The sequence below is a fragment of the Novosphingobium sp. GV079 genome (assembly GCF_003058045.1).
Classification (GTDB): domain Bacteria; phylum Pseudomonadota; class Alphaproteobacteria; order Sphingomonadales; family Sphingomonadaceae; genus Novosphingobium; species Novosphingobium capsulatum.
Genome location: NZ_QBUE01000021.1, coordinates 1 through 57,671 on the forward strand (window position 1 = coordinate 1; position 57,671 = coordinate 57,671).

Genomic DNA, 57,671 nt, shown 5'->3' on the forward strand with positions numbered 1-57,671 from the left:
TCATCTTCACGTTCGCCAGCTCGACACCCGTGCCATCCGCCTTCACCCGCGGCTTCACGTTGTAGTCGATCACCCGCTTCACGCAGACCAGGGCTTTCATTGCACTCACGCCTTTCCCAACGGTTTCGCCGTCCTGTAATTCACGCTTACGTAAACGTCAACTAGCCTTCCTGGCAGGCGGTTCATTCCATCTCGAGGATGATCGCGTCCACCGCCAGGCTTTCGCCGGCCTTGGCACGCACTGCTTTGACTTTGCCGCTCTTTTCGGCGCGCAGAATGTTTTCCATCTTCATCGCCTCGACCACGGCAAGCGGCTGCCCCGCTTCCACGCTGTCGCCTTCGGCCACGTTGAGCGACACCAGCAGGCCGGGCATCGGGCAGATCAGGAAGCGCGAGAGATCGGGCGGCACCTTTTCGATCATGTGCGTGGCATAGGGCGCCACGCGGGCGGGCAGGACCTGCACCTTGTGGATCGCGCCGCGCGTAGTCAGTTGGAAACCGCTGCGCGTCGGCTTGACCTTCACGCCCAGCACCGCGCCGTCCACCTCAGCCTCTACCAGCGTATCGCCGGGGGTATATTCCATCGCCAGATCAAGCGGCGTGCCATCGACGGTAACCTCGTCACCGGCCAGCGCCACGGCAAAGACCTGGCCACCCAGGGTGACCGACCATGCCGATGGCGGCCGCAGCCGCTTGCCCAACTGGCCATCCACCCGCCGGGCGCGATCGGCCCGCGCCGTCGCCAGGAACGCGGCAATGCCGGCCAGCGCGCGCTGCAGGGCTTCGTCGGCGGGGGCGCCGTGGAAGCCTTCGGGATATTCCTCGGCGATGAAGCCAGTGGTGAGTTCGCCCGAACGGAAGCGCGGATGCTGCATGATCGCGCTGACGAAATCGATGTTGTGGCCCAGGCCCTCGATCTCGAACGCGTCGAGCGCGGCGACCTGGCGGTCGGCGGCCTCGTCGCGCGTCTTGCCCCAGGTGACCAGCTTGGCGATCATCGGATCGTAGAACATCGAGACTTCGCCGCCTTCATAGACGCCGTCGTCCACGCGCACGCCGTCCACCCCGCGCCGGCCATTGGCCTGGCCGTCGTCGGTCCAGCCGGCAAGCGGCGGGCGATAGCGCACCAGGCGCCCGGTGGAGGGCAGGAAGCCGCGATAGGGATCTTCGGCATAGACGCGGTTTTCGATCGCCCAGCCATCGATGCCGATATCATCCTGCGTGAAAGCCAACATTTCGCCCGCGGCCACGCGGATCATCTGTTCCACCAGGTCGATCCCGGTGATCGCCTCGGTAACCGGGTGCTCCACCTGAAGGCGGGTGTTCATTTCCAGGAAGTAGAAAGACTGGCCGGTCTTGTCCGCGCCCGAAACGATCAGTTCGACCGTGCCGGCGGAATAATAGCCCACCGCGCGCGACAGGGCGACGCACTGTTCGCCCATGGCCTTGCGCATCTCCGGGCTGACGAAGGGCGAGGGGGCTTCCTCCACCACCTTTTGATGGCGGCGCTGGATCGAGCATTCGCGCTCGTTCAGGTAGAGGATGTTGCCGTGCTGATCGCCCAGGATCTGGATTTCGATGTGGCGCGGATTCTCGATGAACTTTTCGATGAACACGCGATCGTCGCCAAAGGAATTGAGTCCTTCGCGCTTCACGCTTTCAAAGCCCTCGCGCACGTCCTTTTCGGAAAAGGCGAGGCGCATGCCCTTGCCGCCACCGCCGGCCGAAGCCTTCATCATCACCGGATAGCCGATGTCGTTGGCGATGCGCACGGCATGGTCGGTATCGTCAATCTCGCCGACATAGCCGGGAACGACGTTGACGCCGGCGGCCTTGGCCAGCTTCTTGGATTCGATCTTGTCGCCCATCGCGGCGATCGCGCCGACGGGCGGTCCGATGAACGCGATGTTTTCGGCGGCCAGTGCCTCGGCAAAGCTGGTGCGCTCCGACAGGAAGCCATAGCCGGGATGCACCGCGTCGGCCCCGGTGGCCTTGCACGCGGCAATGATCTTGTCGGCAATCAGGTAGGATTGCGCGGCCGGGGCCGGGCCGATGTGCACGGCTTCATCGGCCATCTGCACAAACGGCGCGCGCGCGTCGGCGTCGGAATAGACGGCCACGGTGGCAATGCCCATGCGGCGCGCGGTCTTGATCACGCGGCAGGCGATTTCGCCGCGATTGGCGATAAGGATCTTCTTGAACATCGTCCTCTCCCGTCCCGTCACGCGTCGAGCGGCGGCATGTTGTGGCCCAGCAGGCGCAGCATATCGGCAGCGCATTCCACCACGTTCGATCCCGGGCCATAGATGCCCTGAACCCCGGCTTCGCGCAGGAAATCATAATCTTGCGGCGGGATCACGCCGCCCGCCACCACCTTGATGTCTCCCCGCCCGGCCTCGCGCAGGCGCGCGATGAGTTCGGGGATCAGCGTCTTGTGCCCAGCCGCCAGGGACGAGGCGCCGATCGCATCCACGTCGGTGGCAAGCGCCAGGACGCAGGTTTCTTCCGGCGTCTGGAACAGGGGGCCGCTGGTCACGTCAAAGCCCATGTCGCCAAATGCCGAGGCAATGACATTGGCGCCGCGATCGTGGCCGTCCTGGCCCATCTTGGCCACCAGCAGCCGGGGCTTGCGGCCCAGGCGCCGGGTCACGGCCTCGACGCCCTCGATCACCTGGGCATAGCGCTTGTCGGCCGCATAGGCCGCGCCATAGACACCCTTGACCGGGGTGGGCGTGGTGCCGTGGCGGCCGAACACCGCCTCCATGGCATCGGAAATCTCGCCCAGCGTGGCGCGATGGCGCGCGGCTTCGACGGCCAGGGCGAGGAGGTTGTGGGTGAGATCGGGGGTGGTTTGGATAGGCCCTTCGACAGGCTCAGGGCGAACGGTGTTCTGTTCCGCACCGTCCGTGATGGGGAAATCTTGTTTCCCCCCATCCGTTCGGGCTGAGCTTGTCGAAGCCCCCGCGCGCGCCGCCTCTGTAATGGCCTTGAGCGCAGCCTGCACGGCAGCTTCGTCGCGGCTGGCGCGCACCGCGTTGATGCGGGCGATCTGGCCGGCGCGCACGGCGTGGTTGTCCACTTCGAGCGTTTCGATGCGGTCTTCGGTGGCGAGGCGATACTTGTTGACGCCGACGATCACATCTTCGCCCTTGTCGACGCGGGCCTGGCGGGCGGCGGCGGCTTCCTCGATCATCGCCTTCGGCCAGCCAGCGGCCACTGCCTTGGCCATGCCACCTTCGGCCTCGACGCGCTCGATGATGGCCCAGGCCTGGTCGACCAGCTGTGCGGTAAGCGCTTCGATGTAGTACGACCCGCCGAGCGGATCGACCACGTTGCACATGCCCGTTTCTTCCTGGATCACGATCTGGGTATTGCGGGCGATGCGCGCGGAAAAGTCGGTCGGCAGCGCGATCGCTTCATCGAGCGCATTGGTGTGCAGCGACTGCGTGCCGCCCAGCATCGCGGCCATTGCCTCGATCGTGGTGCGGATGACGTTGTTGTAGGGGTCCTGCTCCTGCAGGCTGACGCCCGAGGTCTGGCAGTGGGTGCGCAGCATCTTGCTGCGTTCGTCCCTGGCGCCCAGTTGCGTCATCGCGCGGTGCCACAGCACGCGTGCGGCGCGCAGCTTGGCCACTTCCATGAAGAAGTTCATGCCGATGGCAAAGAAGAACGACAGCCGCCCGGCGAACCTGTCGATGTCGAGGCCAGAGGCGACGCCATACTTCACATATTCCATGCCGTCGGCAATGGTGAAGGCCAGTTCCTGCACCTGCGTGGCGCCGGCTTCCTGCATGTGATAGCCGGAAATCGAGATCGAATTGAACTTGGGCATCCGTGCCGAGGTGAAGGCAAAGATGTCCGAGATGATCCGCATCGAGGGTTCGGGCGGATAGATATAGGTGTTGCGGACCATGAACTCCTTCAGAATGTCGTTCTGAATGGTTCCGTCCAGCTTTTCGGTGGGAACGCCCTGTTCCTCGCCCGCGACGATGAAGAACGCCAGGATCGGGATCACCGCGCCGTTCATCGTCATCGACACCGACATCTGGTCGAGCGGGATGCCGTCGAACAGGATCTTCATGTCCTCGACGCTGTCGATCGCCACGCCGGCCTTGCCCACGTCACCCACCACGCGCGGATGGTCACTGTCATAGCCGCGGTGGGTGGCCAGATCGAACGCCACCGACAGGCCCTTTTGCCCGGCGGCCAGGTTGCGGCGATAGAACGCGTTGGATTCCTCGGCCGTGGAGAAGCCGGCATATTGCCGGATCGTCCAGGGGCGGCCGGCATACATGCTGGCGCGCACACCGCGCGTGAACGGGGCAAAGCCGGGCAGGCCGGGGTCTGTCGCCACGTCATCGGCGGTATAGAGCGGCTTGACCGCGATGCCTTCGGGCGTGTGCCAGGTGAGGTCCTTGCCCTTCACCTCCTTGGCGGCAAGGGCTTCCCAGTCTTTAATGGTCCCCACGGGGCGTCTCCATGATTTCGGTCAGCTGGCCCAGCATGTCCTTGGGGTGCAGGAAAAAGATCGGCGTGCCGTGGGCACCGATCCGCGTTGGGCCGAGGATGCGCTTGCCCTGCGCGGTGAACCAGGCGCGCGCGGCCTCGATGTCTGCCACCTCGTAGCACAGGTGGTGCTGCCCGCCGGCCGGGTTCTTGGCAATGAAGCCGGCGATCGGGCTGGTTTCACCCAGCGGTTCGATCAGTTCGATCTGCGTGCCGGCAGTGCCCGCTTCACCCGGCGTGTTGACGAATGCCACTTTCACGCCCTGCTCGGGCATGTCGAACGGCGCGGTGATCAGGCTCGCGCCCATCACCTCGCGGTAATAGGCGATGGCGTCGTGCATCGAAGGCACCGCCACGCCGACGTGGTTCAAACGACCAAGCTTCATGGGATTGCGCGCCTTCTTACAGCGGAATGTTGTCGTGCTTCTTCCACGGGTTTTCGAGTTGCTTGCCGCGCAGCTTGCGCAAGGCGAGCGCGATGCGCCGGCGCGTGGAATGCGGGTGGATCACCTCGTCGACAAAGCCCTTGGACGCAGCCACGAACGGGTTGGCAAAGCGGTCTTCGTATTCCTTGGTCTTGGCCGCGATCTCTTCGGGGCCCAGCCCGCGGAAGATGATTTCCACTGCGCCCTTGGCGCCCATCACCGCGATTTCGGCCGTGGGCCAGGCATAGTTCAAATCACCGCGCAGGTGCTTGGACGCCATCACGTCATAGGCGCCGCCATAGGCCTTGCGCGTGATCACGGTGATCTTGGGCACGGTGGCCTCGCCATAGGCGAACAGCAGCTTGGCACCGTGCTTGATGATGCCGCCCAATTCCTGCGCGGTGCCGGGCAGGAAGCCGGGCACGTCGACAAAGGTCAGGATGGGAATGTCGAACGCATCGCAGAACCGCACGAAGCGCGCGGCCTTCTTGGACGAGTTGATATCGAGCACGCCGGCCAGCACCAGCGGCTGGTTGGCCACCACGCCCACGGTGCGGCCTTCGATCCGGCCGAAGCCGCACAGGATATTGGCCGCGTGGCCCGGCTGGATTTCAAAGAAATCGCCCTCATCCAGCACTTTGGTGATCACCTCGTGCATGTCGTAGGGCTGGGTGGGCGAAGCCGGGATCAGCGTGTCGAGGCTTTCCTCCAGGCGGTCCCACGGGTCGGACGTGGGCCGCTCGGGCACGCCGGTGCGGTTGGTGAGCGGCAGGTAATCGAAGAATTCGCGCGCCGTCAGCAGCGCTTCGATATCGTTTTCCAACGCCAGATCGGCGACCGAGGTCTTGGTCGAATGCGTGATCGCGCCGCCCAGTTCCTCTTGCGTGACGATCTCGTTGGTCACCGTCTTGACCACGTCGGGGCCGGTGACGAACATGTAGCTGGAATCCTTCACCATGAAGATGAAGTCGGTCATCGCCGGGGAATAGACGGCGCCGCCCGCGCACGGCCCCATGATCAGCGAGAGCTGCGGCACCACGCCTGAGGCCAGCACGTTGCGCTGGAAAATCTCGGCATAGCCGCCGAGCGAGGCGACACCTTCCTGAATGCGCGCGCCGCCCGAATCGTTGATGCCGATCACCGGCGCGCCCACTTTCAGCGCCATGTCCATGATCTTGCAAATCTTCATCGCGTGGCGTTCGGACACCGCGCCACCGAACACGGTAAAGTCCTGCGAAAACACGAAGACCAGGCGGCCATTGATGGTGCCCGATCCGGTCACCACGCCATCGCCGGGAATGGTGTTTTCTGGCATGCCGAAATCGACGCAGTTGTGCTCCACATAGGCGTCGATCTCTTCGAAGCTGTCTTCGTCGAGCAGGATGTCGAGCCGCTCGCGCGCGGTCAGCTTGCCCTTGGCGTGCTGGGCATCGATCCGGCGCTGGCCGCCACCCAGGCGCGCGGCGGCGCGGCGGCGTTCCATCTCGGCAATGTTGGCTGACATGGCATCTCTCGCTTTGCAAGTTTGCAGAATTGGCTCCGCGATGCCGTAGGGCGGCGGCGCTGTCCAATGTTAATCTGTAAAGTTGCGAAGCGATACTTTGCAAAGCGCGGGCTGCGTGATAGCCCGCATGGCACCATGGCACGCCGTCCTCTCTTTGCCGGGCAACCCTTGCGCGCGCTGCGCCAGCGCCGCGCCCTGCGCCAGGCCGATATGGCCGGCATGCTCGGCATCAGCGCGTCCTATCTCTCGCAACTGGAAAACGACGAGCGGCCGCTGACGCCCGCGCTGACCGACACGCTGATGGCAACGTTCCCGGTCGATTGGGCAGACCTTGCACCGCCCGCGGCCGATGACCTGGCCGAGGCACTGCGCGGGGCGCTGGCCGATCCGCATCTCTCTGCCAGCCCGCCGGGCGAACAGATCGAGCGGCTGGCCCGGCAGTTTCCCGATCTGGCGCGGCAGGTGGTGCAGTTGCACGGGCTCTATACGCAAACCCGCCAGAGGCTCGACATGATGGACGAGACCATCGGCGCGAGCCTGGCCGCGGGCGGGCGCCTGCCGTGGGAGGAAGTGCGCGACTGGTTCCACCATGCCGGCAACTATGTCGATGCGCTCGATCGCGGGGCCGAAGACCTGGCGGCGCGGATCGGGCAGGGCGAGCCGTCGCCCGATATTGCCCAGATGCAGGCCTGGCTGGCGGGCGAAGGGGTGAGCGTGGTGTGGCGTGGCGGCGGCCCGGTGCGGCGCTATGATGCGCCGCGCCGCACGCTCACGCTCGATTCCACCCAGCCGCTCGAATCCAGCCGGTTCCAGCTTGCTTATCAGGTCTGCGCCATCGCGCTGGCCGATGCGATCGCGCAGATCGTGGCGCATGCGCCCCTGCGCAGCGAAGCGGCGCGGCACCTTTTGGCGGTGGGCCTGGGCAACTATGCCGCAGGCGCGCTGACCATGCCCTACACCGCCTTTGCCCAGGCGGCGCGGGCGCTGCGCCATGATGTCGATCGGCTGCGCCAGCCGTTCCACACCAGTTTCGAGCAGGTGTGCCACCGCCTGTCCACGCTGCAACGCCCGCAGGCGCGCGGCATTCCGGTGTTTTTCTGCCGGGTGGACATGGCCGGCAACGTGACCAAGCGCCATTCCGCCACGCGGCTGCAGTTCGGCCGCTATGGTGGGGCCTGCCCCTTGTGGATCGTGCACGAGGCGGTGGCCATTCCCGATCGCATTCACGTGCAACTGGCCGAAATGCCCGACGGCGTGCGCTATGTCTCGATCGCCAAGGGCCTGGTGAAGCCATCGGGTTCCTATTACCGCCCGTCGCGCCGCTATGCCGTGGCGCTGGGCTGTGAAGCGGCGCTGGCCAGCGAGTTCGTCTATGCCGACGGGCTCAACCTGGCGAGCGACGAGGCGGTGGCGCGGATCGGTGCATCGTGCCGCACTTGCCCGCGCGATACCTGCGACCAGCGGGCATTTCCGCCCAGCGACCGGGCCATTGCCGTCGATCCGGCGCAGCGCGATCGCGTGCCCTACCGCATCGTCACGGGTTAGGCGGCGTGGCGAATCGGTCGTTTCCTGGCCTGGGTTGACGCCATGCCCGGCGGGCCGGTTGGTCACATTAGGGTCGATTAATTTTCGTTACCGTGACAAAACCTCGCAAAACCGGGGGGTTTCTGGCATGTGGCGGGGCATGCGAAGGTATTTGTTAACCATTGTCTGCAAGACCTCTAGAGAGATTACTAAGGGGTTTGGGCTATGCGGGCAGATGCAAAGGTCTTGTTGGATCGGTTGGGGAAAAGCGATTTTCGCTATCGCGAATTCGTCGACCGCTTCGCCGATCTGGAAAGCTGGCCGATCTTCGAGGCGCTGCTCAAGGACCCGCGCATCATGCCGCAGGACGATGCTTCGGCCATCGCGGCGGCCATGCCCGGTGACAGCGCCCGCCTGCCCGCGCCCCGCGCCCAGGCTCGTCCCGAGATCCGCCCTGAAGCTCGTGCCGAAGCCCGCCCCGAACAAGCCCCGGTGGCCGCTGCGATGACGCCAGCTGAGCGTGTTGCCGAGCCTGTGGCCGCCCCGGTGGCGATTGCCCCATCCGATCCCGTGCCGCTGCCGACCAAGCCTGCCGCCACGCCCAGCCTGTTTGGCCGCTATGGCCGCCCCGATCGCGCCCAGAACATCCGCTCGCTGCTGCAGCGCCTGTCCGATGCGGTCGAAGGGGGAGACGCCTGATGGCCCTGATCCTGTTCCACAGCCCGCGCGGCGGCACTGGCACGTCGTTCCTGGCGGCCACCACCGCGATCGCCCTGTCGCGCGCCGGGCACGATGTCACCGCGCTCGATCTGGCGCAGAGCGGCACGCTGCAGTTGCACTTCGGGATCGGCCCGGGTGAAGCGCTGCCCCCGCTCGATGCCCCGGCCGAGGATACGGCCAGCGCATCGGTTCAGGGTGTGGCGCTGCGCAGCGCGGCGGCCCTGGCCCGCCAGCCCGATTTTGCCGAAGCGCTTGCCAAGGGCGAGATCGGCTTTGGCGGCGAGCAGTTGTTCGTGGCCGACATTTCCAGCGCCGATCGCCACTTGCGCGATCTGCTGCTGCCCTATGCCGTGCTGGAAATCTGCCCGCTGACGGCGACCGCCGAATGCCTGATGATGCTCCCGGCGGTCAACGATACCGGTCTGGCCAAGACCCGCTTCGTGATGAGCATGGTGGAAGACACCCGCCGCTTTGCCCGCCATTCGGTGGGCTTCCTGCGCGAACTGCTGGGCGATCGCCTGCTCGGCCAGGTGCGCCGCGACGAGGCCGTGATCGAGGCCGGCGCCATGCTGCAGCCGCTGGGCCGCTATGCCCCGCACAGCGCAGCCCTGGCCGATACCATCGCGCTGGGCGAATGCGTGGCCGAACTGATTGCCGAAATCCTGGATGACGAGGGCGCCGACCTGCCCGAAGACGATGCCGCCGCACCCGCTGGCCAGACCGGAAAGAACCGCGCCGCATGATCGCCTTGTTCCGCAATCCCGCAAACCTCCTGCGGCTGGGCACGTTCGTCCTGCTGGCGCTGACCGCGCTGGTGGTGATCGGCGTGCCGCTTGATCTCAAGCAGCAGTGGATGCTGGCTGGCGGAACGATCGTGGGCATGATGGCGCTGTCGCGCTGGAAATCGCGCAAGGGTTCGCTGGCGATCGGCATCCTCGCGATCATTACCTCTACCCGCTATATCTTCTGGCGCACCACGCAGACGCTCTCTTTCGGCACGCCGCTGGAATTCCTGTTCGGCACCGGGCTTTACCTGGCCGAACTCTATGCCTGGGTGCTGCTGATCCTGGGTTTTCTGCAGACCACCTGGCCGCTGGAGCGCCCGGTTGCGGAAATCGAGGGCGAGCCCGACACCTGGCCGACGGTGGACGTCTATGTCCCCACCTATAACGAGAGCCTGGATATCGTGCGCAACACCGTGTTCGCCGCGATGGACATGGATTACCCGCACGACCGCTTCAACGTCTATATCCTGGACGACGGCCGCCGCCCGGAATTCCGCGCCTTTGCCCGCGAGGCCGGCTGCGGCTACATCACGCGCGACAACAACCTGCACGCCAAGGCGGGCAATCTCAACGCGGCGATGAAGAAGACCGAGGGCGAACTGATCGCGATCTTCGATTGCGACCACGTGCCCACGCGCGCCTTCCTGCAGCTGACCGTGGCCTATTTTCAGAAGGAGCGGAAGCTGGCGCTGATGCAGACGCCGCACTTCTTCTATTCGCCCGATCCGGTGCAGCGCAACCTGGCCACGGCCAAGCACATGCCGGGCGAAGGCGATCTGTTCTATGGCCCGGTGCAGGGCGGCAACGACCTGTGGAACGCCACGTTCTTCTGCGGCAGCTGCGCGGTGATCCGCCGCGAGGCGCTGATGGAAACCAACGGCTTTGCCGGCGAAACGGTGACCGAAGACGCGCACACCGCCTTGAAGCTGCAGCGCACCGGCTGGTCCACCGCCTATATCAGCGCGCGCCTTTCGGCGGGCCTCGCCACCGAGCGCCTGGTGCTGCACATCGGCCAGCGCATCCGCTGGGCACGCGGGATGACGCAGATCCTGCGCATCGAAAACCCGCTGCTTGGCCCCGGCCTCAAGTGGCAGCAGCGCCTGTGCTATCTCAATGCGATGCTGCACTTCCAGTTTCCGCTGCCGCGCATCTGCTTCCTGACCAGCCCGCTCGCCTACCTGATCTTTGGCCAGAACATCATCGCCGCGTCGGCCTCGCTGATCTTTGCCTATGCCGCGCCGCACCTGTTCTGCTCGCAGGTCACTTCGGAACGCTCGCAGGCCGGCGAACGCCGCCCGTTCTGGGGCGAGGTCTATGAAACGATCCTGGCCTTCCACCTGGTAGCGCCCACGGTGATGACCTGGTTCAACCCGCGCAAGGGCAAGTTCAACGTGACCGACAAGGGCGACCTGCTCGATCGCACGTTCTTCGACTGGGCCATCGTCAAGCCGCACATGATCTGCATGGCCACGATCGTGTTCGGCATCCTGCTGGCGATCGGCAAGCGCGTTTTCTTCCAGCACCTGTTCAACGTGCAGCTCGATACCCTGGCGCTCAACGTCGCCTGGGCCACCTTCAGCCTGATCATCCTGACCGCTGCCGTGTCGGTGGCGCGCGAAACCCGGCAGGCCCGCCAGACCATCCGCGTAACTGCCGAACTGCCTGTGGCTGTTCACTTTTCCTCGGGCCATGTGGTTGATGGCACCACGATCGACATCTCGATGGGTGGGGCCGCGATCGAACTGCCGCCCGAACTGCCGGTGGGCGATGCCACGGTGACCGATATCGTCCTGGCGATGGGCGATGATCGCCTGGCCGTGCCGGTGGAAACCGTGCGCCGCACGCGTGGCCGTGCATTTGTCCGCTATCAGCCGCTTGACACACTGGGCCAGCGTAGGCTTGTTCGTGCCGTTATGGGACGGGCGGACGCCTGGCAGCGCGCCGCGCCGCCAGAGATTGTGCCTGGCTTGCGTTCGCTGAGGGATATTCTGGTGGTCGATGGCTTGACGATCAAGCGCCTGCTCTTGCTCAATCGTGCCGAACGCAAGGCCGCCAAGGAAGAGCAGCGCCGTCTTGCCGAAGCGGCCAAGCTGGCGCGCGCGGCCGAGGAAAAGGCCAAGGCCGATGCCAAGCTGGCCGAAGGGCAGGGCAAGCGCAAGAAGCGCGCCAGCCTGGCTGCTGCCGCCGCGATGCTCCTGGCCATGCCGCTGGTCGGCACGCTGCTGGCCCCGCAGCAGGCCCAGGCCGCCACGGCGCCGGCCGGCGCTGCGCCCGCCGCTGCCGCCTCGGGCGGCGGCGTTTCGCGTGAACGGCTGACGCTCAAGGACCTGCGCATCAAGAACGCCGTGCGGCTCCAGGGCACGCGCGGCGAAATCTCCATTCCGTTCGGCGTGCGCAAGAACCAGGTGGTGACCGATGCGTCGATCACCCTGCAACTGGCCTGGTCGCCGGCGATGCTGGGCGATCTCTCGCAGCTGGTCGTGCTGGTGAACGGCGAAGTGGTGCAGACCGTGCCGCTGCGCCCGCAGGATTCTGGCGGCCAGGTGCTGACCCTGCCGATCAACCCGGCGCTGTTCCTGCCCGGTGACAACCAGTTGAACCTGCGCCTGATCGGGCACTATGCCCGCGATTGCGAAGATCCATTCAATTCGGTGCTCTGGGCCAATGTCAGCAACACGCGCTCGTGGCTGGACCTGACCACCCAGGCCCTGCCCAACGTGCCCGACCTGTCGCACCTGCCCGGGCCGTTTTTCGATCGTGCGCTCAACACCACGCTCAAGATGCCGTTCGTGTTCGCCGGCCAGCCCCACAAGGGTGAGCTTGAGGCCTCTGCTGCCATGGCCGGCTGGCTCGGTTCGATGGCCAGCTATCGCGGATTCTCGTTCCAGCCACTCTTTGGGCAGATGCCCATGGGCAACGCGATCGCCTTCCTCAAATCGGGGCAGAGCCTGCCCGGTCTCAACATGACGGTCAGCGGCCCTTCGGCCGCCGTCGTGCGTAACCCGCGCGATCCCTATGGCACCGTGCTGGTGATCATGGGGCGTGACGATGGCGAACTGCGCCTGGCGGCTGCTGCGGTCTCGTCGGGCCGCGGCGTGTTTGGCGGGGCGCGGATGAATTTCGATGGCGCCCGCGTACCCAGCTATCCGCGCTATGGTGCGCCGCGCTGGATCACCACCGATCACGCCGTCAAGCTGGGCGAGATCATGGAGCCCTATGCGCTCCAGGGCATGGGCCTGCCGCCGGGCCCGCTGACGGCACGTTTTCGCGTCGCGCCAGACCTGTTCTTCTGGCCGCGCCAGGGCGGCACGCTCAACCTCATCTATCGCTATCCGCTGGCCAAGTGGATGGATCGCAAGGCCTCGCGCCTTGATATCTCGATCAACAGCCAGTTCCTCAAGACCCTGCCGCTGGCCGGCAGCTGGTGGAGCGACTGGTTCGGATCGAAGGGCGCCAACAGCTTTGACGGTTCGGCCAGCCTTACCCTGCCGCGCTACAACCTGTTCGGGCAGAACGATCTGGTTTTCGATTACAACCTGATCCTGGCCGACAAGCAGAAGTGCACCGGCACGCTGCCTGATAATGTGCGCGTGGCGGTCGATCCGGCCTCGACCATCGATCTCAGCCACGCCTATCACGCGCTGGAAATGCCTGACCTCGCCACATTCGCGGGCGCGGGCTATCCCTTCACGATTCGCCCTGACCTGGGCGAAACCACCGTGCTGATGAGCCGCAATCCCACGCCGGCCTCGGTTCAGGCGTTCCTCAACCTGATGGGCCGGTTTGGTGACAGCACCGGGATTGCGCCCACCGGAGTGACCGTGGCCGATGGCGTCGATCCCGATCGGCTGTCGAGCCAGGATATCCTGGTGATCGGCAGCTCGGCGATCGCCGGGGCTGGCCAGGTCTTTGCCAATGCGCCGCTGCATTGGGACGGGCACGGGCTGAAAGTGGCTGAAAAAAGCCCCCTGCAATATGTTTCCGCGCTGTTTTCCGATCGTGGCCTCACCAACGAGGCCGATGTCGAGCCGATGATCCACGCTGCGCGCGGGTTTGCCGGTATTGTCAGCTTCCAGTCTCCCTATGCGTCGGATCGCACGGTGGTGGCGCTGGTGGCCGATGATGCGGCCGATCTGCCCCCGCTGGTCGATGGCATGGCCGATTCCAAGATCAACGCCCAGATCCAGGGTGACCTGTCGGTTGCCACGGGCGATGGCATGTCGAGCTTTGCCATCGGGTCCACCTATTGGGTCGGCAGCCTGCCGATCTGGATGAAGGTGGCCTTCTGGTTCAGCCAACGCCCCTTGCTCATGGCGTTCGGCACGCTCATTCTGGCATTGGGGCTCACTGGCCCAGCTTACGCCTATTTCCGCCGCCAGGCTCGTCTGCGTCTGGGTGCAAAGGATGAATGAGATGTCCGCCCCGCTGCCTTCTTCCCGTGCTGCTGTTGCCATCCTGCTGGCCTCGAGTGCCTCGCTGGCCTTGCCCCAGGTGGCATTCGCCGATGTGCCCGGGGTAAAGGCCCTGATTGCACAGGGGCTCTATTGGAAGGGCAAGGGGCGCCAGGATCTGGCGGATCAGGCGCTGCGCCGCGCGCTGGCGCTTGATCCCGGCAATGTCGAGGCGCGCCGCGCTCTGGCCGGGGGTGGAGCGCCCGCCGCTGCACCCAAGGCGCAACCTGCCAAGCAGCCCGCAGCCAAGCCCGCCCCGCGCCCGACCGTGGCGCGGGCCGCGCCGCGTCCGCAGCCGCGCCCGGCCGAGCGCGTGGCGGAAAAGGCACCGCCGCCTGCGGCCAACCCGCGCCAGCGCGCCGCCGACAATGCCGGCAAGCAGCGCATGGCTGGGTTCGATGCACTGGATGACAACAACCTGGATGCGGCCGCCAGCCGTTTCCAGAAGGCGCTGGGCGTCAACCGCAACGATGGCGATGCGCTGGGTGGCCTGGGCATCGTGCGCCTGCGCCAAAGCCGCTTTGCCGAAGCGCGCGATCTGTTGGAACAGGCCTCGCGCCAGCCCAATCCGGGCCGCTGGGCCGAGGCACTGTCTGCTGCGCGGTTCTATGCCGGCATGGATGAGGCGCGCAATCTTCTCGCGCGCGGCCAGACCGACCAGGCGCAGGCTGCGGCCGAGGCGCTGGTGCGCTCTGGCTTTGGCCAGCCGGGGCCGGCGCTCGAACTGCTCGCCGATATCTATGAACGCCAGGGCCGCTATGCCGACGCGGCCGATTTCTATCGCCAGGCCGGCGAGGTGAGCGGCACGCAGACCGACCAGCGCCTGCAGAGCCGCGCCGCGCGTGGCCGCGCGCTGGCCGCCGTGGCGCGTGGCGACGACGTGACGGCCGAGCAGGAATTCCAGGGCGGGCTGATGCTCGACCAGAGCGATCCGTGGATCCGCTATGAATTCGCGCGCTTCCTGATCCGCCACGGCCGCAGCGTCGAAGCCGAATCGCTGATCAACACGCTGACCCAGTCAGGTGATCCCGATGCGCTTTATGCCGCCGCGCTGATCGATTCCGATCTGGGCCGCCATGCTGCCGCCGAATCGCTGATCGATCGCATTCCCGAAACCCAGCGCACCCCGGCGATGCGCAACTTTGCCCTGGGGGTGAAGACCGACAGCGCGATCGAGCGGGCCAAGGCCATGGCCGCCGGCGGCCAGCGCGAGCAGGCCGTAGCAGCGCTGCGTCAACTGGGTGCGATCAAGACTCTGCCGGCCGCACGCCGTGCCGCGATTGCCAGCGCGCTTTATGACTTGGGCGATGGCGTGGGCGCCGGGCAATATGCCCAGGCGGCGATGAGCGGCGATATCGCCGATCTCGATGGCTATGACGCGGTGGTGCGCGTGCTGGCCAAGACCGGCCGCGATGATCTGGCCCGTGCGGCCCTGCAAAAGGCGGCGGCGCTGGGCAATACTTCGCCCGAAGGCCAGCGCACGCTGGCGCGCATGTCGGCCGGGCTGGCAGTGGGCCAGGCCGATCGCCTGCGCCTCAACGGCCAGTTTGCCCAGGCGTTTGACGTGCTGCGCGGCGCCTGGGGCGCGGCGCCTGACAACTTGGAAATCATGGCTGCGCTGGCCCGGCTCTATCAATCGGGCGGCATGGCCGCGCGTGCGGCGCAGACCTTCCAGATCGTGCTGACGCGTGACGGGCGCAACCGCGATGCCCTGCTCGGCCTGGCGCAGACCGCCCAGGCCGCCGGCGACAAGGAGCTGTCGCAAAGTGCAGCCAACCGCGCGCTGCAGGCCTTCCCGCAGGATTACCAGGTGCGCATGACCTTGGCCCAGGTGGCCCAGGCGCGCGGTGATCGCAGCGCTGCGGTGCGCCTGCTCAAGGAAGCGCGCGCGCTCTATTCGCGGCAAAGCGGCAGCAATGGCATCGATGCCTTTGGCGGCAATCCCTTTGCCGCCGATCCGATGGGCGTGGGCACGGGCAATCCGTTCCGCGATCAGCCGGCGATGCAGGCCCAGCCGCAGATCAACCCCTTTGCGCTGGGCAGCGGCACGCGCCTGCCCAGCGCGCAGATGGTGCCGATGAACAACGGCTTCGGCGCGCCCCCGGCCTATGCCGCACCCGCCAGCTATGCTGCGCCATCCTATGGCAACGCCCCGGCCTATGCCACGCCGGTGGCGCAGACGAGGGGCTCGGTCATGGACGGTGCTGGTGGCGGTTATGCCACGCCGGCCGCCCAGAATTCCTATCAAGCCCAGAATTCCTATCCGGTCCAGAACACCTATCCGTCGCAACCGGCCTATCCGGCGCAGGGCAGCTATGGTGCGCTGCCCAGCCCGGCGTTTGGCGGGCAGGGCTTTGGCACGGCGCCCGCGCCTGTCGGTTCCTCGCCGTTTGGCGATGCGGCAGCGCCCTTGGCGGCTGGCGGCCCGGTCGATCCGGTCATGGCCAAGATCTCGGGCGATATCGCTTCGCTCACCCGCGAAAGCGGGCCGCGGGTCGACCTTGGCACCTCGTATCGCGAGCGCAAGGGTGAGACCGGGCTTTCGCAATTGAGCGACCTGCGCGGCTCTGCCGAGATTTCCACCGGGCTTGCCGGTGGCCGCGTGCATGCCCGCGCCGAAGCGGTGGTGCTCGATTCCGGCCGACCGACCGGATCGGGCCTGGCGCGCTTTGGCACCAATGCCACGATCGAGGCGCAGGCCATCGTCGCGCAGAAAGCCTCTGCCCTGGTCCAGGCCGATACCCAGCACCGTTCGGGTGTGGGGCTGAGCGTGGGCTATGACAGCAGCGTGGTCCATGCCGATGTCGGCACGACGCCGCTGGGCATGGGCAAGACGCAGGTCTCGTTCCACGCCGGGGTGACGCCGGGCCTGGGCAACGGCGTGCAGGCGCAGGCCTGGGTGGAACGCCGCCCGGTAACCGACAGCGTGATCGCCTATGCCGGCACGCGCGATCCGGTCACGGGGCAGACCTGGGGCCATGTCATGCGGCTGGGCGGCGGCGCCGGACTGTCGGTCGATCGCAACGGCAGCGGCGCCTACGGCACGGTTGCCTACAACCGCTACAACGGCATCAACGTGCGCAAGAACCACGGCGTGGAAGCCAACGTGGGCGGCTATCTGCGGGTCTATCGCACCGAGCATTCGTCGCTGACCAGCGGGATCAACGTCAACTATCAGTCGTACGACAACCCGCAGAACTACTTCACCTATGGCCACGGCGGCTATTTCAGCCCGCAAAGCTTCCTCTCGGTCAGCTTTCCGGTGCGCTATGCCCTGGACAAGGACCAGTTGGCCGTGCGTGCCGCGGTCACCCCTGGCTATCAGAGCTATAACCAGAAAGACGCCGCGCTCTATCCGACCAACGATCCGTTGCAGGCCCAGCTCAACGCGCTCAAGGCCCAGGATAGCGACGTGCGCGCGCGGTATGACAGCCTCAGCAAGACCGGCTTCGCGCTCTCGGCCGAAGGATCGGTCTATTACCAGATCAGCCCGTCGACCCGCATCGGGGGCGAGGCCAGTTACAATACCTTTGGCAGCTATGACGAGCTTCGCTCGACCATCGGCATCCGCCAGAGTTTGGGAGCGACCAAATAATGTTTGAGGACCCGAAGACACCGCGCGTGTCCAGCGCGTTCCGAGCTTCGCCACCGGCCGGTGCCAGCTTTCTGGTGGCCATGATCGCGCGCGAGCTGTCGAGCGCGGCGACCGAAGAGCAGAGCCATGGCTTCTATGCCGCGGTGGGCAAGCGGATCGCCGCGGTGGTGCCGCTCGATGACGTGGAAGACCTGGGCACGATGACCACGCGCATCAATGCGCTGTGGGCCACGCTGGGCTGGGGCAGCGCCGTGGTGACGGTGGAAGACAGCGCCATCGTGGTGCGCCAGGACGGCCTCTATCCCGAAACCGAGGCCGAGATCGCCGAGCCGTGGAAAGCACTGCTGCCGCCCTTGATGGAGGGCACCTATGATACTTGGTTCCGCATGATGGGCAGCAGCATTGCCCTGACGACCACGGCCGAATGGAAGGGACATACGCTTGCAATCAGACATGGCCGCTGATCGGATGAAGCGCCCGGCCGGCGCCGGGCAGAATGAAGGAATTGATCGGCGCGGGTTCGGGTTCGGGTTGCTGGTGGCACTGACCGCCGCCTGCGCCCCGGGGCGACAGAGCAAGGCCATGGCCAGCAACGGCGATTGGGAAACGTTCAAGGCCCGCTTTCTCGATCCCTCGGGCCGGATCGTCGATCCGCAGAACGGCGGGATCAGCCACAGCGAAGGGCAAAGCTATGGCTTGGTCCTGGCCCTGGAGGCCGGCGACCGTGCCACGTTCGAGCTGATCGCGGACTGGACCAACGACAACCTGCTGCGCAGCGACGTGGCCCTGCACGCGTGGCGGTACGATCCGTCAAATCCTGACCACGTGCCCGATCGCAACAACGCGGCCGATGGCGATATCATGATCGCCTGGGCGTTGCAGCGCGCCGGGCAGCGCTGGGGCGTGGGGGAATGGCGCACGCGCTCTGCCGCGATCCGCGCCGCCATCCGCCAGCGCCTGGTCGTCGACCGCTTTGGCATGAAGCTGCTGTTGCCCGGACTGGAAGGCTTCCAGGCCAATGGGCGCGTCATCGTCAATCCATCCTATTTCATCTGGCCTGCCTTCACGAGCTTTGCCGAATGGGATGGGCCGGGCGTGTGGCAGGCGCTGGCCGATGATGCCACGGCGATCGTGTCGCAGGCGCGCTTTGGCCAATATGGCCTGCCAGCCGACTGGGTGGAGGTGGCCGGCCCGGGCCGCTTTGCCCCGGCCCCCGGCCACGATCCGCGCTTTGGCTTTGACGCCATCCGCGTGCCGCTGTTCGCGCTTGCCGGCCATCGCGCCAGCCTGGTCCAGCCGGTGGCCAATTTCTGGCGGCAATGCCTGGCGCAGGGGCAGCCGATCCCGGCGTGGATCGATCTCAATACCGGGGAGCGCGCCTCGTTTGCCGTGTCGAACGGCGGCGCGGCAATCGCCAGCAAGCTGATCGGCACGCGCCCGCCGCTGGGCCTGGCACCGGAATACTTTGGCGCGGCGCTGCAGATGCTGGTGGGCGCGCTGACCTGAACCAGGCGGCCTTGGGGGCTGGCCTGGCCGCCCCCACCCTGGTTTGCCAGAACATGGTTTGCCCGAACGTGGTTTCCAGGGGCCCAAGCAACCCACCGAAACAAACGCGGATGGGCTTGCCAACCACGCCGCGCACGCCCACTTTGCGGCAAATGACCGAAGAAGAAATCAACAACCAGCTCGTCAATCGTAAGTTCTACAAGGCCGAGCAGGAAGCCGGGTTCGCGCAAAGCCACCCCAAGACCACCCCCCAGCAGCAGGACCCGGCCTATCGCCTCGCGTTTGGCGATACCGACTTCCTGTTGCGCGAGGAACTGCGCCCGGTGCGCTTTCAGCTGGAACTGCTCAAGGCAGAAATGCTGCTGGAAGAGGCCGATATCGGCTCTACCCTGGTGATCTACGGCTCAGCCCGCATTCCCGCGCCCGAAGCGGTCGATGCCGCGCTGGCGACGGCCACCACGCCCGAACGCAAGGCCGTGGTCGAGCGGCTGGCCAGCAAGGCCAAGTATTATGAAGAGGCGCGCAAGCTGGCGCGCTATGCCTCCACCTGCGGCGTCGTGGAAGAAGGCAAGCGCCAGTTCGTGGTCTGCTCGGGCGGGGGCCCGTCGATCATGGAAGCGGCCAACCGCGGCGCGGTGGACGTGGGCGCGGATTCGATCGGCCTCAACATCGTGCTGCCGCACGAACAGGCGCCCAATCCCTACGTGACGCCACACCTGTCTTTCCAGTTCCACTATTTCGCGCTGCGCAAGATGCACTTCCTGATGCGTGCGCGCGCCGTGGCGGTGTTCCCCGGCGGCTTTGGCACGTTCGATGAATTTTTCGAACTGCTTACCCTCATCCAGACCGGCAAGATGAAGCCGATTCCGGTGCTGCTGTTCGGGGCGGATTACTGGAACAAGGTGATCAACTTCCGCGCCATTGCCGAGGAAGGCGTGATCAACTTCGAGGATCTCGACCTGTTCAAGCCGGTGGAAACCGCCGAGGAAGCCTGGAACGAGATCGTCAAGTTCTACGACCTCGACTGCGGTTGCGAGTAACCTAAACCCGCACCGCGTGATGGCCCATCGGGCCGTGCCCGGCGCCAAGCCCGGGCGCGGCCAGCAGCGCCGCGCGGACAAAGGCGCGGGCGCGGTCCACCGCCTGTTCCAGGCTGGCCCCGCGCCCCAGTTCGGTGGCGATCGCGCTCGACAGAGTGCAGCCCGTGCCGTGGCTGTGGCGCGTGGCAATGCGCGGCGCTTGCCACAGGCGCGGCGGCTGGCCGGGAATGACCAGGCGGTCTTCCACCACTGGCCCATCGGCATCGCCGCCCTTGGCGAGATAGGCGATGCCCCGCGCCGCCATGGCGGCGTCACCGCCCAGCGCGGCCAGTTCCGGCACGTTGGGCGTGGTGAGCGTGGCGAGCGCCATCAGGCGTTCGAATGCGGCGATCGTGGCGGCATCGGCCAGTGCCGCCCCGCTGGTGGCGATCATCACCGGATCGAACACCACCGGCACGCCCAGTCCTTCCAGCCGATCGGCCACTACTGCGGCAATTTGCGGCGATCCGAGCATGCCGATCTTGACCGCGTCCACGCCGATATCGCTGGCGCAGGCATCGATCTGCGCGGCGACCATCTCCGGCGTGGTCGCGGCCACGGCAGTGACGCCCAGTGTGTTCTGCGCGGTCAGCGCGCAGATCGCCGTCATGGCAAAGCCACCGAGCATGGTAATGGTCTTGATATCGGCCTGGATGCCGGCGCCGCCGCCGGAATCCGAACCGGCGATGGACAGGATGCGCGGGGGCGGGCTGGTCATCGCGGGTCTTTCACGCAAACAGGAACAGGACGGCCACCACCGTCATCGCCACGGTGGCCAGCCAGCCCACGGCCGCCAGCCGGCGCGAGATGACCAGGTGACCCATGGCGCGCGGATTGCGGGCGATCAGCATCGTCACCACCATCAGCGGCGGGGCGAGCAAGCCATTGATCACCGCCGTCCAATAGAGCGCCCGCATCGGGTTGATGCCGATGACGTTGATGGCCAGGCCCGCGAACGTGGCCAGCGCGATGGCAATGTAAAAGGCGCGCGCCTCACGCGGGGCGCGGTCGAGCCCTTCGTTCCAGCGCAAGGCCTCGCTCAGCGCATAGGCGGCAGAGCCGGCCAGCACCGGCACCGCCAGCAGCCCGGTGCCGATGATGCCCAGCGCGAACAGTGCAAAGGCCAGATCGCCGGCAAACGGCCGAAGCGCCATGGCCGCCTGATCGGCCGAGGTAATGTCGGTAATGCCATGGGCGTTGAGCGTGGCGGCGGTCGCCACGATGATGGCCAGCGCGGTAACGTTGGAAAAGCCCATGCCGAGCAGCGTATCGGCGCGAATACGCCGCAATTCCGGCTTGGCGCGGCGCGGGGCATCGTGCAGCGGCCGCGCCTGGCGGCGGCGCAATTCTTCCACCTCTTGCCCGGCCTGCCAGAAAAACAGGTAGGGGCTGATCGTGGTGCCCAACAGCGCCACCAGGCCCGACAGGAACGCATGGTCAAGCTGCACTGTGGGCACGACCACGTGATAGAGCGCGTCACCCCAGTCCATCGGGGTGACGATCAGCACTGCGATATAGGCAAACAGCGACAGCGTGGTCCATTTGAGCCAGCCGGCATAGCGGGCATAGGGCACGAACACTTCGGCCAGCACGCTGATCACGGCAAAGCCGAGGGTATAGAGCGGCAGCGGCCCGGGCAGCAGCAGGTGTAGCGCCGCAGCCATCGCGCCAAGGTCTGCCCCCAGGTTGATGACGTTGGCCACTACCAGCAGGCAGATCACGCCCGGCAGCAGCCAGCGCGGGTAGTGGCGCCGCACGTTGTCGGCAATGCCGCGCCCGGTGGTGGCGCCGATCCGCGCGCAGATTTCCTGGATTGCGGCCATCAGCGGATAGCTGAACAGCATGGTCCAGGTCAGCGTGTGGCCAAACTGCGCGCCTACCTGGCTATAGGTGCCGATGCCGCTGGGATCGTCATCGGCCGCGCCGGTGATCAGGCCAGGGCCCAACGAGGCCATCAGCGACTTGGCCGGGGCATCCGGTTCTGGCGGCACAGTCATGCGTGGCGGCGTTCAGGCAGTGGGGGCGGTGATGGCGTCAAGCACACGGGCCTCGATCTCTTCACGCGGCAGGCCGGGGGGAATGGTTTCGCCAATGACATAGCGAATGGTGCCGCGTCGCTTCCACACGCGGTGATACAGGGCGCCGCTATGCACCGCCACCGGAACCACCGGTAGTGACAACAACTTGTATATCCCGGCAAAACCCGATTGCAGCGGATAGCGTTGCCCCACCGGCACACGCGTGCCTTCGGGAAAGATTACCAGCGGCCGCCCTTCGGCCAGGCGGGCACGGGCATGGGTCAGCATGGCACGCAGCGTCTTGGCGCCGGCTTCACGCTCCACCCCGATCAGGCCATAGGCCCAGCCGGCGCGGCCCCACACGGGAATGCGCATCAGCTCGATCTTGGCAAAGATGCAGGGGCGGTGCAGCACTTGCGGCAGGTCGATCGCCTCGAAAAAGCTTTCATGGCGCAGGGCATAGAACACGCCTTCCTGCGGCGGCGTGCCCACCACTTCCACACGGATGCCCAGCACATGGCGCACCAGCGCGCGGTGCACGCCGGTCCACGCCTGAACCATGGCAAAGACGCCGCGCGGCGCCACGATCAGCACGACCGCCAGAACCAGCAGCAGCAGCACGGTAAAGCCATAGAACACGGCATAGAACACCAGGCTGCGCACGATTTCGGCAAGTGTAGGGGAACGGTCTTCCACGGCGCTTGTCACCATCCTGCCAGCCACGCCACCATGCGGGCCAGCAGCTTGTTGTATTCCAGGAACAGGATCTTGAGGCTGGGGCGCGAGGGCACGGCATCGCGCACGATCACCAGGCCCTTGGGCGCCACGACCCACAGATCGAACGTGGCGCGGCGCATGTGCCAGTCGGTGGTGACCAGGCGCACCGAATGGATCTTGTGCCGGGCGATCCAGGCGGCGGCCTCGTGCGCGTTGGAGCGGGTATCGACCGAATCAAAGCCCAGCGTGATGCAGCAATCGAGTCGCGCGGGATCGACCTTGTATTCGGCGGCAAATTCGGCCGGCCGGACCTGGCGATCGACACCGCTGACCAGCAGGGTCTGCGCCTTGCCGGCCTGCAGCATGGCCAAGGCACGAGGAATGCGGCCGCCGCCACCGGTCAGCACCACGATGCCATCGGTGCGCGTGCCATCGGGCGCCGGCTGCGGCAGGAACCACGCAAACCACAGGAAACCCAGCATCCACAGCAGGATCAGCGCCGAACCCAGGCGGCGAAACAGGCCCGGCGGCTTTCTCATGCCCACGGCTTTCGCATGCCGCAGGGCTTTCTCACGATCGTGCGGCGCGTGCCGGCGTGCGGTGTGGTCATGGGCGGGGACTGCTGCATGGCTGGGGCGTTATGGGGGGCAATATGGGGACGGTCACGCGATCATACCATGCGCCGCAAGGCGGCAAGAACGGTAAGTCGGGCTGTCAGCATCACCAGCAGCACGCCGGCGATGGGAATACCGGCCAGCGCGACCCAGTCGGTCCAGGCGAGCGAGCCTTGCGCGACCATGCCCGAACCCAGCGCGGCAAACTGGCGCGCCAGGCCCAGCACGGTAACGACGCCGGCAAGCAGGCCAACCAGGCCGCCCATCGCTGCGTCCGTCGCCATGGAACGCTGGAACACCCGCGCGATCTGCACGTCGGTGGCGCCCAGCATATGGACGATCTCGATCGTTTCGCGATGGGTGCCCAGCGCATTGCGCGACGCCAGCAGCACGGCGGACACCGTGGCAAAGGCGAACAGCGCGATCAGGCCGCCGGCCGCCCATTGCAAGGCACCAATGGCGCGGAACACCGGTGCCAGCCAGCTTGACTGCGCATCGATCCGCGCCGCCGGGGCCGTGGCGGCCAAGGCCTTGCGCAGCAGATCGAGCCGCGCCGGCGTGGCCGTGCCGGCCAAGCGCACGTCGATTAGTGCCGGGATCGGCAGATCGTCCAGATCGTCGCCCGCACGGGTGCCCAGCCAGGGTTCGACCAAGGCATCGAGCTGGTCCTGCGGCACGGCCGTGGCACTGATCACGCCGGGAGCGTGGCGCAGCACCGCCAGCGCCGCATCGGCCTGGCGCTGGCGCTGGGCGGGCGCGGCCGAGACGATCTGCACCGTCACCCCGCCTTCCAGATCGGCGCTGGCCGCCTGCGCGGCATGGCGCAGCGCCAGCGCGCTGGCCGCGGCCACCACGGTCAGCGCGATCATGATCGCGATCACCCACGGCATCGGGCCCGACAGGCGCGCCTCGGGCAGCAGGCGGGATTCGCCTTCGCCACCCAGGGCGCGCAGCGTGCGGGGCAGGGCGCTGGCCAAACGCTTCATGAGGTATGCCGTTTCATGGCAGGCCGCCATCGCCCATCGGGCCATCGCCATTGCCGCCGGTGTCGACCGGACGGCGCGGGGGATAGCGCAGCGCGCCGGTCGGATCGGCCAGCTTGCCCTTGTCCAGCCGCATGATCAGCGAATCGGGCACCTTGCGGATCAGGTGCAGGTCGTGCGTCGCGACCACCACGGTGGTGCCCAGGCGGTTGAGGCTTTCGAACAGGCGCAGCAGCTTGATCGCCATCTCCGGGTCGACGTTGCCGGTCGGCTCGTCGGCCACCAGGATATCGGGACGGGCGATGACGGCGCGGGCGATCGCCACGCGCTGCTGTTCTCCGCCCGAAAGCGTGGCGGGGCGCGCCTGGAACCGGTCGCCCAGCCCGACCCATTCGAGCATGTCGGAAACCGGCTTGGCGATGTCCTTTTCGCTTTGTCCGGCCACGCGCAGCGGCAGGGCCACGTTGTCCCACGCCGAAAGGTGCGGGACCAGGCGGAAATCCTGGAACACCACGCCGATGCGGCGGCGAAAGCCGGGCAGGCGTTCGCGCGGCAGGGTGATGGCATCGGTGCCGAACATGCGGATCAACCCGCGCGAGGGGCGCTGCGCCAGATAGAGCAGCTTGAGCAGGCTGGTCTTGCCCGCGCCGCTGGCGCCGGTGAGAAAGTAGAAGCAGCCGGGATAGAGCGTGAACGAGACATCGGCCAGCACTTCGCGGCCGGCGCCATACCGCAGCCCGACATTGTCGAACTGGACAATCTCGGCGGCGGCTTGGTTCATGGCAGAAAGATCGGGCCCCGTTCGCGTGTTTGGTCGTGCGCCATGCCCGCCTACCATGTCGGCGCGGGGGCCGTTTGGCAATGTCCCGCATGGGCGGTTTGGTGCGTCGCGCGATGGCAAGGGCGCCTATACGCGTCAATGCATGTGGAAAAAAGGGCGCATGGGCGATTTGCCCCCTTGCACCCTATTGTTTCAGCCCCTCTCGGCATGCTTAGACCGTTTTATGATAATCGCCTGTCCCGCCTGTGCGACGCGCTATGTCGTCCCCGACAGTGCGATCGGCGTGGACGGCCGTACCGTGCGTTGTGCCAAGTGCCGGCACAGCTGGTTCCAGGCCGGCCCCGAACTCCCGCCGCGCCCGTCGGAGCAAGCCACGCCGGCTGAAACTGCCGCTGCCGAAACGGTGCCAACGCCCCCGCTGGCTCCCGCGCCGCCGCCCGCTGCGCCAGTGCAGTCGGCGCCGCCAGTCGCGGTAGAGGAGCAAGCGCCCCCGGCGCCCGCCCCCCGGGCAGAGCCGCCCCGCGCGCAGGCCCCCACGGCCGAATACGTCTCGCCGGTATCGAGCTTCGAACACCAGCCCCCGTTCCGCCCGCGCCGCAACCCGGCGCGGCTGTGGACGGCGGCAGGCATTACCTTTGCTCTGGCCGTGGCGGCGATGATCGGCCTGGTCTCGTGGCTGGGCCTGCCCGATTGGTTGCCGGTCAACCGGCCCACCTTCGGCAACGGGCGCCCCGATCTGGTCCTTTCGTTTCCGCCCGCGCGGCAGGACCGCCGCACCTTGAGCAACGGCACGGCCTATTTCGGCGCGAGCGGCACCGTCACCAACGTGGGCAAGGACCTGCGCGAAGTGCCGCCGATCCTCATCGTCCTGCGCGATGCGCAGAACCGCATCGTCTATACCTGGGACGTGGCGCCGCCCAAGGACAAGCTGCGCCCGGGCGAAAGCGTGACGATCAACGAGGCGGTAACCGACGTTCCCAAGAGCGCGCGCTCAGCCGAAATCGGCTGGAAACCGGAATAGGCATGCAGGCCCCGGCCGCACGCCGGGGCAGCAACGACCGGCTGGGGATAAAAAAGTGCAACCGCCCTGTTGCAGCCCCCCAAAACCCCTGCTAGGGGCGCGCTCCTACCCCGACGGGATGTGCCCTTGGCCAACCCGGATGCGATATGCGGTCGTGGCGGAATTGGTAGACGCGCAACGTTGAGGTCGTTGTGGGCGAAAGCCCGTGGAAGTTCGAGTCTTCTCGACCGCACCAGCACCCCTCCCAGGGCTGCTCAAGAAATCGCCAAATGGCTGAAAACAGCCATTTCTTGCCTCACCGCAACCCATCGTGTATCCTCCCAGCGCACGCAAAACGGGGGACCAGACGGGGGACTGAAACCACCCCTTTTCTCCCCGCTGAGGAAAGGATCGGTGAAGCAGCACATCCTCTCGCACATCGCCGCGCGCAATGCGCCACCCGGCCGCTATGGTGACGGTGCGGGCCTGTGGCTGCACAAGCGTGAACGAGCCCGGGGCAAGTGGGTGCTGCGCTATTTCCTCAAGGGCCGCCGCCGCGAAATGGGCCTGGGGCCCTGGCCCGATGTTTCCATCGCCGATGCCAGAGCCGCCGCTGCCGAGGCCCGCGCCACCTTGCGCGCCGGGCAGTGTCCGATCGAAGCCCGCCGCCAGCAGAACCGGGTAATCGCGCGCCTGACGGTCGCCCAGGCGATCGCCAGCTGTTTCGAAGCGCGCAAGGTCCAGCTCAAAGGCGATGGTGCGGCCGGGCGCTGGCTGTCCCCGCTCAACGTCCATGTCATTCCCAAGATCGGGGATCGCGCGATCGAGGACGTCGACCAGCACGCCTTGCGCGACCTGCTGGCGCCGATCTGGCACACCAAGCCAGAAGCGGCGGCCAAGGCGCTCAATCGTCTCAGCCTCACCTTTACCCACGCGGCCGCGCTCGGGCTCGCCGTCGATCTCCAGGCCTGTCTCAAGGCGCGTGCGCTGCTGGGCAAGCAGCGCCACGAGACCGAGCATATTCCCGCCCTGCCTTATGCCGATGCACCCAAGTTCTATCAGTGGCTGGGCACGCTCGACACGACGGCCTCACGGGCACTGCGCTTCCTGATGCTGACTCTGGCCCGCACCAGCGAAGTGCGGCTCGCCACCAGCGATGAAATCGAGGGTGAGGTCTGGAGCCTCTCGGCCAAGCGCACCAAGACCAACGAGAGCCGCCGCATTCCCCTAGTGGCCGAGGCGCAGGCGCTGGTGGCGGGTCAATCCGGCCACCTGTTTGCGGCCTATCGCGGCAAGCCGCTGTCCGACATGGCGATGACCGCGCTGATGGATCGCGCTGGACTGAGCGCGCGGCCGCACGGGTTTCGCAGCACGTTTCGGACATGGGCCGAGGAATGCACCAAGGCGGATTTCGAGACCAAGGAAGCCTGTCTTGGTCACGCGGTCGATGTTGGCGTTGTCGGTGCCTACCAGCGCAGCGACCGGCTCGCCAAGCGGCGCAAGCTGCTGGAGGCCTGGCACAAGCACCTGACGCGGCCGATTGTGGCGGACGGAGCCTCTGGCGCCGCTAGATCCGCGCGCCGCCGAGCTGCTCCAGCCAACGCAGGTGAAGGTTCCTGAGCGCGGTGCGGCGAGGATAGCCAGGATCATCTTCGTCGTGCAGGTGCGCAATCACTTCGAACGTGAAGGCTGCGCTGCCATGCGCATTCCACGCTTCCTGCAGTGCGCGGTGCGGATTGGCGCCCTGGCGCAGTGTGAACCACAGGCGGTTCTCGATGGTCGAAAGGTCCGGGGCGCTGCCGATCCACACTTCATCGCTTGCCGCGCAGCGGATGGCGTAGATGCCTGCCGCGATCTTGCGCTCCTTGTAGGCCGCGACGGCCGCCTTGCGCGTGGTCTCTGTCATGTCCTGCCTTTCGTGCTGCGCGCGTCCTGTACGACCGCTGGGCCGCGCATGCAATTATATCCGGGTATATTGTACAATAAATTTATCCGGCTATAAAAGGCCCATGACGAATGAACTCTCCTTGCAGTGCACCGCGTTTGCTGGCCCGCGCAAACTGGCCCAAGGTGCGCTGATCGATGTGGCGTTGGCCGTGAAGGCCGCAGAAACCCGGGACATGGACGCTGTGCTCGTGTTCGACAATGCCACTGGACGCGTGCTCGATCTCGACTTGCGCGGCACCACGGCAGAGATCGTCGCGCGGCTGGCCCGGCCGGGCGGCAGTGAGACAGAGCCGGCGCGCGGGCGTGGGCGGCCCAAGCTCGGGGTCGTGCCGCGCGAGGTGACGCTGTTGCCGCGTCATTGGGAATGGCTGGCGCAGCAGCCCGGTGGTGCCTCGGGCGCGCTGCGCCGGCTGGTCGACGAAGCACGGCGGGCTGATCAGGGGCGAACCGAGCGCAAGGGCGCGCAGCAGCGTGCTTACACGTTCCTGTCCGCCCTGGCAGGGGATCTGCCCGGCTACGAAGAGGCGATCCGCGCGCTGTTTGCCGATGATGGCGACGCGTTCGCGGCCAGGATGGCGGCTTGGCCGCAGGACATTCGCGAGTACGCGCTGATGCTGGCCAGCGGGCAGGCCGCGGCATGATGCGCAGCGGCCTGCGCAAGCAGCGCCTCGCGGCCTTCATTCAAGCGGTCTGGGACGAAGGGCGGGTGGATGCGGCCGACGACTACATCGCCGAAGTCTATGTCATCCACCACGATCCCGGCGATCCGTGGCACGGCCAGACGCTCGATCGCGCTGGGTTCAAGGACCGTGTCCGGCAATCGCGCGCCGCTTTTCCAGATCAGCGCTTTGTCACCCAGGGCCTGTTTGCCGATGGCGACAGCGTGGTGATGACCTGGCTGTGGCGCGGCACGCATGCGGCCGATCTGCCGGGCTATCCGGCCACGGGCCAGACGATCCACATGTCTGGTGCGACGGTCTATGCGTTTGACGCGGACGATCGCCTGACTGGCCATTGGCAGATCACCGATCGGCTTGGCGTCTACCAGCAATTGCAACGCGGGCGTCAGGAAGCGTTGCCTGCCTCATAGAACATGGGATTGCACATCCATTCGCGGATGGCGGATTCGCGCCAGCCAGTGCAGCGCGTAGCGATGCGCACCTGCTTGGGAAAAGTACCCGCCTGGATCTTCCGGTAGAGAGTGGCGCGGGTCAGGCCGGTGCGGTCGAGGACGGCATGGAGGCGCAGGATGCGGTCCGGGGCTGTTCGGTCATGGCTTTGTCTTTCTGTGCTGCGGTTGGTTGTCTTGCTCCTTTGCTGTGAGATTTGCCGGTCTGAGGTCGGCGTAAAGAGTGCCGAAAACGGTGCCAAAGTACCGATTTTACGCCAGTTGACCCCAGGGTGTCCGATCTTACCCCAGGGTACGAAAAAGAAATTTTGAGTGTCGTGCAGATTGCGTCTCAGGCCGTCTCGGCCTGACCACGCTCTCCTTTCGCTGCGCTCCAGCCGAGCCGGCGCTGCCGTCTCGTCGGTCTACCGGTACGATCGCTGACACCTGGCCCGGCCCTGCTGGCCGGTCCTGTCGGTCCGCCTGTGGCTCCCCTCCAGCTGTCGCCGCGCTTTGGGTGCGCGGCGGCGTCTGCCTTGGCTCCGAGGTGACGGGGGGCGTCACGGCCCTGTAGCCCCGCCGCGCCGGGGTGCAACCCGGCCCGCTGCGCGGCTCCGGGTGCTCCACGCTGTTGCGCTCCTGCCGGATGCACCCCGCCGCCTGATGCGGGGCTGTCGGTCCGCTCCTGCCGCCCCCCGCCACCCCGGCGCCGGGCCATGGCGGTTTAAGGAGCTTGAAGATCATGAGCACCGTGAACACGAGCGAACGCCAGTCCCTCTATTCCGAGGTGACCTACCGCATCATCGCCGAACTCGAAGCCGGGCGCCTGCCCTGGGTGCAGCCGTGGGACGCCAGCCGCTGTCCCTGCACGCTGCCCCACAATGCCGGTTCGGGTAGGACTTATTCCGGGATCAATGGTGCGCCGTATCGGCGCGAGAAGAAGGAGGAACAGAATGAACTGTCAGGCCTGCTGGTAATGGCCTGTGTCCACCGGACCAACCTCGGCCAGAAATGGCTGCGACCTCGAAAGAGGCGGGGGACAACAGCATGTCCGGAAAAGGCCCAAAGCGTCGAAGCCATTTGTGACGCGGCAGGTCAGGGCAAGACGGGCATGGCGAAAGCTATACTGCCTGAACCCCAGTTTGCAGCGACTTACACCCGCAGTGGTGCCGTAGAATGGCTGACGCGGCACATCGGATGGTCGGAGAGCGCGATGTTCATGCTCTCCGCGAGCCGGTCCTCCAATGTTGAGAGGCCCGGCCTACCAGCTCGTCCGACGCATCCTCTGTATGGAGGGGCAAGTGAACGAACGGGGCGCCTAAACACGTCGCAACCTCCCTCTCGCGTAAATGCGGGATCGCCTAAACAGGACGGTTTACCCGGACCTGCATGGCGACGGAGCCGTCATAGTACTCAAATGCCGGGTGTAACGACCGGGACAGTCGCCGGGCGACCGGCGGACGATCGACGCGATAAGCGTGGGGCGAGGGCAAGGGGCGCGCCAAGCAGGCGCGCCTGACGGCGCAGGGACGCGACGCGGTGGCCACTTCACAAGGCGCCTGGGAAGAGGCGCAGCGGCGCATGATCGGCGCGTTTGGCCCAGAGCGCTGGGCCGGCGTAGAAGCGGCGCTGGGTGACCTTGTCACGCTGGCACAGGAAAGCCAGGCATGAGCCGCCTGCTGCACAAGACCGGGCTGGTGCCCGCGCGCCTTCACCTGATCCTGATCGTTGCGGCGACGTTCCTCGCGCTTTTGGTCTCGGCCGGGCTGCGCGCTACGCCCGGCGTGCTGATGGTGCCTTTGCAGGTCAACTTCGGCTGGGACCGGGCAACGATCTCGTTCGCCGCCGCAATCGGCATCTTTCTCTATGGCCTGGTCGGCCCCTTTGCCGCGGCACTGATGGTTTCGTTCGGCATCCGCCGCACCATGCTGGCCGGGCTCATGCTAATGTCGCTCGCCACCTTTGCCAGTCTGTGGATGCGGTTGCCCTGGCACTATGTGCTGACCTGGGGGGTATTGTCTGGCATCGGCAGCGGCGCGGTTGCCTCGGTGCTGGGAGCGGCGGTGGTCAATCGCTGGTTCGCCACGCGGCAGGGGCTGGTCATGGGCCTGCTGAGTGCCAGCACAGCCACGGGCGCGCTGATTTTCCTGCCGCTGCTGGCCTGGCTTTCGCGCGACGGCGCGTGGCGGCCGGTGGTTCTGGCGGTCAGCCTGGTCTGCCTGGCGCTGGTGCCGCTGGTGGCCCTGGTCGTGCCCGAACATCCCGCCGACATCGGCACGCGCCGCTTTGGCGAAAGGCCCGACAGCCCGCCGCCGCCTGCGCCGCGCCAGGCGCGCACCGCCGGCCTGGCGCTGGGCGTGTTGGTGCGCGCGGCGCGGCAGCCCATGTTCTGGCTGCTGTTCGGCACGTTCTTTGTCTGTGGCCTGACCACCAATGGCCTGGTCGGCACGCACATGATCGCGTTCTGCGGGGACCATGGCATTGCCCCGGTGGCCGCTGCCGGGCTGCTTTCGACCATGGGTTTCTTCGACCTGTTCGGCACCACCGCGTCTGGCTGGCTGACCGATCGCTATAATCCGCGCGTGTTGCTGATCGTCTATTACGGGCTGCGTGGCCTGTCGCTGCTGGCGCTGCCGTTCCTCAGCTTCGATACCACCAGTCTGGCGGTCTTCGCCGTGTTCTATGGCCTGGATTGGATCGCCACGGTGCCGCCGACGGTGAAGCTCGCCAACGAGGCCTTTGGCGAACAGGAAGCGCCGATCGTATTTGGCTGGATCCAGACCGGGCACCAATTGGGCGCCGCTTTCGCCGCGTTTGGCGCCGGGGTGATCCGTCAGCAGAGCGGCAGCTATGCCCTGGCCTTCGTGGTCGCTGGCATCATGGGCGTGGTCGCCGCCTTGGTGCTGCTCGGCACCTTGCGCCGCGCGCACGCAGCGGCGGGCGCGCCGGTCCCCGCGTGAAGCCGGGGCGGCCCGAAACCTTCGGGCCGCCCGCAAGGCTCAGAGGATGCCGCGCCGGTGGTCTTCGCTCAGCTTGAGGATCGGGCGGCCAGGCAGGGTATCAGGCTGCACCCGCTGCCACAGACTTTCCCCGCCTGACGCTGCCGCCTGCTGCTCATGGCGGCAAATCCAGTCTTGTGCGCTTTTGATCCGGCCGGGGTGGATTTCATCGAGCAGGGCATAGTCGCGCGTGATGATCTCGTGCTTCCACGTGTTCCAGAAGCCGGTGAAGTTGTCGCGAAAGCTCATCGTGCTCTTGTCTTTGGGATCGGCGTTGTAGCCGGCGGGAAGCGCGGCGATCCCGCCGAAGCGCGCGAAATAGCTGTCCAGGTCCGTATCGACGTAGCGGGCCGGATGGCCGGTCACCTGCGTGAACGCGGCAGCCAGATCGGCATAGCGCACCGGCTCGATGCCGACGGCCAGGTCCATGCCGTTGGCCCGGTCGCGATGGTCGAACAGCCAGCGCACGTAGTGTCCGCAGTCTTCCAGCGCGACGTGGACAACGGCGCCCTGGCCCAGTGGCACGCGCCAGGTCAGCACGCCCTCTTCCACAGCCGGGGTCATCGGCGTCTGCGCCGAGAATGCCATTTCCATGTAGGGGCCGGTGGTGAACAGCGCGCTGCCCATGCGCCCGGCGTTGTCGCGGGTCTGCGCCAGGATCCATTCGCCCATGCGGCCTTTGCCGTCATAGTGGCCGGTGCGGAACATTGAGCGGTAGCCCGCCTGCTTGAGCGTGTAATCGAGATTGCCATAGACGAAGAAGCGCACACCTTCCTCGATTGCGATTTCGTAGGCGCGGATCGCCCAATAAGTCTCGGTCTTTTCGCCGGTGTTGAAGCCATCGATGTTGAGGAACACGCCCTGGCAAGCGCGCATCCCGGCGCGCAGCACGGCCTCATCGGCAAACGTGCCTTCCAGAAAATCGACTTGGTCCCATTGCGCCAAAGCGCGCGCCCGGGCCGAGTTCTTGTCACGAGTCAGCGCCAGAACCCTGTAGCGACCATCCTGTACCAGTCCGCGGACCACCGGAAGGCCCTGGGCGCCGGTGGCACCGACGACGAATATGCGGGAAATTTCATCCATGCGTGACTCCTGGGTTGCAAGGTAGAGAGCCGACTCTCATGATGAGAGCCTATTAACTCCAATAATAAGAGTCACGGAATTTTGGAAAGGCGCCGACGATGCGATCCAAGAGTTTTGACGGCATGGCCTGCTCGATTGCCGAAGTCATGGCAGCGGTGGGAGACCGCTGGGGCCTGCTGATCATGCGCGATGTGCTGATGGGGCTGACCCGCTATGACGATCTACGCCGCTCGACCGGGGCAACCAACGCGACCTTGTCGGACCGGCTCAAAAGCCTGGAAGAAGCCGGGCTGATCGAGAAGAGGCTCTACCAGGCGCGCCCGCCCCGCCATGACTATGTGCCCACGCTGCGTGGGCAGGATCTGGCCTTGCTGCTCCAGGCGATGGTGCAGATCGGGGATACGTGGCGCCGCCGTGCCGGGCAGGACGCGCCGCTGCGGATCGAGCAGGCCACGTCAGGGCGGCCCGTGCAACTGGTGCTTGCCGATGCCGAAACCGGGATGCCGACCGGCGCAACGCCGTTGCGCGTGGCGCCGGGACCCGGTGCTGACGAGGCCATGCAATGGCGTCTGGCCATGGGGGCCGAGACGCGGGCCATGCGGGTGGCTCCGGAAGGCCAGGCCGGCGGTGATTTGCTGTGAGGGGGCTCCCAATCTGAACCGCGGTCGCTACCCTAGAGTAGAGCAGTTTATGCCGTTGCCCGCGTGTACCGCTCCCGCTTGGCCTGCGTGGCGCGGCGTGCCTGGGCAAGGGCTTGCTCCTCGGTGGCAAATAGCAGGCCGTCGAGCACGGCGGCGAGGTGGGCACGCATGGCGGCGCGGGCCGCGTTGGCATCGCGGCTGCGCAAGGCATCGAGCACCGCGCAATGCTCTTCCACCACGGGCTTTACATTGGCGGTGCGTGCCTTGCTGTGCAGCAGGGCGGCTTCGGGCGAGGTCTGGCGCAAGTCCCACAGTTGCTCGATCGCATTGTAGATGGCCGAGTTGCGGGTCGCGCGGGCGATGGCCAGGTGGAATTCGCGATCGGCGCGTTCCGTTCCGGCGGGATCGTTGTTTTCCTGCGCAATATCATCGACCAGGCGCGCAACCTCGGTCAGCTCTTCATCGGTGATCTGGGTGGCGGCGAGCGCGGCCGCTTCGCCTTCGAACAACAGGCGCGCCTCGGTCAGCTCGAACGCCGAGACATCGAAACCCGGGCGATCGCCCTCGTTGGGCAGGCGCAGGACATAGGCCCCCGAACCCAGCCTGACTTCCACGAAGCCCTGCACTTCCAGCGCGATCATTGCCTCGCGCACGGTGGGCCGGCTTACGTCGAAGCGCAGCGCCAGTTCGCGCTCTGCCGGAAGCCGGGTGCCTACCGGAAAGCGCCCCGCGGCCAGTTCCTCGACCAGCGATCGGGCCACGTCCTGGTACAGTCGCTCGCTGGTTTTGCCGTTCGTCATGACGCCTCTTTTTGGTAATGCCAATTTTCAAAACTTGACAGACCGAAATCGGTCGATCAATCGGTCTTACCACAATTGAATCGCTTTGTGAGGCCCAACGAACATGAAGATCACCGGTGCGCGCGTCATCGTCACCTGCCCGGGGCGCAACTTCGTGACGCTCAGGATCGAAACCGACCAGGGCGTCTATGGCATCGGTGATGGCACGCTCAACGGGCGCGAGCTTTCGGTGGTGGCCTATCTGGAAGAGCACGTCATTCCCTGCCTGATCGGCATGGACCCGCGCCGCATCGAAGATATCTGGCAGTATCTTTACCGTGGCGCCTATTGGCGGCGCGGCCCGGTGGCGATGCGCGCGATTGCGGCGGTCGACATGGCGCTGTGGGATATCAAGGGCAAGATGGCCGGCATGCCGGTTTACCAATTGCTCGGCGGGCGCAGCCGCGATGGGATCATGGTTTATGGTCATGCCAATGGCAGCGACATTGCCGAAACGGTCGAGGCGGTCGGCCACTATATCGACCTGGGCTACAAGGCGATCCGCGCCCAGACCGGGGTTCCCGGCATCAAGGATGCCTATGGCGTGGGCCGGGGCAAGCTCTATTACGAGCCGGCCGATGCCGCGCTGCCCTCGGTGACCGGGTGGGATACGCGCAAGGCGCTGAACTATGTGCCCAAGCTGTTCGAGGAACTGCGCAAGACCTACGGCTTTGACCACCACCTGCTGCACGATGGCCACCACCGCTACACACCGCAGGAGGCGGCCAACCTTGGCAAGATGCTCGAGCCCTATCAGCTGTTCTGGCTGGAGGATTGCACGCCTGCGGAAAACCAGGAGGCGTTCAAGCTGGTGCGCCAGCATACGGTGACGCCGCTTGCCGTGGGTGAAATCTTCAACACGATCTGGGACGCGAAGGACCTGATCCAGAACCAGTTGATCGATTACATCCGCGCGACCGTGGTCGGCGCCGGCGGCCTTACCCACCTGCGCCGCATTGCCGATCTTGCCAGCCTCTACCAGGTACGCACCGGCTGCCATGGCGCCACCGACCTGTCGCCGGTGACGATGGGCTGCGCGCTGCACTTCGATACCTGGGTGCCCAACTTCGGCATCCAGGAATACATGCGACACACGCCCGAGACCGACGCGGTCTTCCCGCATGACTACCACTTCGAACACGGCGAATTGTTCTGCGGCGAAACCCCGGGGCACGGCGTCGATATCGATGAAAAGCTGGCGGCCAAGTATCCCTACAAGCCCGCCTATCTTCCGGTCGCCCGCCTCGAAGACGGCACGATGTGGAACTGGTGACGGCCTGAAGCACCGCCGATAACAACGAACGAGAGGGTCTACCGTGAAGGCAAACTGGCTTGCAGGACTGGCAATTGGCGCGTTGCTTGCGGTGACGGCGCAGGCCAGGGACGGGGGTGCTGTGGCCGCGGCAAAGCAGGCTGGCGCTGAGGCGCGCACCGCCGTTGTCCTTGCCGATGGTTGGCGCTTTATCCAGGGTGACCCGGCCGGCGCGGCGCAACCGGCGTTTGACGATGCCGCGTGGCAGCCCGTGCGGGTGCCGCATACCTGGAACCGGATCGGCTATTACGAGCCCCGGGTCGGGGTGGGGCCCAACACGGCGGGCACGGTCGCCAAGTATCAGGGCGTGGGCTGGTATCGCCTTCGTTTTCCCTCGCCCGCACGGGCCAGCGGCGAGAAGGTGTGGCTGGAGTTCGATGCCGCAAGCCGCATTGCCGAAGTCTGGGTGAACGGCGTCAGGCTCGGCTCCCACGCCGGTGGGTTCAGCCGTTTTCGCTTTGATGCCACGTCGGCCCTGCGCCCGGGCGCCAGCAATATCGTTGCCGTACGCGTGGACAACAGCGCTCCGGTCGCCGGCAGTGCCACGGCCGACGTTTTGCCCTTGAGCGGCGATTTCTTCGTGCGCGGCGGGCTCTATCGGCCGGTGCGCCTGATCGTTACCAATCCGCTGCATATCGACCTGCTCGACCACGGCGGGCCGGGTGTTTATGCCACGACGACCAGCATTTCCGCCGGCGCGGCGCAGGTCCGTGTCCGTACCCGCCTGGCCAACGACACCGGGCGCGTGGCCAACGGCGCCGTGGTGGCGCGCCTGGTCGATGCCCAGGGGCGCGTTGCGGCCCAGGCCCGCGCGGTCTTTCGCCTGCCGATGGCCCAGGTATCGGAACAGCAGCAGGACCTGGCGGTGGCCAGGCCGCATCTGTGGCAGGGCACCGCCGATCCCTACCTCTATCGGTTGATCGTCGACGTCGTCGATGGACGCGGCCGCGTGGTCGACACGGTCGCGCAACCTTTCGGGATCCGCCAGGTCAGCATCGATCCGCAACGCGGTTTCCTGCTCAACGGCAAGGTGCTGGCCCTGCACGGCGTGGGGTTGCACCAGGATACCGAAACGTCTGACTGGGCGATGACCGAGGCGGATATCGCTAGGACGTTCGCCACCATCCGCGACATGGGGGCCAACACCATACGGCTTACCCATTACCAGCACGGCGAGACGATCCATACGCTGGCGGACCGCTATGGCCTGGTGCTGTGGGACGAGATTCCGCTGGTCACGCAATGGACCCAGGGCGAGGCGATCAATCCCACCACGGCACTGGTGGGCAATGCGCAGCAGCAGCTTGCCGAATTGATCCGCCAGAATTTCAATCATCCCGCAGTGGCGTTCTGGGGCGTGGCCAACGAGGTTGATTTCGGGCCCAATCGTCCCGATTTCCTGGGCAAGCCACCCGCAGCGATTGCCGATCCCAAGGCGCTGGTCCGTCTGCTCGACCAGCAGGCACGGCAGGACGATCCTTCGCGACCGACGGTCATGGCGGCGTGCTGCCAGGGTGATCCGGCTGCCCCCGATATCGTCGGTTTGACGCAAGCCACGGCGGTAAACCGGTATTACGGCTGGTATTATGGCAAGCCCGCAGGGATCGGCCCCTATCTTGATGGCCTTCGCGCCAAGTATCCCCATCAGCCGCTCGCCCTTTCCGAATATGGCGCCGGCGGCGCGCTGACCTACCAGACCGATGACCCCGCCGGTGGCCCGGCCGACATAGCCGGGCCGCGCCAACCGGAAGGGTATCAGGCCTGGGTCCACGAGCAGACCTGGCCCTTGCTGCGCGATCGGCCATGGCTGTTTGGGACGTGGCTGTGGAACGCGTTCGATTTCGGCTCGACCGTCCGGCGCGAGGGGGACTCGGTCGACGTCAACACCAAGGGCCTGGTCACCTACGATGGCACGATCCGCAAGGACGCGTTCTATTATTATCGGGCCAACTGGTCTGTCGCGCCCACCGTGCATATCACCGGGCGTCGCTACACCCAGCGCGCCTACCCGGTCACCGACGTGCGGGTCTATAGCAATGCACCGCGCACCGAACTGGCGCTTAACGGGCGCAGCCTGGGGGGCAAGACCGATTGCCCGAACCGGGTCTGTGTCTGGTCAGGCGTGGCGCTCGCCGCGGGCGCCAATGTTCTGACGGCGACAGGGCAATTCGCGACGGGCGCGGTGGCGGATCGGATCGAATGGCAACTGGCCAGCGCCCAGGCCGGTGCATTCCGGATCGACGCCGGCGCCCTGGTCGCGGCGCATGCGCCCGATGCCGTGTTCGGATCGGATGCGTTCTTCAGCGGCGGAACGGCGCGGTCGGTGGATGTCTTCGCCCGTGGCCGCGCGCCCGTCCGCCCCGAGATTGCCGGCACGCGCAACCGCGATCTGGCCGCAACGTTCCGCGCCGGAGCGTTCAGCTATCGCATTCCCACCGGCCCCGGCGCGTTCACCGTGTCGCTGACCTTTGTCGAGCCTGCCGAACAACCGGGCAGCCGCATCTTTGACGTCGCGGCCAATGGCGAAACCGTGCTCAAGGGTTTTGACATTGCCGGCGCCGCAGGTGGGCCGCTGGGCGAAGTGACGCGCTCGTTTCCGGTCACGGCGACAGACGGCGTGGTGACGATCGATTTCGTGCCGGTGAAGGGCGAGGCGGTCGTCTCTGCCATCACTGTCCTGCCGCGTCGCTGAACCATGGTGGCACCTGCCTTCGATGTGGTCTGCGTGGGTGAAGCCATGGTCGAACTTGCCGACGCAGGGGCCGGGCGTGGCTTTGGCCAGGGCGGCGACGCGCTCAATACCGCGTTGCATGTGGCACGCAGCGGATGGCGCACCGGCTTCCTGACGGCGCTGGGCAATGATCCCTTCAGCCAGGATCTGCGCACGGGATGGGTGGCCGAAGGGCTCGATGTCTCGCTGGTGCTGGCCCATCCCACCCGCGCCGTGGGCCTCTACGCCATCCGCACCGATGGCGATGGCGAGCGTTCGTTCCACTACTGGCGCGATGCCAGCGCTGCGCGCGACATGTTTGCCCTGCCGGGCATGGCAGCGGCCGTTGCCCTGGCCGAAGCGGCCCGCGTCCTGGTGTTTTCGCTAATTTCGCTTGCCATCCTGCCGGTCGAGGGGCGCCGCGCCTTGCTCGACCTGGCAGCAAGAGTCAGGGCGCGGGGCGGCCTTGTCGCGTTTGACGGCAACTATCGCCCGCGGCTGTGGCCCAGTGCCGGCGAAGCGGCGTCCTGGCGCGATGCCGCGATCGCGCGGGCCGATATCGGCTTTCCCACACTGCAGGACGAGGACGATATCTCGCCCACCACCCTGGAGGCGTGCGCCAGCCACTGGCAGCGTCTGGGGTGCCAGGAGGTGATCGTCAAGCTGGGCGCGCGGGGGTGCCGGCTGCCCGATGGCACGATCCTGCCGCCGCCCCAGGTGGTGCGGCCAGTGGACACCAGCGGGGCGGGCGACGCCTTCAACGCCGGTTACCTGGCGGCAAGGCTGCAAGGCCTGGCGCCGCGCGACTGCGGCCTGGCCGGCCATCGCCTGGCCGCCGCCGTGGTTCAGCAGGCCGGCGCCATTCCGCAGCTGGACCGGGCGGCCTACGCGCCGCTGGCCCCGGCAACCCGCGCCTGAACCAGGGATATCGACACATGGCAAAAGGTCAGTTGCGCTGGTGGATGATCGGCTTGGTCACGCTGGGCACGATCATGAACTATCTTGCCCGCTCGACGCTGTCGGTGGCGGCGCCGACGCTGAAAGACAGCTTCGGCATGACGACCGAGCAATACAGCTGGGTGGTCCTGGCGTTCCAGGCAAGCTATACTGTGATGCAGACCGTGGCCGGCACCGTGCTTGATGTGCTTGGCACACGGCTGGGGTTCTTCATTTTCGCGCTTGGCTGGGCGCTGGCCAATATGGGGCACGCTTTCGCCACTGGCTGGCCCAGCCTGGCCGTGTTTCGCGCAGCCCTCGGCGCCACCGAAGCGGCGGCCATTCCCGCCGGTGCCAAGGTGGTTTCAGAGTGGTTTCCGGCGCAAAAGCGCCCGCTTGCCACCAGCTGCTTTCAAATGGGCACGAGCGTTGGCAGCATGGTTGCGCCGGCCTTGGTGGCGTTCTGCATCCTGTGGTGGGGTTGGCAGTCTGCCTTCCTGGTTACCGGGGCGCTCAGCCTGGCGTGGGCGCTGTTGTGGTGGTTCACCTATCGGTCGCCACGCCCCGAGGAGCGGCCGTTGCATGATCCCGGCGCGGACGTTGCCACCGAGATGGTGTCATCGCGGTTCGATATCCTCAAATCCCGATCGTTCTGGGCGATTGCCCTGCCGCGCTTTCTGGCCGAACCGGCGTGGCAGACGTTCAACTTCTTCATCCCGCTCTACCTCGTCTCGGTATGGAAGCTGGATCTCAAGGCGATTGCGCTGTGGGCCTGGCTGCCCTTCCTGGCTGCCGATTTCGGATCGCTGGGCGCGGGCATCCTGCCGGGCTACCTCATGCGGCGTGGTGCCGGCGTGGTGGCCTCGCGCAAGGTGACCATGGCCGTGGGCGCGCTGTGCATGATCGGCCCGGCCTGCATCGGCCTTGCCGGTTCGCCGGGGCTGGCCATTGCGCTGTTCTGCGTCGGTGGTTTCGCCCACCAGATGCTCAACGGCGCGCTGATCACGCTGTGCGCCGATCTGTTCAATTCCCGCACCGTCGGCACGGTAAGCGGCATGGCGGGATCGATCGCGTGGATCGGCGGCATGCTGTTCACGCTCGCCATTGGCAAAAGCGCCGACGTCTTTGGCTACAACCCGCTGTTCGTCGCGCTGTCGCTCATGGACATGATCGGCGCGGCGCTGCTGTGGGTGCTGCTCACCACCAAGCCAACGGTTTCAGCGGCATAGAGGCGCGCGGCTTATTTGGGCAACGTTGGTACGATCGCGCCCGTGCCGGCGTCGCCTATTCCGCCTAAAGCGCGGTGACGATATCCACGTTGTGCCGCTGCACCAGGCGGGTGCGCTCATCATCCGCGATCGTGTCGGTCACGAACAGGTCGATATCCGATAGCGAGCCGATCCGCGCAGGGGCCTGGCGCTCGAACTTGGTTGCGTCGGCCACCAGCATGACCTTGCGCGCCTGGGCGATGATCGTCTGGCTGACGGTCACCTCGTTGATATCGAAATCCAGCAGATCGCCATCGGCATCGAGCGCGCTGGTGCCGATCACCGCGTAATCGACCTTGAAGCCCTTGATGAAATCCACCGTCAGGCTGCCGATCACCGCGCGATCGTTGGCGCGCAGGCGGCCGCCGGCCACGATCACCTCGATCCGGCTGTTCTGGGCCAGGATATCGGCAACGTTGAGGTTGTTGGTCACCACCAGAAGATGCTCGTGATCGAGCAGGTTGCGCGCCACCGCCTCTGTCGTGGTGCCGATGTTGAGGAACAGCGAGGAATTGTTGGGCAAAAGCTCCGCCGCCTTTTGCCCGATCGCGTCCTTGGCATGGGCGGCAATCGCCCGGCGGGTGGAATAGCCGATATTGTCGAGCCGGGATTCAAGCATTGCCCCGCCGCGCACGCGGGTGAGCAGGCGCCGGCTGGCGAGCAGATCGAGATCCTTGCGCACGGTCTGCTGGGTCACGCCCAGCACCTGGGCGAGTTCCTCCACCCCGGCAAAGCGCGCGCCCTGCAGGTATTCGACAAGGCTGCGGTGCCTGATCGCGGCAAGATCGGCCAAAACTGCTCCTCCAGGCCAGCGCGCCGCACCGTGCGGCCCGCTCGGGCGTGATCCTACCCTTGGCGCGCTTGCCACCATTGGGCAAGCCAGGCATCGATCCGGGGCAGGGCGTCGGGCGACAGGCGCAGCAGCAGTTTGCTGCGCCGGGCGACGACATCCTCGGCCGTCATCGCCCATTCGTGCTGTGCCAGATAGGCCAGCTCGGCGGCATGGAGCCCGCCGCCGAAGTCCTCGCCCAGGTCAGCCAGGGTCTGCGCCGAGGCAAAGATCTGCCGTGCCCGCGTGCCATAGGCCCGCGCCCAGCGGGTGAGCAGGGCGCGCGGCAGCGCGGGGCGTTCCTGGCAGAAGCGATCGACCAGATCGGCAAAGCCATCGGCCGGAAAATCGCCGCCGGGCAGGGTCGCGCCCGCCGTCCAGGCATCGCGCGCCTGGGGAAAGGCGGGGGCCAGCTTTTCCAGGGCATGCTCGGCCAGCTTGCGATAGGTGGTGATCTTGCCGCCGAACACGCTGAGCAGCGGCGCCTGGCCATCGCGGTGATCGAGATCGAGCACATAGTCACGCGTGACGGCCGAGGCATTGCTGGCCTTGTCGTCATAAAGCGGGCGGATGCCGGAATAGGTCCAGACGATATCGTCGGCGTTCGTCGGGCGGGTGAAGTGGCGGTGCACCACGTCGAGCAGATAGTCGCGTTCGGCCGTGCTGATCGTGGCGCGGCCCGGCGCCTGGTCCCACACTTCGTCGGTCGTGCCGATCAGCGTGAAATCCTGCTCATAGGGAATTGCGAAGACCACGCGCCGGTCGCTGTTCTGGAGCAGGAAGGCGTGATCACCGTCATAGAGCCTGGGCACCACGATATGGCTGCCCTGGATCAGGCGCATGGCGCGATCCTGCGGGGCGCCGGCGATGCGGCCCAGCACTTCGGCCACCCATGGCCCCGCCGCGTTGACCAGCCCGCGCGCCTGCACGCGGTGTTCCTGCCCATCGGCATCCCGGATCGTCGCCAGCCAGTGACTGCCGTCGCGATGGGCGGCCAGCAGGCGGGTGCGGGTCAGCACGGTGGCGCCGCGGGCGCTGGCATCCATGGCGTTGAGCACCACCAGCCGGCTGTCTTCCACCCAGCAGTCGGAATAGACGAAGGCGCGGCCCTTGACCGCATCGGTCAGCCCGTTGCCGAGATGATCGCGCGCCAGATCGGCCGAGCGGGTTGCCGGCAGGCGCTTGCGGCCGCCCAGGTGATCATAGAGCCACAGCCCCAGCCGCACCATCCAGGCCGGGCGCACCGCGCCGCGCTGGGGCAGCACGAACGACAGCGGCCAGATGATGTGCGGCGCCATGGCCCACAGCCGCTCGCGCTCCATCAACGCTTCGCGCACCAGGCGGAACTCGCCATATTCGAGATAGCGCAGCCCGCCATGCACCAGCTTGGTGCTGGCCGAAGAGGTGTGCGCCGCCAGGTCGTCCTGCTCCACCAGCAGCACCGAAAGGCCGCGCCCGGCGGCGTCACGCGCAATGCCGGCGCCGTTGATGCCGCCGCCAACGATCAGCAGGTCATAGGTCGAAAGGGACGGGTCGTGCGTCATTGTTGTGCCTTTGTCGCCTGCGTTGCGCAGGCCTTCGAGCGTCTGCGTTTACTGCACTACGCATTCGGAAGCGAGAGGTTTCGCGTAACTTCGCGCTATTTCGCAAGCAAATCGCGCCATTTCGCGCTGCGGTGGCTGCGCCTAAGGATCGGGTGTGGCTAGTTGGTATTTATATAAATAACTGCAAAACATGAAATAATATAGAGTTTCACGGGGCGCTCCACAGTGCGTGATAAAGCAGGATTCTCGCGCTGCCCTGCTGCAAGCGCGAAAGCGAACTTTCCCATTGACGTGCCCGCCAAAGCCGGTACCACCCTGGATCGGTAACGACGGGCAAAGCCAACAACCGCCCGGTCACCCCCGCACAGAGGATAGCCATGAGCCCGCGCAAACGCTTGATCGGAGAATTGTTGTCCGAATTCATCGCGGTGATGATCATCATCACGCTGGGCGATTCGGCGGCGGCGATGATCACGCTCTATGATCCCAGCCCCTATGCCACGGCCTATTGGGGGGTGTGCATCGCCTGGGGCCTGGCGGTCACGCTGGCGATCTATGTTACCGGTGCGGTTTCCGGCACCCATGCCAACCCGGCGGTGACGCTAGCCCTGGTGCTGTTTCGCGGGTTCGAGGCGCGCAAGGCGCCGCTTTATATCGTGGCGCAGATCGCGGGCGGGTTCGTCGGGGCGGCGCTGGTCTATCAACTGTTCCAGCCGGTGATCGATCACTACAACACCCTGCACGGGGTGACGCGCATGGACGGTGGCGCCGCTGGCGTGTTCTTCACCCATCCCGGCCAGTTCATCACCCCGATGCATGCCTTCTGGGACGAGGTGATCCTCACCGCGATCCTGCTGCTGGGCATCTTTGCCATCACCGACCAGGCCAATACCCAGGCGCCCATGGCCAATTCCGGCGCGCTGGCGATCGGTTTGCTGGTGGCCTGCATCGGCGCCTGTGGTGGCTTTCTCGAAGCCTGGCCGCTCAACCCGGCGCGTGACTTTGGTCCGCGCCTGTTCTGCTTCTTTGCCGGATGGGGCCCGGCGGCCTTCCCGTCGCCCGACAACTATTGGTGGATCCCCATCGCGGCGCCGATCCTGGGCGGGATCGTGGGCGCTGGCCTCTACCAGGCCGCGATCCGCCCGTTCCTGCCGGCTTCGGCCTGACCCATTCCTTGCGCCGGGCTGCGGCGCCACACAGGACAAGACCCATGACCCAACCCCGCCACATCCTTGCGATCGATCAGGGCACCACGTCCACCCGCTGCATCGTGTTCGATGCGCAGGCGCGGGCCTGCGCCACCAGCCAGCGCGAATTTGCCCAGCACTATCCCCAGGCCGGCTGGGTGGAGCACGATCCCGAAGACATCTGGCGCGATACGCTGGAAACCGCGCGCGAGGCGATCGCCCAAAGCGGGCTGGGCGCCGCCGCGATTGCCGGCATCGGCATTACCAACCAGCGCGAAACCGTGGTCATCTGGAACCGCGAAACCGGCCGGCCGATCCACAACGCGATTGTCTGGCAGGACCGCCGCACCGCCGCCGCGTGCCAGGCGCTCAAGGACCAGGGCGTGGAAGACATGGTGCGTAGCCGCACCGGCCTGCTGCTCGATCCCTATTTCTCGGGCACCAAAGTGGCGTGGCTGCTCGACAACGTGCCCGGCGCGCGCGCCGATGCCGAGGCGGGCCGCCTGGCCATGGGCACGATAGACTGCTTCCTGCTGTGGCGGCTGACCGGCGGCGCGGTGCACGCCACCGACATCACCAACGCCTCGCGCACGCTGCTGTTCGATATCCATCGCCAGCAGTGGGACGAGGAACTGTGCCAGTTGCTGCGCGTGCCGATGGCGATCCTGCCGCAGGTGACCGACAATAGCGGCATCTTTGGCCATACCGCGCCCGATCTGTTCGATGCGCAGATCCCGATTGCGGGCCTGGTGGGTGACCAGCAGGCGGCGCTATTTGGCCAGGCCTGTTTCGAGCGGGGCATGGCCAAGTCCACCTATGGCACCGGCTGCTTCATGCTGCTCAACACGGGCGAGACGGCGCCGGTTTCGCGCAACCGCCTGCTCACCACGCCGGCCTATCGCCTCAACGGCAAGACCACTTATGCGCTGGAAGGCTCGATCTTTGTGGCGGGCGCTGCGATCAAGTGGCTGCGCGACGGGCTGGGCATCATCACCCACGCGCGTGAAACCAACGACATGGCCACGCAGGTGCCCGATAGCCACGGGGTCTATATGGTGCCGGCCTTCGTCGGCCTGGGCGCGCCGCACTGGGACCCGGACGCGCGCGGCGCGATCTATGGCCTGACGCTTGGCGCCACGCCCGCGCATCTGGCGCGCGCCGCGCTGGAGGCGGTGGCCTATCAATCGTGGGATCTGCTCGAGGCGATGGCGCGCGATAGCGGCGCCGCGCCGGCGGCGATGCGCGTGGATGGCGGCATGACGGCCAACGACTGGCTGTGCCAGTTCCTGGCCGACATGCTGCAGGTGCCGGTGGAGCGTCCGGAAAACCTCGAAACGACCGCGCTGGGTGCTGCGTTCCACGCTGGCCTCGCCACCGGCGTGTGGAGCGGGCTGGACGATCTGTCGCGCACCTGGCGTGGTCGCGATGTGCAGCAACCGGCCATGCCGGCGGAGCGCCGCGCGCCGCTGATCGCCGGCTGGCGCGACGCCCTGCGCCGCACCTTGACGCATCCTGCGCCGGACGCTGCATGAGGATGGCCTAATTCGGCATCAACCATGCGTTGTGCCGTGTTTCGCCAATTGTGAGGAATGTTTGCCTGCGCTAGCCTGCCCACCGGCCGCTTTCCGGCCCGTGGGGGAACCATGCGAGGCAAGCTTATCCTGCTGGCATCGGCGCTGCTGGCGTCGACCACTCTTGTCGTACCGGCCGCGCAGGCCGCCGCCGATCCGCTGCTGCTGCAACAACCGACGCTCTCGGCCACGCAGATCGCGTTTGTCTATGGCGGCGAAATCTGGGTGGTGCCGCGCAGCGGTGGCCGGGCGACGCGGCTGGTCACCGGGCAAGGCGCCTTGTCGGGTCCGGTGTTCTCTCCCGATGGCAGCCAGATCGCGTTCACCGGCCGCTATGATGGCAATACCGATGTCTATGTTGTGCCCGCGCAAGGCGGCGAGCCGCGCCGGTTGACCTGGCATCCTGGTGCCGACGTGGCGCTGGGCTGGTCGGCCGATGGCAAGCAGGTGCTGTTCCGCTCGCCGCGCATGGCCGTGCGCGATGCGCACCAGATGTACCTGGTGCCGGCCAGTGGCGGCGCGCCCGCGCCGGTGCCCTTGCCCTCGGGCGAGGAAGGCGCGTTTTCGCCCGATGGCACGCGCATCGCCTATTCCCCGATCGAGCAGTGGCAGCCGGCGTGGAAGCAGTATCGCGGCGGGCAGACCGCGCGCATCTGGGTGGCGCGCCTGGCGGATTCGGCCGTCACGCCGATCCCGCGCCCCAACAGCAACGATCGCAACCCGCTGTGGATCGGGGACAAGGTTTATTTCCTGTCCGACCGCGATGGCCCGGTCACGCTCTACAGCTATGATCCGGCCAGCGGCGCGGTCGCGCGGCTGATCGACAATTCCGCCGGGTTCGACATGGCCGCGATCGGCGCTGGCCCCGGCGGGGTGGTGATCGATCATTTCGGCAAGCTGGAAATCTATGACATCGCCAGCGGCACGGTCAGTCCGGTGCCGGTCACCATCGATGCCGATCTGCCGCAGCGCCGCGCCCATTTCGAAGAGATCAAGGCCGACAGCGTCAGCCATGCGCTGTTGAGCGAAACCGGCAAGCGCGTGATCATGGAAGTGCGCGGCGAGGTGCTCTCTGCCCCGGCCGAAAAGGGCGACGTGCGCAACATTACGCGTTCGCCCGGCGTGGCCGATCGCGATCCCGCGCCATCGCCCGATGGCACCAAGATTGCGTGGTTTTCCGATGAATCCGGCGAATATGCGCTGCACATCGGCGCGGCTGATGGCCTGGGCACGGTGCGCAAGATCGCGCTGGGGACGCCGCCCTCGTTCTTCTACAACCCGCGCTGGTCGCCCGACAGCAAGAAGATCGTGTTCGAGGACAAGCGGCTGAACCTGTGGCTGATCGACCTTGCCGCCGGCGCGGCCGCAGCGCCGGTCAAGATCGATACCAACCTGTTCGATGCGCCCGGCAGCAACTTTGACGCGGCGTGGTCGGCCGACAGCCAGTGGATCGTCTATACCCGCCAGCTGCCCAGCCATTTCCATGCCGCCTGGGTGCATTCGCTGGCCACCGGCAAGAACACCCAGGTGACCGACGGGTTGAGCGACGTGATCTCGCCCCGGTTCGATCATGGCGGCAAGTACCTCTACTTCGCCGCGACCACCGCCACGGGTCCGGCGGCCGGCTGGCTCGACATGTCGAGCATGGGGCGCGCGATCGATGGCGCGGCCTATGTCATGGTGCTGCGCAAGGACAGCGCATCGCCGATCGCGCCGGAAAGCGACGAGGAAAGCGCCGCCGATACCCTGCCGGGCCGTGACAAGCCGGGCAAGGCCAAGACCAAGAAGACCGACGCTGGCGCCAGTGACGACAAGCCGGCCGATGCCAAGGACGAGGACAAGGATGGCGGCAAGGACGGTGGCAGGGACGGGAAGGGGGGCAAGCCAACCCCGCCCGCCCCGGTGCGGATCGATTTCGAGGGACTCGATCAGCGCATCCTGGCGCTGCCGATCCCGCGCGCCAATATTGTGGAACTGCAGGCCGGCAAGGATGGCGTGGTCTATACCCTGACCATCCCGCCCGCCGCGACCGATGCCGATTACCTGGAAGGCGACGAGGCCGGCCCGCCGCGCACGCTGTTCCGTTTCGACCTCAAGGAGCGCAAGAACAAGGAACTGGCGCAGGGTGTTGTTGCCAATACCTTCTCCCTTTCGGCAGACGGCAGCAAGATGCTGCTGCAGCGTGGCGGCACCTGGCTGGTGGCCGATGCCGACAAGGAAGTGAAGGACGGCGAAAGCGCCAAGCCGATCAAGTTCGACGACGTGCGCGTGTGGGTCGATCCCCAGGCGGAATGGAAGCAGATCTATCACGAGGTCTGGCGGATCGAGCGCGACTTCCTCTACGATCCCAACCACCACGGCCTCGATCTGGCGCGGGCCGAGGCGCTCTATGCCCGCTTCCTGCCCGGCCTTGCCGCGCGGCAGGATCTCAACGTGCTGCTGGAGGAAATGACCGGGCACATCTCGGTTGGCCACACTTTCATCAACGGCGGTGATCTGCCCGAACAGCAAACCGCGCGCGGCGGCCTGCTCGGCGCCGATTACGAGGCGGTCGATGGGCGCTGGCGCATTGCCCGCGTGCTGCCGGGCGAGAACTGGAACCCCAAGCTGGTCGCCCCGCTCAGCCAGCCGGGCGTGGACGTCCACGCCGGGGAGTTCATCCTGGCGGTCAACGGTCGCCCGGTCGATACCCAGACCGAGATCGATCGCGCGCTGGATGGCACAGCCGGCAAGCAGACCGTGCTGACCGTGGCGAGCACGGCGGCGGGCGCGGGATCGCGCCAGGTTACCGTGGTGCCGATCGGCAATGAAGGCGCGTTGCGCCTGCGCAGCTGGATGGAAGGCAACCGCCGCACGGTCGATCGCCTCTCGGGCGGCAAGCTGGCCTATGTCTATGTGCCCGATACGGCCGCTGGCGGCTTTGCCAACTTCAACCGCTATTATTATGCCCAGGTCGGCAAGCAGGGCGCGGTGATCGACGAGCGCTTCAACCATGGCGGCCAGATCGCCGACTATATCGTCGATCAGTTGAAGCGCACCCCGCAGATGATCAACCACACCCGCGAAGGGGCTGACCAGATCGAGCCGGCCGCGGCGATCTTTGGCCCCAAGGTGATGATTATCAACGAAATGTCAGGCTCGGGCGGCGATGCCTTGCCCTGGCTGTTCCACAAGGAAGGCGTCGGCCCATTGGTGGGCAAGCGCACCTGGGGCGGGCTGGTCGGCATCGGTGGCTATCCCCAGCTGATCGACGGGGGCAGTGTCACCGCGCCGCGCTGGGCGATCTATGGCACCACCGGCCGGTGGGAAGTGGAAGGGATCGGCATTCCGCCCGATATCGAGGTGGAGCAGGACCCGGCGCTGATCCGGCAGGGTCATGATCCGCAGCTGGAACGCGCCGTGGCCGAGGCGATGGCCTTGCTCAAGGCCAATCCGCCGCAGCAGTTCCCCAAGCCGGCGCCGATCGTCAAGCATCCGGTGCTGCCGCAGTAAGCGGGGGGCAATGTTAGCAAGGCAAGAGGGGGGCGGGCCTGGCTCGCCCCCCTTTTTTGCGCCGGTTCAGGCTGCTTTGCGGGCGAGGATGCGACCCGCCAGCGCATCGCCCGAAAGCCAAGCGCCCTGCACGGTCGGTTCGGTCAGCCAATCGCCGCAGGCGCCCAGGCGCAGCATATCGTCCCACAGCGCGGTGCTGCCCGCGCCCACCGGCCGGGCAAAGCGCCAGCGATGGGCGCGCGCCACCAGCGGTTCGGGCAGGGCAATCCCGGCCAGATCGGCAAAGGTAGCAGCGATCTGGCCGATAACCTCTTCCGGCGTTTGTTCGAGATTCTGGCGCGACCAATCCGCGCTGGCCTGGATCACCCAGCAATCGGGTGCGCCCTGGGCCGGGCCAGACCGACCCGGCTTGGCCGAATTGCGCGCCACCCAGGCGAGCGGGCCATCGCCACGCCACACTGTCCAGTCCAGCGGCAAGGGTTCGGCCCAGGCCATCATCGCCGTCCAGCAGGCCTGGGATGCGCTGCCGGCGGCGGCGCGGGCCATGGGAAAGGCATGGAGCGAGAGCAGCGGCGCGGCCTGTTCGGCCGGCGTGGCCACGACCACCGCATCGAACGGGCCGCGCCGTTCGCCTTCGAGCACCAGCCACCAGTGCCGGCCATCATGGACCAGGCCCTTGACCAGGCATTCGAATGTCACGTCGTGGCGCTGTGCCAGATCGGCGACCAGGGCATTCATCCCCGGCACGCCGACATAGGCATCGGGGCCTGCATCAGGCCAGTGCGCGGCCACGCCGCGCTCTGCCCATTCGGCCACCTGCCGGGCAAAGCCGGGCGTGGTGGCGGCGCAGAACTGCGCGCCATGATCGAACCGCGCCTGGCCCAGCGGCGTATCGATCCGCCGGGTGGACATGCGCCCGCCCGGCCCGCGCCCTTTGTCAAACGCGCTGACCACGTGGCCGGCCCCCACCAGCCGGTCAGCGCAGGTCAGGCCAGCAAGCCCCGCCCCGATGATCCCGAAATGCAATGTCCCCTCCCGTCCGCGTCAGCCGCGGCCCATCAGCGACATCACCTCGCGGCGCGAGCTGGCGTCTTGCAGGAAGCAGCCGAGCATGCGGCTGGTGACCATGCCCACGCCCGGCGTGCACACGCCGCGCCCGGTCATGCAACCATGCTGCGCCTCGATCACCACGGCCACGCCCTGGGGCTGCAAATGGTCCCAGATGCACTGCGCCACTTCGGCGGTCAGGCGCTCCTGCACCTGAAGGCGGCGGGCATAGCCGTGGAGCACGCGGGCCAGCTTGGAAATGCCGACCACGCGGTTGTTGGGCAGGTAGGCGATCGAGGCCTTGCCGGTGATCGGCGCCATGTGGTGTTCGCAGTGCGACTGGAACGGGATGTCGCGCAGCAGCACGATCTCGTCATAGCCGCCCACTTCCTCGAACGTGCGGGTCAGGTGCACGCTGGGATCTTCGCGATAGCCCTGGCAATATTCCAGCCAGGCGCGGCCAACGCGCGCCGGCGTATCGATCAGGCCTTCGCGGCTGGGATCTTCGCCGGCAAAGCGCAGCAGCGTGCGGATCGCTTCCTGCACCTCTTCGGGCACGGCCGGCTTGGCCGCCGGGGCGTGATGGTGTGCGCTGCTGTCGTGGCCAGCGTGGTTGTGGCTGGCGTCATCGCAACCGTCGTGGCTGTCTTGCGCGGAGGCGAAATCGAGAGTCATCAGGTTCATGGCGGAATTCTCCGGCCCGGGGAGGCTGCGCGCAGATGCGCATCAGAGCAAGACCGGGCATGCACTTCGGACTTGCAGTTGGCAGCGGGCCGCTACAACATGGCCGAAAGGACACTGGAGCGAAGCGCGCGCCGTGCCACATGAGGAAACATGCTGATATCCGAGATGATAACGGCAAGCCCGGTCGCTGCGGTCATCAGCAACCCCCGCTTGCCTGATAACCCGATCGTGGAATGCAATGCCGCGTTCGAAGCACTGACCGGCTATGAGCGGGACGAGATCATCGGTCGCAACTGCCGCTTTCTGCGCGGGCCAGGCACCGAGCCTGACCTGACGGCAGAGCTGCGCGCCGGCATCCGCGAAGGCCGGCCGGTCTTGGTCGAGATCATCAACTACAAGAAGGACGGCACGCCGTTCCGCAATGCCGTGATGGTCGCGCCGATCTTTGACGCCCAGGGGGAACTGGAATATTTCCTTGGTTCTCAAGTGGATGTCAGCAAGGCTGCCGATCTTGAGGCCGGCAATACGGCTGGCGCTGCCCGCGCCCAGGCGGCGCGCGATGCCGTGGCGCTGCTCTCGCCGCGCCAGCGCGAAATCTTGGTGCACATGGCTGCCGGCAAGCTCAACAAGCAGATCGCCTACGAACTCGGCCTGTCGGAACGCACGGTGAAGATGCACCGCTCGTCCGTGATCCGCACCCTGGGTGTGCGTACCAGTGCCGATGCCATCCGCGTGGCGGTAGAAGCCGGGCTCTGATCCTGATTGCTGGTGTTGACGAGAGGCTCGCCCTTAAGGGCAAGCCTCTCGTTCAGCTTTACATCAGCCGCCAGGTGATCGGCACGGTCAGCGTGGTCGGCCCGCCGGGAGGGGCCGGCAGGTTGCCGGCGCGGCGCGGCAGGGCCAGCGCCTCGCGATCGAGCGTGGCCGAGCCAGAGCCGCCGACCAATTCGGTTTTGTCGATCGCGCCCACCGCGCTGATATAGACCTTGACCTTGGCGGTGCCTTCCTCGCCGCGCATCTGCGCCGTCGGCGGATAGGTCTGCTTGGAGGCGATGATGCGGGTGACCTGGCGATACCAGTCAGCGCTTTGCGCATGGGCGGCGCCGGCCAGGCCGGCAGCGAAACAGGCAACGGCAAGGGCCGCGGCGCGCACACGGGAATGATGCATCGGGGGTGTCCTTCGTTGTCGAACAGGGGTGACGAAACAAGGGGCGTTGCAGCCGCAAGGATTCGCCTCGCCTCTGCAACGCTGCCGTTATCCCCGGCGCGGGGTTAGCATCGCCATGCGCCGCCCCTGCGGACAATTACGCAGGCTGCGCTTCAGAACTCGCTCCAGTCATCCACCGCCAGATTGCCTGCGGCCGCCGCCCGGCCGGGAGCCGGACGCGCGGGCGGGGCGGCCGGTTCTTCCGATGGCAGCGTCGCGAGAGCGAGTGAGGCCGGGCGCACGACAACTGGCGCTGGTTCGGCCGGCTGCATAGGCATCACGCGCGGCGCGGCCACAGGCGTGGCATCGCCACCTGCCAGGCGAAAGCGGCCCAGCTGTTCCATCAGGCTGTCGGTCTCGCTCGACAGGGTGCGCGTGCTGGCGGTGCTTTCTTCCACCATCGCCGCGTTGCGCTGCGTGAACGAATCCATGTCTGACACCATGCGCGAGATTTCGCCGATGCCGTCGGCCTGCCTTTCGGCCGCTTCGGCAATTTCCTCGACCAGGCCCGAAACCGCGTTCACTTCGCCCACGATCTGGCGCAGCGCTTCGCCACTGCCTTCGACCAGGGCCACGCCGCCGGCGATCTGCTGTGAACTCGTGGTGATCAGGGTCTTGATATCTTTGGCCGCGTCGGCGCTGCGCTGGGCCAGGGCACGCACTTCCGATGCCACCACGGCAAAGCCCTTGCCGGCATCCCCGGCGCGCGCGGCCTCTACCCCGGCGTTGAGCGCGAGCAGGTTGGTCTGGAACGCGATGCCGTCGATCACGGCAATGATCTCGGCCATCTGGCGCGAGCTGTCCTCGATCGATCGCATCGCGCCTACTGCATCGTGGGCAATGGTTTCCACCTGGCCCGCGGTATCGCGCGCCACGCGCAGGCGGCCGCTGGTCTGCCGCGCGTTGTCGGCGGTGATCTTTACCGTGCCGGTAAATTCGTTGAGCGTGCGCGCGGTCTGCGCCAGGGCATTGGCCTGCTGTTCCGATCGGGCCGAGAGGTCTGATGAGGCGGCGGCGATTTCGTCGATGCCCAGCTTGATCGTGCGGCAGCCGGCGACGATGCGGCCCAGTACCTGGCTCATTTCACCCAGCGCGGCGTTGTAATCCATGTGCAGCTTGCCCATCGCGCCATGGCCGTTTTCCGCCACGCGGTGGGTCAGGTCTCCCTGCGCCAGGGCAGCAAGGCCGCCGCCGATCGCGCCAATGGTGACGTTGGCTTCTTCGGCGCGGGCCTGCTCTTCGCGCGCGCGCTGCACGTCGCGGGCGAACAGCGCCTTGAACCCGTCGAGCGCGCGGGCAAGCTGGCCCAGTTCGTCAGCGCGGGCCAGGCCCGGCACGTCGATCGTGATATCGCCGGCGGCCAGGCGATCCACCGCCGCGCTCATCCTTTTGACCGGCCGCGCCACCGTGGCCATCAGCACCACCAGCATGAACACCGCCACGACCAGCGCGGCGACGGCGGCCCCCACCATGAAGCGCTGGGCCGAGGTGTAGATCGTTGCGCTCTGTTCCGAAATCGCCCCGGCGCCCTTGGCGTTGAGATCGATCAGCTGCAGCACGAGGTCTTCCAGCGCGTAATAGTGATCAAGCGATTCGGCATTAAGCGCGGCATGGGCGGCGGCAGGATCGCTTTGCGCCACGGGGATCAGGCGATCGGTATCGGCGGTGAAATCGCGCCAGCCTTTCTCGAACTGGTCGAGCAGCGCCTTTTGCTGCGGCGTGGCGATCTCGCTGCGGTAATCGGCAATGGTCTTGTCGATCACCACTTGCGCGTTGCGCGCCAGCTTGGCCGAGCGCGGCCCGGGGGTATAGACCACCTCGGCCTGCTTGATGCGGTATTGTGAGAGATAGCTGTGCAGATCACCCAGCGATTGCGAGGCCGGCAGCCAGCGCTCGCGCATTTCGGTGGCGATCGCGTTCACCTCGCCGATGCGGTTGACGCCCACGACGCTGATCGCGGCCATCACCGCCAGCAGCACGGCAAAGGCTGACATCAGCTTGGCAGAGATATTGAAACGAAGCATGGCGGCTGGCTCCGGCGGTTTGCGGCAATCGCCGGAAAACTAGAGCGGGGGCCTTCACGGATCGGTAACCATACCCCTGTGGATCGTTGCTATCGCGGCGTTAACCATGCTGTGCATCGGGCCATTTACCGGCCGCGTACGGATCGGCAGGATGGCGCGATGAAGATCCGATTCGCCGTGATGGCCCTTGCCGCCGCAAATCTCGCCTGTGCCTCTGCTGCTCTCGCCGCCCCCGCGCGCAAGGCCGCCCCGGCCAGGGTTGCCCCCGCGCCAGTGCCCGTGCCCGATGTGGCGACCGTGGCCCTGGTGACCGACCAGGGCACCATCGTGGTGGAACTTGATGGCAAGCATGCCCCTATCAGCGTGGGCAACTTCCTGCATTACGTCGATGCCAAGCGCTATGACGGGATGACGTTCTATCGCGCCATGCATCTGGAATGGGGGCAGCAGCCCAATGGCCTGCTGCAGGGCGGCATCCGCGATGCGGCCAAGCTGTTCAAGCCGGTGGCCCATGAACCGACCAGCCAGACCGGCATCCTGCACAAGGCCGGCACGCTGTCGCTGGCGCGGCTGGCGCCGGGCACGGCGACCTCGGATTTCTCCATCCTGTTGTCAGACATGCCCGGTCTGGATGCCGATCCGGCCAATGCCGATCCCGATCGGCAGCTGGGCTATGCCGCGTTCGGGCATGTGGTTGCGGGCATGGATGTGGTGCGCAAGATCTGGGACATGCCGATTTCACCCACCATGGGCGAAGGCGCGATGCGCGGGCAGATGCTGGCGCAGCCGGTGAAAGTGATCACCGCGCGGCGCGTGGCGAACCAGACGCCTGCGCCTGTGCCCGCGCCAGCGCCAACAACGACACCCTGATCAATTGGGGCAGGCTACCGCCGCACTCTGGCCGCGACGAAACAGCACCACGCGATAGAAGAACGCGTCGCTGCCAAAGGCCTGGTTCGGCCCGGCAACAATGTCGAGCCGATCCCCCTTCGCCAGGTCCACCGGCAGTGGGCCGGGTTGCAGACCGCTGGTCAGCACGCCCTGCCACAGCGCCTTGCCATTGCGCAGCACGGTGAGGTCCACCCCGTCGCCGCCCGGCGCCTTGGCAAAGCAGCCACGCAGGTCCAGCGCCTGGGCTGCCGGCGCGGTATAGCGCCACACCGCGCGCAATGGCGCAGCGGCATCGCCGGCCGGTGCGGCGCTGGTGGCGTTGATGCGCAGCGGCTTGCTGAACTTGTTGCCGAAATAGCCGGTCCACGTATCGTCCAGCCAATCGAGCGCGGTATCGCTGCCCGCCCGGTTGCGCACGAAATAGCGCCAGGCCGGCGTGCCCCATCCCAGCAGGGTATCGGCCACCACGGCCGAGGCACCCAGAGTATAGCCCGTGCCGACGAGCACGATCGGCTGATCCCCGATCATCGGCGTGGCCAGTGCCTGCCCCGTGGGGCCATAGGCCCGCGTGCCGCTGCCCAGTACCAGCCCGCGCGGGGCGCCCCAGATCACCGTGGTATCGCTGCCCAGGCGATAGGCGAACAGCAGCGGATCGCCCAGATCCAGCCGCAACGGGCGCCCCTTGGGCAGGACGTTGGCCTGCAGAAAGCGGAACGCGCGGCCCTGGACCTTGATCGCGGTGCCGGCAAACAGCCCCATGGTGGGAAACCCGCCCTGGTCGATCAGGGCGTACCAACTCGCCTGTCCCACGCCACCGGCGGCCAGCATCGTCGCCTGCTTGACCAGCTCGCCTGCCGCCGTGGCCTGGTCGCTGGTGGCGAGGCCAAATTCGGTGGCCCAGACCGGCACGCGCTGCCCGGCGCCGTCCATGGCGGCGGTCAGTTGCGCCAGTTCCACGTCCACCCCTTCGGCGCGGTTGCGATAGGGATGCACGGCAAGGCCATCGACCTGCGCGAGCAGCCCGGCGGCAAACAGCGGGCGCAGGAAACCCGTGCCGATCATGTTGGTCGATCCACCCAGCAGCGCCGGGTTGCCGCCCAGCCGCGCATGGGCCGCTGCGGCAATCCGCACATAGGCGGCCACGCTGTCGATCCCAGCGGCAAAGACCATGGCGCGGCTGCCGTTGATCTCGTTGCCCAGCTCGATCGCGGCCAGGCAGTTGCCGAACTTGTCCTTCAGCGCGCCCAGATAGGCGGCAAACGCCGTGCGGCCCTGTTCTGAAGAGACCCACAGGCCGTTGTCATACAGCGGGTTGGCAGGAATCTCCGTCAGGATCAGGCGCCGCCCGGCCTGGCACGCCGCCATCAGGTTCTGCGCCGCCGCGCTGTCCAGGGTGTAGCGCCCCTTGGCTGTCTCCCCCGTCGCCCAGGGCAGCGAATCGCGCAACAGCGGCGCTTGCGCCTGTGCCGCCAGATCGCCCATCCCGGCTGGCCAGCCCTGGCTGAAATGGGTTTGCGCACCCAGCAGCAGGGACGCGCCCACGGCAGGCGCTGCCGCCTTGGCCGCGCTTGACGTTGCGGCCGCAGGGGCCACGCCGCCGGCGCTGCTTGCCAGCGTTACCGGCGCAGCGCCTGGCGTGGCGCTGGCCGAAGAGGTGGCCTTGCCCGTGGTGATGATCACCGTCGCCGCCAGGGCGGGGGCCGCCACAATGCCGGCCGTGACCAGCAGCGACTGGCGAAACCGGGTGTTCTTAATAAGCGCCATTAGCGGCCGTCCTGCACGTTGCCAGCAACAGGCGGCAGGGATTCGCCACCCGAGAGGCACAGTCTTGCCGCAATCGTTTAACATGGCCGCTCCAGACGCGGTTGACGCCGGCGCAGTCTTCGTTGCCAGGAACATATTGGCTATTAAGGGGAAATACTTGGGCTTTCATCACCGGCCAAGCCTGCGCCGCACGGTTGGCAAGGCTTGGCGCAATCGTCCGGGCCAGCGTCAAGCGTGCGAGAGACACCCGCATTGCCCGGATCAAGTGTACGACTGGTATCGATCCTTTGACGATTGATCACGCTACGGTGACCGACCGTGATGCCGACACACGCCTCGCCGATTCGGCACCATCGCGCCCCGGCATGGCCGCTGCCTTG

General features: G+C 66.6%; 46 protein-coding genes, 1 tRNA gene and 1 pseudogene. 26 read left to right on the forward strand and 22 right to left on the reverse strand.

The window, feature by feature from the left end; all coding sequences use genetic code 11:
- From C8K14_RS19825 to C8K14_RS19845, 5 genes and pseudogenes are all read right to left on the reverse strand, one after another.
- Positions 1-100: pseudogene (locus C8K14_RS19825) on the reverse strand (electron transfer flavoprotein subunit beta/FixA family protein); the annotation flags it as partial.
- An 82-nt stretch (positions 101-182) separates the two neighbouring features.
- Positions 183-2,204, reverse strand: coding sequence for an acetyl/propionyl/methylcrotonyl-CoA carboxylase subunit alpha (locus tag C8K14_RS19830; RefSeq protein WP_107718646.1), 2,022 nt, complete (start codon positions 2,202-2,204; stop codon positions 183-185).
- A gap of 17 nt (positions 2,205-2,221) precedes the next feature.
- Entirely contained in the window at positions 2,222-4,468 is a 2,247-nt protein-coding gene (gene scpA, locus C8K14_RS19835) for a methylmalonyl-CoA mutase (protein ID WP_107718648.1), read from the reverse strand.
- Positions 4,455-4,892, reverse strand: coding sequence for a methylmalonyl-CoA epimerase (mce, locus tag C8K14_RS19840; RefSeq protein WP_062788632.1), 438 nt, complete (start codon positions 4,890-4,892; stop codon positions 4,455-4,457). The genes scpA and mce overlap by 14 nt, the downstream gene beginning before the upstream one ends.
- Before the next feature lie 16 nt (positions 4,893-4,908).
- Positions 4,909-6,435, reverse strand: coding sequence for an acyl-CoA carboxylase subunit beta (locus C8K14_RS19845; RefSeq protein ID WP_022676653.1), 1,527 nt, complete (start codon positions 6,433-6,435; stop codon positions 4,909-4,911).
- Positions 6,436-6,570: 135 nt separating this feature from the next.
- Here C8K14_RS19845 and C8K14_RS19850 point away from each other — a divergent pair, with 135 nt between their 5' ends.
- The 8 genes from C8K14_RS19850 (at position 6,571) to C8K14_RS19885 (ending at position 20,056) form a co-directional block, all read left to right on the forward strand.
- On the forward strand, positions 6,571-7,980 hold the full coding sequence (locus C8K14_RS19850; RefSeq protein ID WP_054131823.1) for a short-chain fatty acyl-CoA regulator family protein: 1,410 nt from the start codon (positions 6,571-6,573) through the stop codon (positions 7,978-7,980).
- A 204-nt stretch (positions 7,981-8,184) separates the two neighbouring features.
- Positions 8,185-8,658 carry a hypothetical protein gene (locus C8K14_RS19855; RefSeq protein ID WP_107718649.1) on the forward strand — a complete coding sequence of 158 codons (474 nt, stop codon included), beginning with the start codon at positions 8,185-8,187 and terminating at the stop codon, positions 8,656-8,658.
- Positions 8,658-9,422, forward strand: coding sequence for a cellulose synthase operon protein YhjQ/BcsQ (locus C8K14_RS19860; RefSeq protein WP_054131825.1), 765 nt, complete (start codon positions 8,658-8,660; stop codon positions 9,420-9,422). The genes C8K14_RS19855 and C8K14_RS19860 overlap by 1 nt, the downstream gene beginning before the upstream one ends.
- A complete protein-coding gene (bcsA, locus tag C8K14_RS19865; protein WP_107718651.1) occupies positions 9,419-13,876 on the forward strand; it encodes a UDP-forming cellulose synthase catalytic subunit in 4,458 nt (1,485 codons plus the stop codon). Before C8K14_RS19860 ends, bcsA begins: the two co-directional genes overlap by 4 nt.
- Before the next feature lies 1 nt (position 13,877).
- The gene (locus C8K14_RS19870) at positions 13,878-17,510 is read left to right on the forward strand and encodes a cellulose biosynthesis protein BcsC (protein WP_107718696.1); all 3,633 of its coding nucleotides are present in this window, start codon (positions 13,878-13,880) and stop codon (positions 17,508-17,510) included.
- On the forward strand, positions 17,510-17,974 hold the full coding sequence (locus C8K14_RS19875; RefSeq protein ID WP_022674485.1) for a hypothetical protein: 465 nt from the start codon (positions 17,510-17,512) through the stop codon (positions 17,972-17,974). Before C8K14_RS19870 ends, C8K14_RS19875 begins: the two co-directional genes overlap by 1 nt.
- Entirely contained in the window at positions 17,964-19,016 is a 1,053-nt protein-coding gene (locus C8K14_RS19880) for a glycosyl hydrolase family 8 (protein ID WP_107718653.1), read from the forward strand. The genes C8K14_RS19875 and C8K14_RS19880 overlap by 11 nt, the downstream gene beginning before the upstream one ends.
- Before the next feature lie 152 nt (positions 19,017-19,168).
- A complete protein-coding gene (locus tag C8K14_RS19885; RefSeq protein ID WP_022674483.1) occupies positions 19,169-20,056 on the forward strand; it encodes a TIGR00730 family Rossman fold protein in 888 nt (295 codons plus the stop codon).
- 1 nt (position 20,057) lies between these two features.
- Here C8K14_RS19885 and thiD read toward each other — a convergent pair whose 3' ends face one another.
- The 6 genes from thiD to ftsE form a co-directional block, all read right to left on the reverse strand.
- Complete coding sequence (gene thiD / locus C8K14_RS19890) at positions 20,058-20,813, reverse strand: bifunctional hydroxymethylpyrimidine kinase/phosphomethylpyrimidine kinase (RefSeq protein WP_107718655.1); 756 nt, start codon at positions 20,811-20,813, stop codon at positions 20,058-20,060.
- A gap of 10 nt (positions 20,814-20,823) precedes the next feature.
- Positions 20,824-22,092 (reverse strand): NRAMP family divalent metal transporter, encoded by a 1,269-nt coding sequence (locus C8K14_RS19895; protein WP_054131830.1) that lies wholly within the window; start codon positions 22,090-22,092, stop codon positions 20,824-20,826.
- 12 nt (positions 22,093-22,104) lie between these two features.
- Positions 22,105-22,824 carry a 1-acyl-sn-glycerol-3-phosphate acyltransferase gene (locus C8K14_RS19900; protein WP_062788619.1) on the reverse strand — a complete coding sequence of 240 codons (720 nt, stop codon included), beginning with the start codon at positions 22,822-22,824 and terminating at the stop codon, positions 22,105-22,107.
- Positions 22,818-23,369, reverse strand: coding sequence for a YdcF family protein (locus C8K14_RS19905; protein ID WP_107718657.1), 552 nt, complete (start codon positions 23,367-23,369; stop codon positions 22,818-22,820). Before C8K14_RS19905 ends, C8K14_RS19900 begins: the two co-directional genes overlap by 7 nt.
- Before the next feature lie 131 nt (positions 23,370-23,500).
- Complete coding sequence (locus C8K14_RS19910; RefSeq protein WP_054131889.1) at positions 23,501-24,430, reverse strand: ABC transporter permease; 930 nt, start codon at positions 24,428-24,430, stop codon at positions 23,501-23,503.
- A gap of 13 nt (positions 24,431-24,443) precedes the next feature.
- A complete protein-coding gene (ftsE, locus tag C8K14_RS19915; protein ID WP_022675169.1) occupies positions 24,444-25,208 on the reverse strand; it encodes a cell division ATP-binding protein FtsE in 765 nt (254 codons plus the stop codon).
- A 223-nt stretch (positions 25,209-25,431) separates the two neighbouring features.
- On the opposite strand from ftsE, the gene C8K14_RS19920 reads away from it, so the two are divergent.
- From C8K14_RS19920 to C8K14_RS19930, 3 genes are all read left to right on the forward strand, one after another.
- A complete protein-coding gene (locus C8K14_RS19920; protein ID WP_107718659.1) occupies positions 25,432-26,229 on the forward strand; it encodes an MJ0042-type zinc finger domain-containing protein in 798 nt (265 codons plus the stop codon).
- Positions 26,230-26,377: 148 nt separating this feature from the next.
- Positions 26,378-26,464, forward strand: a tRNA-Leu gene (locus C8K14_RS19925).
- A gap of 158 nt (positions 26,465-26,622) precedes the next feature.
- Entirely contained in the window at positions 26,623-27,828 is a 1,206-nt protein-coding gene (locus C8K14_RS19930) for a site-specific integrase (protein WP_062788615.1), read from the forward strand.
- Here C8K14_RS19930 and C8K14_RS19935 read toward each other — a convergent pair.
- The gene (locus tag C8K14_RS19935) at positions 27,776-28,114 is read right to left on the reverse strand and encodes a GIY-YIG nuclease family protein (RefSeq protein ID WP_062788614.1); all 339 of its coding nucleotides are present in this window, start codon (positions 28,112-28,114) and stop codon (positions 27,776-27,778) included. The two genes, C8K14_RS19930 and C8K14_RS19935, sit on opposite strands and share 53 nt — an antisense overlap.
- 103 nt (positions 28,115-28,217) lie before the next feature.
- Between C8K14_RS19935 and C8K14_RS19940 the strand changes: the two genes are divergently transcribed.
- Positions 28,218-28,796, forward strand: a complete 579-nt coding sequence (locus tag C8K14_RS19940; protein WP_062788612.1) for a DUF2239 family protein — start codon at positions 28,218-28,220, stop codon at positions 28,794-28,796.
- Positions 28,793-29,245 (forward strand): ester cyclase, encoded by a 453-nt coding sequence (locus tag C8K14_RS19945; protein WP_062788611.1) that lies wholly within the window; start codon positions 28,793-28,795, stop codon positions 29,243-29,245. Before C8K14_RS19940 ends, C8K14_RS19945 begins: the two co-directional genes overlap by 4 nt.
- Here C8K14_RS19945 and C8K14_RS19950 read toward each other — a convergent pair.
- Positions 29,221-29,406: an AlpA family transcriptional regulator gene (locus tag C8K14_RS19950; RefSeq protein WP_233251162.1), complete on the reverse strand. Its 186-nt coding sequence runs from the start codon at positions 29,404-29,406 to the stop codon at positions 29,221-29,223. The genes C8K14_RS19945 and C8K14_RS19950 overlap by 25 nt on opposite strands.
- A 599-nt stretch (positions 29,407-30,005) precedes the next feature.
- Between C8K14_RS19950 and C8K14_RS23265 the strand changes: the two genes are divergently transcribed.
- Genes C8K14_RS23265 through C8K14_RS19960 form a run of 3 tightly spaced genes read left to right on the forward strand, consistent with a single transcriptional unit; the run spans position 30,006 to position 32,223 of the window.
- Positions 30,006-30,782, forward strand: coding sequence for an ArdC-like ssDNA-binding domain-containing protein (locus tag C8K14_RS23265; protein WP_369974069.1), 777 nt, complete (start codon positions 30,006-30,008; stop codon positions 30,780-30,782).
- Positions 30,783-30,802: 20 nt separating this feature from the next.
- Positions 30,803-30,934, forward strand: coding sequence for a hypothetical protein (locus tag C8K14_RS23150; protein ID WP_255420083.1), 132 nt, complete (start codon positions 30,803-30,805; stop codon positions 30,932-30,934).
- Entirely contained in the window at positions 30,931-32,223 is a 1,293-nt protein-coding gene (locus tag C8K14_RS19960) for an MFS transporter (RefSeq protein ID WP_107718661.1), read from the forward strand. Before C8K14_RS23150 ends, C8K14_RS19960 begins: the two co-directional genes overlap by 4 nt.
- 39 nt (positions 32,224-32,262) lie before the next feature.
- Here C8K14_RS19960 and C8K14_RS19965 read toward each other — a convergent pair whose 3' ends face one another.
- Entirely contained in the window at positions 32,263-33,345 is a 1,083-nt protein-coding gene (locus C8K14_RS19965) for an NmrA family NAD(P)-binding protein (RefSeq protein WP_054132032.1), read from the reverse strand.
- A gap of 98 nt (positions 33,346-33,443) precedes the next feature.
- Here C8K14_RS19965 and C8K14_RS19970 point away from each other — a divergent pair, with 98 nt between their 5' ends.
- Positions 33,444-33,986, forward strand: a complete 543-nt coding sequence (locus tag C8K14_RS19970) for a helix-turn-helix domain-containing protein (RefSeq protein WP_107718663.1) — start codon at positions 33,444-33,446, stop codon at positions 33,984-33,986.
- Between the two features lie 47 nt (positions 33,987-34,033).
- On the opposite strand, the gene C8K14_RS19975 is transcribed toward C8K14_RS19970, so the two are convergent.
- Positions 34,034-34,786 carry a FadR/GntR family transcriptional regulator gene (locus tag C8K14_RS19975; protein ID WP_054132034.1) on the reverse strand — a complete coding sequence of 251 codons (753 nt, stop codon included), beginning with the start codon at positions 34,784-34,786 and terminating at the stop codon, positions 34,034-34,036.
- A 103-nt stretch (positions 34,787-34,889) separates the two neighbouring features.
- On the opposite strand from C8K14_RS19975, the gene manD reads away from it, so the two are divergent.
- The 4 genes from manD (at position 34,890) to C8K14_RS19995 (ending at position 41,012) form a co-directional block, all read left to right on the forward strand.
- Positions 34,890-36,098 carry a mannonate dehydratase gene (gene manD, locus C8K14_RS19980; RefSeq protein WP_107718666.1) on the forward strand — a complete coding sequence of 403 codons (1,209 nt, stop codon included), beginning with the start codon at positions 34,890-34,892 and terminating at the stop codon, positions 36,096-36,098.
- 121 nt (positions 36,099-36,219) lie between these two features.
- Complete coding sequence (locus tag C8K14_RS19985; RefSeq protein WP_233251159.1) at positions 36,220-38,829, forward strand: glycoside hydrolase family 2 TIM barrel-domain containing protein; 2,610 nt, start codon at positions 36,220-36,222, stop codon at positions 38,827-38,829.
- A gap of 3 nt (positions 38,830-38,832) precedes the next feature.
- A complete protein-coding gene (locus tag C8K14_RS19990) occupies positions 38,833-39,765 on the forward strand; it encodes a sugar kinase (RefSeq protein WP_107718668.1) in 933 nt (310 codons plus the stop codon).
- A 17-nt stretch (positions 39,766-39,782) separates the two neighbouring features.
- Entirely contained in the window at positions 39,783-41,012 is a 1,230-nt protein-coding gene (locus C8K14_RS19995; RefSeq protein WP_054132036.1) for an MFS transporter, read from the forward strand.
- A gap of 64 nt (positions 41,013-41,076) precedes the next feature.
- Here the strand turns inward: C8K14_RS19995 and C8K14_RS20000 are convergent, their stop codons facing one another.
- Positions 41,077-41,844, reverse strand: a complete 768-nt coding sequence (locus tag C8K14_RS20000; RefSeq protein ID WP_233251160.1) for a DeoR/GlpR family DNA-binding transcription regulator — start codon at positions 41,842-41,844, stop codon at positions 41,077-41,079.
- 53 nt (positions 41,845-41,897) lie between these two features.
- Positions 41,898-43,424 carry a glycerol-3-phosphate dehydrogenase gene (gene glpD, locus C8K14_RS20005; protein WP_107718672.1) on the reverse strand — a complete coding sequence of 509 codons (1,527 nt, stop codon included), beginning with the start codon at positions 43,422-43,424 and terminating at the stop codon, positions 41,898-41,900.
- Positions 43,425-43,801: 377 nt separating this feature from the next.
- Here glpD and C8K14_RS20010 point away from each other — a divergent pair, with 377 nt between their 5' ends.
- The 3 genes from C8K14_RS20010 (at position 43,802) to C8K14_RS20020 (ending at position 49,674) form a co-directional block, all read left to right on the forward strand.
- A complete protein-coding gene (locus C8K14_RS20010; protein WP_022678049.1) occupies positions 43,802-44,590 on the forward strand; it encodes an MIP/aquaporin family protein in 789 nt (262 codons plus the stop codon).
- A 44-nt stretch (positions 44,591-44,634) separates the two neighbouring features.
- Positions 44,635-46,143 carry a glycerol kinase GlpK gene (glpK, locus tag C8K14_RS20015; RefSeq protein WP_107718674.1) on the forward strand — a complete coding sequence of 503 codons (1,509 nt, stop codon included), beginning with the start codon at positions 44,635-44,637 and terminating at the stop codon, positions 46,141-46,143.
- 111 nt (positions 46,144-46,254) lie between these two features.
- Positions 46,255-49,674, forward strand: coding sequence for a S41 family peptidase (locus C8K14_RS20020; RefSeq protein WP_199223785.1), 3,420 nt, complete (start codon positions 46,255-46,257; stop codon positions 49,672-49,674).
- Positions 49,675-49,740: 66 nt separating this feature from the next.
- Here C8K14_RS20020 and C8K14_RS20025 read toward each other — a convergent pair whose 3' ends face one another.
- Together C8K14_RS20025 and folE are read right to left on the reverse strand one after the other, a co-directional pair.
- Positions 49,741-50,700 carry an NAD(P)/FAD-dependent oxidoreductase gene (locus C8K14_RS20025; protein WP_107718678.1) on the reverse strand — a complete coding sequence of 320 codons (960 nt, stop codon included), beginning with the start codon at positions 50,698-50,700 and terminating at the stop codon, positions 49,741-49,743.
- A gap of 18 nt (positions 50,701-50,718) precedes the next feature.
- Positions 50,719-51,405: a GTP cyclohydrolase I FolE gene (gene folE, locus C8K14_RS20030; RefSeq protein WP_233251161.1), complete on the reverse strand. Its 687-nt coding sequence runs from the start codon at positions 51,403-51,405 to the stop codon at positions 50,719-50,721.
- Positions 51,406-51,555: 150 nt separating this feature from the next.
- Between folE and C8K14_RS20035 the strand changes: the two genes are divergently transcribed.
- Complete coding sequence (locus C8K14_RS20035) at positions 51,556-52,161, forward strand: PAS domain-containing protein (RefSeq protein WP_022677006.1); 606 nt, start codon at positions 51,556-51,558, stop codon at positions 52,159-52,161.
- Between the two features lie 58 nt (positions 52,162-52,219).
- Here C8K14_RS20035 and C8K14_RS20040 read toward each other — a convergent pair whose 3' ends face one another.
- A complete protein-coding gene (locus C8K14_RS20040) occupies positions 52,220-52,573 on the reverse strand; it encodes an energy transducer TonB (RefSeq protein WP_107718680.1) in 354 nt (117 codons plus the stop codon).
- Between the two features lie 152 nt (positions 52,574-52,725).
- On the reverse strand, positions 52,726-54,636 hold the full coding sequence (locus tag C8K14_RS20045; RefSeq protein ID WP_107718682.1) for a methyl-accepting chemotaxis protein: 1,911 nt from the start codon (positions 54,634-54,636) through the stop codon (positions 52,726-52,728).
- Positions 54,637-54,795: 159 nt separating this feature from the next.
- Between C8K14_RS20045 and C8K14_RS20050 the strand changes: the two genes are divergently transcribed.
- Complete coding sequence (locus C8K14_RS20050; RefSeq protein ID WP_107718684.1) at positions 54,796-55,506, forward strand: peptidylprolyl isomerase; 711 nt, start codon at positions 54,796-54,798, stop codon at positions 55,504-55,506.
- Here C8K14_RS20050 and C8K14_RS20055 read toward each other — a convergent pair whose 3' ends face one another.
- A complete protein-coding gene (locus C8K14_RS20055) occupies positions 55,507-57,291 on the reverse strand; it encodes a hypothetical protein (protein WP_107718686.1) in 1,785 nt (594 codons plus the stop codon).
- Positions 57,292-57,671 lie beyond the last annotated feature (380 nt).

Excerpts from the sequence above, each read along its gene's own strand:
- C8K14_RS19830 (WP_107718646.1), bottom strand. The coding sequence starts at position 2,204 with ATGTTCAAGAAGATCCTTATCGCCAATCGCGGCGAAATCGCCTGCCGC.
- mce (WP_062788632.1), bottom strand. The coding sequence starts at position 4,892 with ATGAAGCTTGGTCGTTTGAACCACGTCGGCGTGGCGGTGCCTTCGATG.
- C8K14_RS19845 (WP_022676653.1), bottom strand. The coding sequence starts at position 6,435 with ATGTCAGCCAACATTGCCGAGATGGAACGCCGCCGCGCCGCCGCGCGC.
- C8K14_RS19850 (WP_054131823.1), top strand. The coding sequence starts at position 6,571 with ATGGCACGCCGTCCTCTCTTTGCCGGGCAACCCTTGCGCGCGCTGCGC.
- C8K14_RS19855 (WP_107718649.1), top strand. The coding sequence starts at position 8,185 with ATGCGGGCAGATGCAAAGGTCTTGTTGGATCGGTTGGGGAAAAGCGAT.
- C8K14_RS19860 (WP_054131825.1), top strand. The coding sequence starts at position 8,658 with ATGGCCCTGATCCTGTTCCACAGCCCGCGCGGCGGCACTGGCACGTCG.
- bcsA (WP_107718651.1), top strand. The coding sequence starts at position 9,419 with ATGATCGCCTTGTTCCGCAATCCCGCAAACCTCCTGCGGCTGGGCACG.
- C8K14_RS19870 (WP_107718696.1), top strand. The coding sequence starts at position 13,878 with ATGTCCGCCCCGCTGCCTTCTTCCCGTGCTGCTGTTGCCATCCTGCTG.
- C8K14_RS19875 (WP_022674485.1), top strand. The coding sequence starts at position 17,510 with ATGTTTGAGGACCCGAAGACACCGCGCGTGTCCAGCGCGTTCCGAGCT.
- C8K14_RS19880 (WP_107718653.1), top strand. The coding sequence starts at position 17,964 with ATGGCCGCTGATCGGATGAAGCGCCCGGCCGGCGCCGGGCAGAATGAA.
- C8K14_RS19885 (WP_022674483.1), top strand. The coding sequence starts at position 19,169 with ATGACCGAAGAAGAAATCAACAACCAGCTCGTCAATCGTAAGTTCTAC.
- thiD (WP_107718655.1), bottom strand. The coding sequence starts at position 20,813 with ATGACCAGCCCGCCCCCGCGCATCCTGTCCATCGCCGGTTCGGATTCC.
- C8K14_RS19895 (WP_054131830.1), bottom strand. The coding sequence starts at position 22,092 with ATGACTGTGCCGCCAGAACCGGATGCCCCGGCCAAGTCGCTGATGGCC.
- C8K14_RS19900 (WP_062788619.1), bottom strand. The coding sequence starts at position 22,824 with ATGGTGACAAGCGCCGTGGAAGACCGTTCCCCTACACTTGCCGAAATC.
- C8K14_RS19905 (WP_107718657.1), bottom strand. The coding sequence starts at position 23,369 with ATGAGAAAGCCGCCGGGCCTGTTTCGCCGCCTGGGTTCGGCGCTGATC.
- C8K14_RS19910 (WP_054131889.1), bottom strand. The coding sequence starts at position 24,430 with ATGAAGCGTTTGGCCAGCGCCCTGCCCCGCACGCTGCGCGCCCTGGGT.
- ftsE (WP_022675169.1), bottom strand. The coding sequence starts at position 25,208 with ATGAACCAAGCCGCCGCCGAGATTGTCCAGTTCGACAATGTCGGGCTG.
- C8K14_RS19920 (WP_107718659.1), top strand. The coding sequence starts at position 25,432 with ATGATAATCGCCTGTCCCGCCTGTGCGACGCGCTATGTCGTCCCCGAC.
- C8K14_RS19935 (WP_062788614.1), bottom strand. The coding sequence starts at position 28,114 with ATGACAGAGACCACGCGCAAGGCGGCCGTCGCGGCCTACAAGGAGCGC.
- C8K14_RS19940 (WP_062788612.1), top strand. The coding sequence starts at position 28,218 with ATGACGAATGAACTCTCCTTGCAGTGCACCGCGTTTGCTGGCCCGCGC.
- C8K14_RS19945 (WP_062788611.1), top strand. The coding sequence starts at position 28,793 with ATGATGCGCAGCGGCCTGCGCAAGCAGCGCCTCGCGGCCTTCATTCAA.
- C8K14_RS23265 (WP_369974069.1), top strand. The coding sequence starts at position 30,006 with ATGAGCACCGTGAACACGAGCGAACGCCAGTCCCTCTATTCCGAGGTG.
- C8K14_RS19960 (WP_107718661.1), top strand. The coding sequence starts at position 30,931 with ATGAGCCGCCTGCTGCACAAGACCGGGCTGGTGCCCGCGCGCCTTCAC.
- C8K14_RS19965 (WP_054132032.1), bottom strand. The coding sequence starts at position 33,345 with ATGGATGAAATTTCCCGCATATTCGTCGTCGGTGCCACCGGCGCCCAG.
- C8K14_RS19970 (WP_107718663.1), top strand. The coding sequence starts at position 33,444 with ATGCGATCCAAGAGTTTTGACGGCATGGCCTGCTCGATTGCCGAAGTC.
- C8K14_RS19975 (WP_054132034.1), bottom strand. The coding sequence starts at position 34,786 with ATGACGAACGGCAAAACCAGCGAGCGACTGTACCAGGACGTGGCCCGA.
- manD (WP_107718666.1), top strand. The coding sequence starts at position 34,890 with ATGAAGATCACCGGTGCGCGCGTCATCGTCACCTGCCCGGGGCGCAAC.
- C8K14_RS19990 (WP_107718668.1), top strand. The coding sequence starts at position 38,833 with ATGGTGGCACCTGCCTTCGATGTGGTCTGCGTGGGTGAAGCCATGGTC.
- C8K14_RS19995 (WP_054132036.1), top strand. The coding sequence starts at position 39,783 with ATGGCAAAAGGTCAGTTGCGCTGGTGGATGATCGGCTTGGTCACGCTG.
- glpD (WP_107718672.1), bottom strand. The coding sequence starts at position 43,424 with ATGACGCACGACCCGTCCCTTTCGACCTATGACCTGCTGATCGTTGGC.
- C8K14_RS20010 (WP_022678049.1), top strand. The coding sequence starts at position 43,802 with ATGAGCCCGCGCAAACGCTTGATCGGAGAATTGTTGTCCGAATTCATC.
- glpK (WP_107718674.1), top strand. The coding sequence starts at position 44,635 with ATGACCCAACCCCGCCACATCCTTGCGATCGATCAGGGCACCACGTCC.
- C8K14_RS20020 (WP_199223785.1), top strand. The coding sequence starts at position 46,255 with ATGCGAGGCAAGCTTATCCTGCTGGCATCGGCGCTGCTGGCGTCGACC.
- folE (WP_233251161.1), bottom strand. The coding sequence starts at position 51,405 with ATGAACCTGATGACTCTCGATTTCGCCTCCGCGCAAGACAGCCACGAC.
- C8K14_RS20035 (WP_022677006.1), top strand. The coding sequence starts at position 51,556 with ATGCTGATATCCGAGATGATAACGGCAAGCCCGGTCGCTGCGGTCATC.
- C8K14_RS20040 (WP_107718680.1), bottom strand. The coding sequence starts at position 52,573 with ATGCATCATTCCCGTGTGCGCGCCGCGGCCCTTGCCGTTGCCTGTTTC.
- C8K14_RS20045 (WP_107718682.1), bottom strand. The coding sequence starts at position 54,636 with ATGCTTCGTTTCAATATCTCTGCCAAGCTGATGTCAGCCTTTGCCGTG.
- C8K14_RS20050 (WP_107718684.1), top strand. The coding sequence starts at position 54,796 with ATGAAGATCCGATTCGCCGTGATGGCCCTTGCCGCCGCAAATCTCGCC.
- C8K14_RS20055 (WP_107718686.1), bottom strand. The coding sequence starts at position 57,291 with ATGGCGCTTATTAAGAACACCCGGTTTCGCCAGTCGCTGCTGGTCACG.